58 protein-coding genes (1 of these 58 cut by a window edge) are annotated in these 57671 nt (G+C 38.6%); 32 read left to right on the top strand and 26 right to left on the bottom strand.

The annotated features are described in order from the left end of the window. Positions 1 to 108 precede the first annotated feature (108 nt). The gene (gene fpr, locus M0M83_RS19860; protein ID WP_248467235.1) at positions 109 to 855 is read left to right on the top strand and encodes a ferredoxin--NADP(+) reductase; all 747 of its coding nucleotides are present in this window, start codon (positions 109 to 111) and stop codon (positions 853 to 855) included. Positions 856 to 913: 58 nt separating this feature from the next. Here the strand turns inward: fpr and M0M83_RS19865 are convergent, their stop codons facing one another. Further along, positions 914 to 1333: a DUF805 domain-containing protein gene (locus tag M0M83_RS19865; protein ID WP_125893500.1), complete on the bottom strand. Its 420-nt coding sequence runs from the start codon at positions 1331 to 1333 to the stop codon at positions 914 to 916. Between the two features lie 35 nt (positions 1334 to 1368). On the opposite strand from M0M83_RS19865, the gene M0M83_RS19870 reads away from it, so the two are divergent. The 4 genes from M0M83_RS19870 (at position 1369) to M0M83_RS19885 (ending at position 4897) form a co-directional block, all read left to right on the top strand. Continuing rightward, positions 1369 to 1998: a DUF1454 family protein gene (locus M0M83_RS19870; protein ID WP_185746934.1), complete on the top strand. Its 630-nt coding sequence runs from the start codon at positions 1369 to 1371 to the stop codon at positions 1996 to 1998. Positions 1999 to 2176: 178 nt separating this feature from the next. Continuing rightward, entirely contained in the window at positions 2177 to 2947 is a 771-nt protein-coding gene (gene tpiA, locus M0M83_RS19875) for a triose-phosphate isomerase (RefSeq protein WP_125893502.1), read from the top strand. Positions 2948 to 3387: 440 nt separating this feature from the next. Beyond that, positions 3388 to 4332 (top strand): OmpG family monomeric porin, encoded by a 945-nt coding sequence (locus M0M83_RS19880; protein WP_125893504.1) that lies wholly within the window; start codon positions 3388 to 3390, stop codon positions 4330 to 4332. Positions 4333 to 4450: 118 nt separating this feature from the next. After that, positions 4451 to 4897: a hypothetical protein gene (locus tag M0M83_RS19885; RefSeq protein WP_248467237.1), complete on the top strand. Its 447-nt coding sequence runs from the start codon at positions 4451 to 4453 to the stop codon at positions 4895 to 4897. On the opposite strand, the gene M0M83_RS19890 is transcribed toward M0M83_RS19885, so the two are convergent. The 8 genes from M0M83_RS19890 to M0M83_RS19925 form a co-directional block, all read right to left on the bottom strand. Then, on the bottom strand, positions 4894 to 5907 hold the full coding sequence (locus M0M83_RS19890; RefSeq protein ID WP_248467239.1) for a sulfate ABC transporter substrate-binding protein: 1014 nt from the start codon (positions 5905 to 5907) through the stop codon (positions 4894 to 4896). The genes M0M83_RS19885 and M0M83_RS19890 overlap by 4 nt on opposite strands. Positions 5908 to 6287: 380 nt before the next feature. Continuing rightward, complete coding sequence (pfkA, locus tag M0M83_RS19895) at positions 6288 to 7265, bottom strand: 6-phosphofructokinase (RefSeq protein WP_125893508.1); 978 nt, start codon at positions 7263 to 7265, stop codon at positions 6288 to 6290. Positions 7266 to 8156: 891 nt separating this feature from the next. Next, positions 8157 to 8909, bottom strand: a complete 753-nt coding sequence (locus M0M83_RS19900; protein ID WP_125893510.1) for a M48 family metallopeptidase — start codon at positions 8907 to 8909, stop codon at positions 8157 to 8159. Positions 8910 to 9121: 212 nt separating this feature from the next. After that, the gene (locus tag M0M83_RS19905) at positions 9122 to 9703 is read right to left on the bottom strand and encodes a HutD/Ves family protein (RefSeq protein ID WP_248467240.1); all 582 of its coding nucleotides are present in this window, start codon (positions 9701 to 9703) and stop codon (positions 9122 to 9124) included. 83 nt (positions 9704 to 9786) lie between these two features. Continuing rightward, entirely contained in the window at positions 9787 to 10071 is a 285-nt protein-coding gene (locus M0M83_RS19910; protein ID WP_248467241.1) for an addiction module antidote protein, read from the bottom strand. Next, positions 10068 to 10370: a type II toxin-antitoxin system RelE/ParE family toxin gene (locus tag M0M83_RS19915; RefSeq protein WP_125893514.1), complete on the bottom strand. Its 303-nt coding sequence runs from the start codon at positions 10368 to 10370 to the stop codon at positions 10068 to 10070. Before M0M83_RS19915 ends, M0M83_RS19910 begins: the two co-directional genes overlap by 4 nt. A 257-nt stretch (positions 10371 to 10627) precedes the next feature. Beyond that, complete coding sequence (locus M0M83_RS19920) at positions 10628 to 10951, bottom strand: Spy/CpxP family protein refolding chaperone (RefSeq protein ID WP_248467242.1); 324 nt, start codon at positions 10949 to 10951, stop codon at positions 10628 to 10630. Further along, the gene (locus M0M83_RS19925) at positions 10944 to 11186 is read right to left on the bottom strand and encodes a hypothetical protein (protein ID WP_248467243.1); all 243 of its coding nucleotides are present in this window, start codon (positions 11184 to 11186) and stop codon (positions 10944 to 10946) included. Before M0M83_RS19925 ends, M0M83_RS19920 begins: the two co-directional genes overlap by 8 nt. 150 nt (positions 11187 to 11336) lie before the next feature. Between M0M83_RS19925 and cpxR the strand changes: the two genes are divergently transcribed. The 20 genes from cpxR (at position 11337) to trmL (ending at position 34134) form a co-directional block, all read left to right on the top strand. Further along, on the top strand, positions 11337 to 12035 hold the full coding sequence (cpxR, locus tag M0M83_RS19930) for an envelope stress response regulator transcription factor CpxR (protein WP_004265224.1): 699 nt from the start codon (positions 11337 to 11339) through the stop codon (positions 12033 to 12035). Beyond that, positions 12032 to 13402: an envelope stress sensor histidine kinase CpxA gene (cpxA, locus tag M0M83_RS19935; RefSeq protein WP_125893565.1), complete on the top strand. Its 1371-nt coding sequence runs from the start codon at positions 12032 to 12034 to the stop codon at positions 13400 to 13402. Before cpxR ends, cpxA begins: the two co-directional genes overlap by 4 nt. Before the next feature lie 479 nt (positions 13403 to 13881). Beyond that, positions 13882 to 15318: a capsule assembly Wzi family protein gene (locus tag M0M83_RS19940; protein WP_248467244.1), complete on the top strand. Its 1437-nt coding sequence runs from the start codon at positions 13882 to 13884 to the stop codon at positions 15316 to 15318. Between the two features lie 648 nt (positions 15319 to 15966). Further along, positions 15967 to 17157: a UDP-N-acetylglucosamine 4,6-dehydratase gene (locus tag M0M83_RS19945; RefSeq protein WP_248467245.1), complete on the top strand. Its 1191-nt coding sequence runs from the start codon at positions 15967 to 15969 to the stop codon at positions 17155 to 17157. 9 nt (positions 17158 to 17166) lie between these two features. Next, a complete protein-coding gene (locus M0M83_RS19950; protein WP_248467246.1) occupies positions 17167 to 18318 on the top strand; it encodes a LegC family aminotransferase in 1152 nt (383 codons plus the stop codon). Continuing rightward, complete coding sequence (gene neuC / locus M0M83_RS19955; RefSeq protein WP_248467248.1) at positions 18315 to 19469, top strand: UDP-N-acetylglucosamine 2-epimerase; 1155 nt, start codon at positions 18315 to 18317, stop codon at positions 19467 to 19469. The genes M0M83_RS19950 and neuC overlap by 4 nt, the downstream gene beginning before the upstream one ends. Next, positions 19459 to 20484 (top strand): N-acetylneuraminate synthase, encoded by a 1026-nt coding sequence (gene neuB / locus M0M83_RS19960; RefSeq protein ID WP_248467249.1) that lies wholly within the window; start codon positions 19459 to 19461, stop codon positions 20482 to 20484. The genes neuC and neuB overlap by 11 nt, the downstream gene beginning before the upstream one ends. Before the next feature lie 2 nt (positions 20485 to 20486). Further along, positions 20487 to 21428 carry an ATP-grasp domain-containing protein gene (locus tag M0M83_RS19965; protein WP_248467251.1) on the top strand — a complete coding sequence of 314 codons (942 nt, stop codon included), beginning with the start codon at positions 20487 to 20489 and terminating at the stop codon, positions 21426 to 21428. Further along, on the top strand, positions 21421 to 22113 hold the full coding sequence (locus M0M83_RS19970; RefSeq protein WP_248467252.1) for an HAD family hydrolase: 693 nt from the start codon (positions 21421 to 21423) through the stop codon (positions 22111 to 22113). Before M0M83_RS19965 ends, M0M83_RS19970 begins: the two co-directional genes overlap by 8 nt. 1 nt (position 22114) lies before the next feature. Next, positions 22115 to 23170: a nucleotidyltransferase family protein gene (locus M0M83_RS19975; protein WP_248467253.1), complete on the top strand. Its 1056-nt coding sequence runs from the start codon at positions 22115 to 22117 to the stop codon at positions 23168 to 23170. After that, positions 23170 to 23868 carry a cytidylyltransferase domain-containing protein gene (locus tag M0M83_RS19980; protein WP_248467255.1) on the top strand — a complete coding sequence of 233 codons (699 nt, stop codon included), beginning with the start codon at positions 23170 to 23172 and terminating at the stop codon, positions 23866 to 23868. Before M0M83_RS19975 ends, M0M83_RS19980 begins: the two co-directional genes overlap by 1 nt. Before the next feature lie 52 nt (positions 23869 to 23920). After that, on the top strand, positions 23921 to 25111 hold the full coding sequence (locus tag M0M83_RS21885) for a hypothetical protein (RefSeq protein ID WP_248467256.1): 1191 nt from the start codon (positions 23921 to 23923) through the stop codon (positions 25109 to 25111). Next, positions 25104 to 26291 carry a hypothetical protein gene (locus M0M83_RS19990; protein ID WP_248467257.1) on the top strand — a complete coding sequence of 396 codons (1188 nt, stop codon included), beginning with the start codon at positions 25104 to 25106 and terminating at the stop codon, positions 26289 to 26291. Before M0M83_RS21885 ends, M0M83_RS19990 begins: the two co-directional genes overlap by 8 nt. Next, positions 26288 to 27775: a hypothetical protein gene (locus M0M83_RS19995; RefSeq protein WP_248467258.1), complete on the top strand. Its 1488-nt coding sequence runs from the start codon at positions 26288 to 26290 to the stop codon at positions 27773 to 27775. Before M0M83_RS19990 ends, M0M83_RS19995 begins: the two co-directional genes overlap by 4 nt. A 41-nt stretch (positions 27776 to 27816) precedes the next feature. Further along, positions 27817 to 28632, top strand: coding sequence for a glycosyltransferase (locus tag M0M83_RS20000; RefSeq protein ID WP_248467259.1), 816 nt, complete (start codon positions 27817 to 27819; stop codon positions 28630 to 28632). Positions 28633 to 28734: 102 nt separating this feature from the next. Further along, positions 28735 to 29880, top strand: a complete 1146-nt coding sequence (locus M0M83_RS20005; RefSeq protein WP_248467260.1) for a polysaccharide export protein — start codon at positions 28735 to 28737, stop codon at positions 29878 to 29880. Positions 29881 to 29885: 5 nt separating this feature from the next. Then, positions 29886 to 30314, top strand: a complete 429-nt coding sequence (locus tag M0M83_RS20010) for a protein tyrosine phosphatase (RefSeq protein WP_248467261.1) — start codon at positions 29886 to 29888, stop codon at positions 30312 to 30314. A 35-nt stretch (positions 30315 to 30349) separates the two neighbouring features. After that, positions 30350 to 32428 carry a polysaccharide biosynthesis tyrosine autokinase gene (locus M0M83_RS20015; protein WP_248467262.1) on the top strand — a complete coding sequence of 693 codons (2079 nt, stop codon included), beginning with the start codon at positions 30350 to 30352 and terminating at the stop codon, positions 32426 to 32428. 17 nt (positions 32429 to 32445) lie between these two features. Beyond that, positions 32446 to 33471, top strand: coding sequence for a UDP-glucose 4-epimerase GalE (gene galE, locus M0M83_RS20020; protein WP_248467264.1), 1026 nt, complete (start codon positions 32446 to 32448; stop codon positions 33469 to 33471). 159 nt (positions 33472 to 33630) lie between these two features. Continuing rightward, on the top strand, positions 33631 to 34134 hold the full coding sequence (gene trmL / locus M0M83_RS20025; protein WP_125895018.1) for a tRNA (uridine(34)/cytosine(34)/5-carboxymethylaminomethyluridine(34)-2'-O)-methyltransferase TrmL: 504 nt from the start codon (positions 33631 to 33633) through the stop codon (positions 34132 to 34134). A gap of 29 nt (positions 34135 to 34163) precedes the next feature. Here trmL and M0M83_RS20030 read toward each other — a convergent pair whose 3' ends face one another. The 6 genes from M0M83_RS20030 to M0M83_RS20055 form a co-directional block, all read right to left on the bottom strand. Continuing rightward, positions 34164 to 34538, bottom strand: coding sequence for a type II toxin-antitoxin system PemK/MazF family toxin (locus tag M0M83_RS20030; RefSeq protein ID WP_248467265.1), 375 nt, complete (start codon positions 34536 to 34538; stop codon positions 34164 to 34166). Next, positions 34535 to 34834: an AbrB/MazE/SpoVT family DNA-binding domain-containing protein gene (locus tag M0M83_RS20035; protein ID WP_047756787.1), complete on the bottom strand. Its 300-nt coding sequence runs from the start codon at positions 34832 to 34834 to the stop codon at positions 34535 to 34537. The genes M0M83_RS20030 and M0M83_RS20035 overlap by 4 nt, the downstream gene beginning before the upstream one ends. Before the next feature lie 97 nt (positions 34835 to 34931). Next, entirely contained in the window at positions 34932 to 35753 is an 822-nt protein-coding gene (gene cysE / locus M0M83_RS20040) for a serine O-acetyltransferase (RefSeq protein ID WP_096863622.1), read from the bottom strand. Between the two features lie 23 nt (positions 35754 to 35776). After that, positions 35777 to 36805, bottom strand: a complete 1029-nt coding sequence (gene gpsA, locus M0M83_RS20045) for an NAD(P)H-dependent glycerol-3-phosphate dehydrogenase (RefSeq protein WP_248467266.1) — start codon at positions 36803 to 36805, stop codon at positions 35777 to 35779. Beyond that, the gene (secB, locus tag M0M83_RS20050; protein WP_004906947.1) at positions 36805 to 37281 is read right to left on the bottom strand and encodes a protein-export chaperone SecB; all 477 of its coding nucleotides are present in this window, start codon (positions 37279 to 37281) and stop codon (positions 36805 to 36807) included. Before secB ends, gpsA begins: the two co-directional genes overlap by 1 nt. Before the next feature lie 251 nt (positions 37282 to 37532). Beyond that, positions 37533 to 37970 carry a rhodanese-like domain-containing protein gene (locus M0M83_RS20055; RefSeq protein ID WP_004265159.1) on the bottom strand — a complete coding sequence of 146 codons (438 nt, stop codon included), beginning with the start codon at positions 37968 to 37970 and terminating at the stop codon, positions 37533 to 37535. A 433-nt stretch (positions 37971 to 38403) separates the two neighbouring features. Here M0M83_RS20055 and envC point away from each other — a divergent pair, with 433 nt between their 5' ends. Beyond that, positions 38404 to 39693, top strand: a complete 1290-nt coding sequence (envC, locus tag M0M83_RS20060) for a murein hydrolase activator EnvC (protein ID WP_248467267.1) — start codon at positions 38404 to 38406, stop codon at positions 39691 to 39693. Between the two features lie 30 nt (positions 39694 to 39723). Beyond that, on the top strand, positions 39724 to 40788 hold the full coding sequence (locus M0M83_RS20065; protein ID WP_213913762.1) for a divergent polysaccharide deacetylase family protein: 1065 nt from the start codon (positions 39724 to 39726) through the stop codon (positions 40786 to 40788). 59 nt (positions 40789 to 40847) lie between these two features. Here M0M83_RS20065 and tdh read toward each other — a convergent pair whose 3' ends face one another. Then, positions 40848 to 41873, bottom strand: coding sequence for an L-threonine 3-dehydrogenase (tdh, locus tag M0M83_RS20070; protein ID WP_125895026.1), 1026 nt, complete (start codon positions 41871 to 41873; stop codon positions 40848 to 40850). Positions 41874 to 41883: 10 nt separating this feature from the next. Beyond that, on the bottom strand, positions 41884 to 43080 hold the full coding sequence (locus M0M83_RS20075; protein ID WP_248467268.1) for a glycine C-acetyltransferase: 1197 nt from the start codon (positions 43078 to 43080) through the stop codon (positions 41884 to 41886). A 229-nt stretch (positions 43081 to 43309) separates the two neighbouring features. On the opposite strand from M0M83_RS20075, the gene rfaD reads away from it, so the two are divergent. The 4 genes from rfaD (at position 43310) to yibB (ending at position 47235) form a co-directional block, all read left to right on the top strand. Further along, a complete protein-coding gene (gene rfaD, locus M0M83_RS20080; RefSeq protein WP_213913767.1) occupies positions 43310 to 44248 on the top strand; it encodes an ADP-glyceromanno-heptose 6-epimerase in 939 nt (312 codons plus the stop codon). 23 nt (positions 44249 to 44271) lie between these two features. Next, entirely contained in the window at positions 44272 to 45318 is a 1047-nt protein-coding gene (gene rfaF / locus M0M83_RS20085; RefSeq protein ID WP_248467269.1) for an ADP-heptose--LPS heptosyltransferase RfaF, read from the top strand. Further along, positions 45318 to 46280 (top strand): lipopolysaccharide heptosyltransferase RfaC, encoded by a 963-nt coding sequence (rfaC, locus tag M0M83_RS20090; RefSeq protein ID WP_248468474.1) that lies wholly within the window; start codon positions 45318 to 45320, stop codon positions 46278 to 46280. The genes rfaF and rfaC overlap by 1 nt, the downstream gene beginning before the upstream one ends. A gap of 94 nt (positions 46281 to 46374) precedes the next feature. Then, positions 46375 to 47235 carry a protein YibB gene (gene yibB / locus M0M83_RS20095; RefSeq protein ID WP_125895034.1) on the top strand — a complete coding sequence of 287 codons (861 nt, stop codon included), beginning with the start codon at positions 46375 to 46377 and terminating at the stop codon, positions 47233 to 47235. A gap of 77 nt (positions 47236 to 47312) precedes the next feature. Here the strand turns inward: yibB and M0M83_RS20100 are convergent, their stop codons facing one another. Together M0M83_RS20100 and waaA are read right to left on the bottom strand one after the other, a co-directional pair. Further along, positions 47313 to 48773: a glycosyltransferase family 39 protein gene (locus M0M83_RS20100; RefSeq protein WP_248467270.1), complete on the bottom strand. Its 1461-nt coding sequence runs from the start codon at positions 48771 to 48773 to the stop codon at positions 47313 to 47315. Positions 48774 to 48972: 199 nt separating this feature from the next. After that, entirely contained in the window at positions 48973 to 50253 is a 1281-nt protein-coding gene (gene waaA, locus M0M83_RS20105) for a lipid IV(A) 3-deoxy-D-manno-octulosonic acid transferase (RefSeq protein WP_125895038.1), read from the bottom strand. Between the two features lie 191 nt (positions 50254 to 50444). Between waaA and coaD the strand changes: the two genes are divergently transcribed. Further along, the gene (gene coaD, locus M0M83_RS20110; RefSeq protein ID WP_125895040.1) at positions 50445 to 50930 is read left to right on the top strand and encodes a pantetheine-phosphate adenylyltransferase; all 486 of its coding nucleotides are present in this window, start codon (positions 50445 to 50447) and stop codon (positions 50928 to 50930) included. Positions 50931 to 50940: 10 nt separating this feature from the next. Here coaD and mutM read toward each other — a convergent pair whose 3' ends face one another. The 7 genes in view from mutM to M0M83_RS20145 are tightly spaced (at most 23 nt apart) and all read right to left on the bottom strand, a layout consistent with a single transcriptional unit that may run on beyond the window. After that, the gene (gene mutM / locus M0M83_RS20115) at positions 50941 to 51750 is read right to left on the bottom strand and encodes a bifunctional DNA-formamidopyrimidine glycosylase/DNA-(apurinic or apyrimidinic site) lyase (RefSeq protein WP_248467271.1); all 810 of its coding nucleotides are present in this window, start codon (positions 51748 to 51750) and stop codon (positions 50941 to 50943) included. A 21-nt stretch (positions 51751 to 51771) separates the two neighbouring features. Next, positions 51772 to 52947: a glycosyltransferase gene (locus M0M83_RS20120; RefSeq protein ID WP_248467272.1), complete on the bottom strand. Its 1176-nt coding sequence runs from the start codon at positions 52945 to 52947 to the stop codon at positions 51772 to 51774. Beyond that, positions 52919 to 53935, bottom strand: a complete 1017-nt coding sequence (locus M0M83_RS20125; protein WP_248467273.1) for a glycosyltransferase family 8 protein — start codon at positions 53933 to 53935, stop codon at positions 52919 to 52921. Before M0M83_RS20125 ends, M0M83_RS20120 begins: the two co-directional genes overlap by 29 nt. Further along, positions 53928 to 55166 carry an O-antigen ligase RfaL gene (gene rfaL, locus M0M83_RS20130; RefSeq protein WP_125895043.1) on the bottom strand — a complete coding sequence of 413 codons (1239 nt, stop codon included), beginning with the start codon at positions 55164 to 55166 and terminating at the stop codon, positions 53928 to 53930. Before rfaL ends, M0M83_RS20125 begins: the two co-directional genes overlap by 8 nt. Positions 55167 to 55184: 18 nt before the next feature. Next, the gene (gene waaO / locus M0M83_RS20135) at positions 55185 to 56195 is read right to left on the bottom strand and encodes a lipopolysaccharide 3-alpha-galactosyltransferase (RefSeq protein ID WP_248467274.1); all 1011 of its coding nucleotides are present in this window, start codon (positions 56193 to 56195) and stop codon (positions 55185 to 55187) included. A gap of 23 nt (positions 56196 to 56218) precedes the next feature. After that, positions 56219 to 57016 carry a lipopolysaccharide core heptose(I) kinase RfaP gene (gene rfaP / locus M0M83_RS20140; RefSeq protein ID WP_248467275.1) on the bottom strand — a complete coding sequence of 266 codons (798 nt, stop codon included), beginning with the start codon at positions 57014 to 57016 and terminating at the stop codon, positions 56219 to 56221. After that, positions 57013 to 57671, bottom strand: the 3' portion of a protein-coding gene (locus M0M83_RS20145) for a glycosyltransferase family 4 protein (RefSeq protein WP_248467276.1). The gene runs 463 nt beyond the window's last position; the window shows 659 of its 1122 coding nt (coding positions 464-1122); its start codon lies beyond the right edge, outside the window — the gene reads right to left on this strand; its stop codon occupies positions 57013 to 57015. Before M0M83_RS20145 ends, rfaP begins: the two co-directional genes overlap by 4 nt.

A 57671-nucleotide genomic window follows, 5' to 3' on the forward strand; every position in this document is an offset into this window, starting at 1 on the left:
ATGAACTGTTTTAGTATTAAATCCTAGTGCACTAGACTTTGGCTCATTTATATCAAAAATGAGTTATTTTTAAGATAGTCGATTTTCAAATATGAAGAGGTGGGATTTATGGCAAATTGGGTAACAGGAACAGTGATTGATACCAAATTTTGGACTGATTCATTATTCAGCCTTGTCATCAAGGCCCCGATTAAACCTTTTATCGCAGGGCAATATGCCAAACTTGGGCTAGAGATCGAGGGAGTACGTGTTCAGCGAGCATACTCTTATGTCAACGCCCCCAGTGATAACCGACTTGAATTTTATTTTGTCATCGTCCCCGGAGGTAAACTTAGCCCAAAACTCGCGCAATTAAAACCGAATGATACATTGCAGATCACGGATGAAGCCACGGGTTTCTTCGTGCTAGACGAAATACCCGAATGTAAAAATTTATGGATGTTATCTACAGGTACCGCAATTGGGCCTTTTTTGTCCATCTTACAGGAGGGTAAAGACCTTGAGCGCTTCGAAAAAATTGTTTTACTTCACGCTGTTCGTTATGAGAAAGATTTAAGTTATTTACCCTTAATGAAAAAGTTGGAACAACAATACCAGGGGAAACTGAAGATTGTCACCGTAGTAAGTCGGGAACAATGTGCGGGTTCATTATATGGCCGGGTTCCAGCTTTAATTGAGGGTCATGAACTCGAAAATACTGTTGGCCTAACGCTTTCGCCTGACACCTGTCACGTCATGTTGTGTGGCAACCCTGAAATGGTCAGAGACACTCGTGATACACTGAAAAATAGCCATGGGATGGTTAAACATTTACGCCGCAAGCCCGGCCATATCTCTAGTGAACAATATTGGTAATGTCATACACTACCCTGAGGCATCTTCAGGGTAGCATTTATGCTATATGGTATTAACGCTATAAATAATCTACCGTTTCTGTTTCTTCACCATAGTGATTAACACCCTCCATTCCCACAAAAGCCCCGCAATCGAGTACCATTATCATAGTAATTAATAATGGTAAGAAACGCCCGATCCCCCATTGCCATACAGGTTCAAACTGGCTGACATCAATTGAAAAAAGCGCAAATGCCAATAAAATTAATGCAAACCATCCCCCCGATTTTCCACGGTCGTGCAAACGCTTCACAAAGATAGCCGCCAAAGGGTAAAGTAGTAAAATAAATAACGAGATAGTAAGTGTTTCAGAGAATAGCAGTGTATTTTGTAACAGGGCGACTATGGTCATTAAAATAAAAATGACCGCAATACCTACCCAAAATGGCCGGCGACCGATACGGCCTTTAAAGGAAAAAGCCCATTGTTGTAATGTCATTACCTATAATCCTGATACAATGTGGAAAACTAAAAATGAGTGGCTCAAAAATGACCCAAACTTTATTTCGCTCTGTATACGCCATCATAACCATTTTTGTGCTTAGTGCGCCACAACTGGCTTTTGCTCAGAAAGTCCCCACTTTGCCAGATACCGATTTCAAAGTCGCTTATTTAGCCCCTGACGCTCCCTCTTTTGCACTGACTATTCCTGAGCTGCGCAATCAATTCAATCATGCCTATAAAGATTTATATCTCCATGAATATAAAGTTATTACAAGTCAGGATATCTCCGCGCCCTATATTCGCGCAGCTTCTCGTATTAACCAACAGATATACTCCTCAGCAGTGCTAGAGCGTGGTAGTGAAAAAATTAAAAGTTTACAGATCACATTGCTACCGTCTGATAACCCACAAGAAAACCAAAAAAACCGGCAATTAATGGAAAGTTATACCATGGCAATGGTCCGTATATTTTCCCCTGACGTTTCGCTGGATAAAGCCCCTGAGCTTACGGAAGCCTTAAATAAATTTATTGCCAATAATAGTACAACTCACGCGGAAGAAACTCGATTAGGTGCGTTGAGATATATTTTAGTAAAAAGTGACAATAATGTGCTTACTTTTGCTGTTGAACCGATTAAGCTAGAACAACAAACACCCTAAACTGACTGTGATCACGCTCTAAGAACAAGCATGATAAAAAGCAAAGCTATTATTATCCATTGTTCTTATAATGCAGAAGGTGAATGGCGACAACATTGTCACGTTGCGCGTATAATATCAACGTGTGATGAATAACTTATTGATTAATCATTCAAACTCTCTGGTTGGAGGAAACAACATGCGACATCCATTGGTAATGGGTAACTGGAAACTAAATGGCAGCACACAGATGGTCAATGACCTCATCGCTGGCTTGCGTAATGAACTCAGCAGCGTTGATGGCTGTGGTGTGGCTATTGCACCACCAGCACTTTATTTGACCCAAGCTAAACATGCGTTAGCAGGCAGCCGTATTGCATTAGGTGCACAAAACGTTGACGTTAACCTATCAGGTGCATTTACAGGTGAAACCTCTGCTGAAATGTTAAAAGATGTTGGCGCCAAATACATCATTATCGGCCACTCAGAGCGTCGTACCTATCACAACGAAAGTGATGAATTTGTCGCTAAGAAATTTGCAGTATTAAAAGAACAAGGCCTGATCCCAGTACTGTGTATTGGTGAAACTGAAGCTGAAAATGAAGCTGGTAAAACCGAAGAAGTCTGTGCTCGCCAAATTGATGCCGTATTAAATTCTTTAGGTGCAGAAGCTTTCGAAGGTGCCGTTATCGCCTATGAGCCAATCTGGGCTATCGGTACAGGTAAATCAGCAACACCTGCACAAGCACAAGCAATCCATAAATTTATTCGTACTCATATTGCGAAAAAAGATGCAGCCATTGCTGAACAAGTGATCATCCAATATGGTGGCTCTGTTAATGCTAGCAATGCAGCTGAGCTATTCACTCAACCAGATATCGATGGTGCTTTAGTGGGTGGAGCTTCTCTGAAAGCTGACGCTTTTGCTGTGATTGTTAAAGCGGCTGCTGAAGCAAAAAAAGCAAAATAAGGTTACTTTAATACCTTGAGATTAACCGCCAATATTGGCGGTTTTTTTGTTTTTATTACCTTTATTATTTATGAAAATTTTATATCAATAACCTTATTCCCATCAAAAATTAACAGAAAACAATTACCACCAAACAATATAATTAGAATCTAATTTTTAAAAAAACAAATAAAAATTAATTAAGTTCAAAATAAATTAATAAACGAATGATTAAGAATACAGAAAAAAACTATTAATAAAAATATTCACCCATTTGAAATAAAATAAAAACACCATATATAACAATGCATTAATCTTATTTTTAACTTCATCTTATCTATACCATTCATCCTCTATTAAATAATAACGGTAGACAACCTATAAAAGTTAATTCACATTTAATCTCGCTAATCGCTCAGCTAGATAATTAACATTAATAACTTTTACCTTGAAGGATAAATATGAAATATATAGTTGGTTTAATCTATAGCATCATAATTATATTCCCTACAATTTGTTTTTCTGAATTAAACGATGACTCTTGGCGAGTGAATACTAATATTTATTTGGAAATAGAAGAATACCAAGGTCAACGTGATTCATTTAAAAATAGAGTCTACGATAAAATCAGCACGGTTGGGCAATTAAAGCTATACAACCCTAAATCTGACTGGCGCTTTACCCTAGATCATCGTGAATCCTTAAGGAATCATGGCCGCAATTTCTCAACTTCACGAGATTCTTACATTCGTAACCGCACGCAAATTGATGCTATCAAGCAAATTATCAACACCCCAAAATCAGACTTAGAGCTTGGTTTTCGTTACAGAAAAGAGTCAAACGATGTGGAGCCTAACAGCAAAGCACGTTCTTCGAATCGTTTATATGGTTTAACCCCAGCCGGTGAATACCGCTTCAACGATAATTGGTCTTTTAACTTTTGGCTCTCTTATTTTTATTACAGTAATTATTTCAATGACAGCAGCCATGAAGCAGAAACTGAATATGGCGTGACTTATAAATATTCAGATGCATTAAAAGCAAAACTCACTGTTTATATTGATAATCAATGGGATAAACATTTCAGCACCCGCTTTTTACAATCACAAGTTCGCGCTTACTTACCCATTACCATTAAACCCAACTGGAAAATTACACCGTATGTACGCTATTTCTTACAAGAAAATACCTATGACAAAAATAATTATTTAACTCAGGAAATTAAAAATGGCTTCCGCATTGGCTCCCGCGTGGAATACAAAGCTACGCCATCTCTCACTTTATGGAGTGAACTCGCCTATGAGCCTTCAACATGGAAATCGCCTAAAAAGAATGGGATCACGTCAGGGTATGATAATAAGCAAACCCTATATCTCGGTAAAATCGGCGTAAAATATCAGTGGTAATTTTTAGTTTGCAACTAACTTAGTTCACAGGGAAATACCTGAAAATACAATACTCAAAATAGTTCGTGCTGTAGCTAGGCGGCAAGAGCAGCTAATCCCTAGGAGCATACACCAGTATGTGACTAGGGTTATCGAGCGTCGCCAACAACGCTACAGTACAAAATATGGCAAGGGGATAATACTCAAAATAGTTCGTGCTGTAGCTAGGCGGCAAGAGCAGCTAATCCCTAGGAGCATACACCAGTATGTGACTAGGGTTAGCGAGCGTCGCCAACAACGCTACAGTACAAAATATGGCAAGGGGGTAATACTCAAAATAGTTCGTGCTGTAGCTAGGCGGCAAGAGCAGCTAATCCCTAGGAGCATACACCAGTATGTGACTAGGGTTAGCGAGCGTCGCCAACAACGCTACAGTACAAAATATGGCAAGGGGGTAATACTCAAAATAGTTCGTGCTGTAGCTAGGCGGCAAGAGCAGCTAATCCCTAGGAGCATACACCAGTATGTGACTAGGGTTAGCGAGCGTCGCCAACAACGCTACAGTACGAAATATGAAGAGTATTAGCGTCGAATGATTTCGTCGAACACCCCCCCATTCGCAAAATGCGTTGCCTGCGCTGATTGCCAACCACCGAAACTATCGTCTACCGTCAGCAATTTAAGCTTAGGAAATTGTTGTTGGTATTTATTGGCGACCTCTTGGTTTCGTGGACGATAATAGTTTCTCGCTGCAATTTCCTGACCCTCTACAGAATAAAGGTGCTCTAAGTAAGCTTCGGCAACAGCCCTGCGGTCGCGTTTATCGACAGTTTTATCAACAACAGCGACAGTTGGCTCAGCAAGAATCGAAATACTTGGCGTTACTATTTCAAACTGCCCGCTTTCCCCTAACTCATTGATAGCTAACAACGCTTCATTTTCCCAAGCAATTAATACATCACCTATGCCGCGTTCAACAAAACTATTGGTCGCACCACGAGCCCCTGAATCGAGTACTTCCACATTTTGATAAAGTTGTTTAACAAATTGCTTTGCTTTTTCAGGGTCTTGCTGGTTTTTATCTAACGCATATCCCCATGCCGCTAAATAATTCCAACGTGCTCCGCCTGAGGTCTTAGGATTCGGTGTCACCACAGAGATGTCTTTGCGGACTAAGTCATCCCAGTCTTTAATATTTTTCGGGTTATCTTTACGAACGAGAAAAACGATAGTCGATGTATAAGGCGCTGAGTTGTCAGGAAGTTTTTCTATCCAGTTGTTATCTATACGGCCACTTTGTGCAATGGCATCAACATCATAGGCTAAAGCTAACGTCACAACATCGGCTTCTAACCCATTCACGACTGATATAGCTTGCTTACCAGACCCCCCATGAGACTGACGAACAGTGACTGTATCCCCCGTTTTCTTTTTCCAATAATCACTAAATTCCTGATTATATTGCTGATAAAACTCACGAGTCGGGTCATAAGACACATTCAGTAATTGAATGTTTTTCGCCCATGTTCCTGTCGCTAATAGCAATAATAATGCTGTGGTGAATTGTGATTTTGTTACCTGCCATGAACGCACCATCGGACTTTCCTCATTAAATTTATGATAAGGAGAGGCTGACAGATAGCACCAGTTACGGGAAATAATTAAAAAGAAAAACTTATGCTTATGGGGAATAATTAAAAAGAAAAACTTATGCTTATGGGGAATATATGAACAGGAAAGGGGGAGGTTTAAGTTGTGACTAGGCGGCAAACGAGGATAGCTCGGGGATCATATATAAGTATGTCACTAGGGTTAGTGAGCTTAGCCGACCCCCTGCAGCTTGAAATATGACAAATATCCATCTCAAGTTGTAGGTAGGCGGCAAGCAAAGCTAATCCCTAGGGGCATACATAAGTATGTGACTAGGGTTAGTGTGCGTAGCCAACCCTCCTACAGCTTGAAATATGACGAAGATTTTAGTACAGCTTCTTCGCCGTATCAAACCAATCCTTCTTAAAGACACGCTTCATATTCATAACCGCATCAATAATATCATGATGAACTAACTTCTCGTTTTGAATACCAACGCAGCGCCCACCGTAACCTTCCAGTAGAAGTTGGATGGAATAAGCCCCCATGCGTGATGCCAAAATGCGGTCATAAGCAACCGGAGAACCACCGCGTTGGATGTGACCCAGAACTGTTGCACGTGTTTCGTGATGGGTTTCCTGCTCAATATATTTCGCTAATTCACCAACGTCACAAACGTGCTCGGTAATAGCGACAATCGCATGACGTTTACCTTTTTCAATACCACGTTTGATTTCAGATAACAGTTCTTCACGGTCAAAAGCCATTTCTTGTTCAGGTAACACTAAGAACTCACAACCCCCAGCGATCGCAGCAGATAGCGTTAAATCGCCGCAATAACGGCCCATCACTTCAACAATAGAAATACGTTTATGAGAAGTCGAGGTATCACGGAGGCGGTCAATTGCCTCAACAACGGTTTCGAGCGCGGTGAAATAGCCGATAGTGTAGTCCGTACCAGCAACGTCATTATCAATCGTTCCCGGTAAACCAATACATGGGAACCCAGCTTCCGTCAGCGATTTAGCCCCCAAATAAGAACCATCACCGCCGATAACCACTAATGCATCAATATGATTTTTCTTCAGATTATCGAATGCAACTGCACGCACTTTTTCATCACGGAATTGCGGAAAACGAGCTGAGCCTAAGAAGGTACCACCACGGTTAATCATATCCGACACACTATACCGGTCTAATTGCTTCATGCGGTTTTCATATAGGCCAAGGTACCCATCAAAAATACCCATGACTTCTAAACCTTCACCTAGCGCTGCACGAACCACGCCACGGATTGCTGCATTCATGCCTGGCGCGTCACCACCACTCGTTAAAACCCCAATTCTTTTAATCTGCTTGACCATGATGACCTCTGATTAATGAATATAAAATTGCAAATCGATAAAACCGTTACGCAGCTAATCTTCTAAACGCTAATTATGCTGATTTACTAATGCTGAATTGATTCACCTGACAGCATAATACGGCAAAGAGTGAATTATGCATCTGCTTTCCATCAAGCTTTTATGTTTTATTGTGATCCAGTTTACATAATTCTAGCCGATCACCCCAATAGGTAAATCTTTCAATACAAAAAAAACCCTAGAGTACCAACTAAAGCGGATCACCCTAGTTAAATCTTAGTTTGGAATAAAAATTAAGTACTGATGATAACACTTAAATTCCTTCGATGCTGTACCTATAAAACAAAAGGAAATCCCCATTTGGTGCTCTTTTGATTAACGAACAAAAAAACTGATTAACAAAGTAACGCCGAAATAGTGTCTCAATTCAATAATCCTTAGCCGCAACAGGGTGAACAAAATGGCGCATTAAAGGTGGTAACCCAGACCAAATAACCAATCCATCAAGATGGCTAGGATTGGCGCAATAAATACGCGAGTTCATTGACGGTTGGTACCCCTGCGCGTGCAAACATCCGTTAATAAATAGCAAGTTACCGATAACAGCATGCCCATTCCCTTCGTTAAAAGAGAAATTTTATGCACTTTTTCTATCTTTTTTATTGCTAACGTTTTATCAATCGAAAAGTTGCAAAATTACAAAAAAAATCGAATGTCATTTAATTAAACAAGATAGAGAGTCGCTTACAGGGGCACAACAGGGTAAGTTCTGATTTGTAATATAAGAAAAGTAATATTGAGATAAACAGCAGGAAATAAGTAATTGGTGTAGCAATATATCATCACATTACTACACCAGAACGACATCTAACTAACATCAATAATTAAATATTATTTTTTGTCAGCGGCAATACGATCACGGATGTTTTGTGCGCGCTCGCTTGATGGTGGGTGAGAATCAAACATACTTGTTTCACTGCTACCCATTTTCGCTAATTTTTCAAAACCAGTAACTAAACCTTCAGTTTTAACACCGCGTTTTTTCAGTAAATCATAAGAGAAGTTATCTGCTTCGCTTTCTTGGTGTTGAGAGAACTGTGAGTTGATCAGTTTTTCACCCAGAGCAGCAACTTGTGATGCACTCAGTTGCTCGACAACGCCACCCGCCGATGATGCAGCGGTACGTGCAGCAACCGTTGCATAAGCAACTTGCATTGCTTTACGTGTATGGCCTAATGCAACGTGGCCCATTTCATGACCTAATACACCTTCAACTTCATTATCATTCATCACATCCATCAAACCGCTGTATACACGTACACAACCATTTGCCATCGCCCATGCGTTTACATCGCTAGTCATATAAACTTTATAGTTTACTGGGGTGCCATCAACTTCGTTACCCAGTGCTTTTGCGATTTTATCTAAACGTTTGGCATATTTGCTGGACGCTGGTGCGATTTTGTTTTGCGCATCCATTTCTTTACATGATTCATCACTGAATTTCTTAACGTCTGCATCACTGAGTGTAGCTGCTTGGAATAATTGCATACCTGAGTTAGTCAACATCCCTTGATCTAAATTTTTACAACCCGTTAAAATGACAGCAGAAACAGCAACTGCCACAAGCGCTTTCATCTTCATAGAACATTTTCCTTTAGTATATAGGTCTTATTTTTAATGACGTTAAAGACTATGAATTCTGCGGAAAATAACAATAGGAATAAAGCCATAATTATCCTATATATGAATTTGATAATGTTTTTATTAAAATTGCAAAATAGACAGAATATTATTCCAATAAAAAGCACAATACCAATGACGTATAAATATTCCTTAAAAACAGGGAAACTTAACTACTTAATAAATAACTCAATAATGCAAAAATCATTTTCTGTATTTTGTTCCACAATAAATTGTAAAGCTTCACTATTTTCTTTGATAATTAGAGTCTCAAAGGGCTGTAAATAAAAGGAATCGGCATTAATTGTTACACCCAAATTAGGCGTAATATTAAAAATTAGTATCTCACTTGCGCCACTCACCCAAGAATTAATGAACGCGGTATTCACCCATTGTAGGCGAGCTTGATATTTTTCTGGGTTATAGATGACATTAAAATCCCGAATTGCACCTTGAACGAGTTCCGCATAAACGTCGCTTTCCCCATTAAAAGCAAAAAATTCTTTTTGCTTTAAGGTCACCGCTGGTTTCTTATCTACATGCAAAATAAGTCCCTCGCCTTCCAATACGCCAATAATACGTTGTCGATTTTGGAAAAACGAAAATGCTCCCGCGGTTTTAACATCGGCAATCGACACTCGCCAATCAAAATCATCTAAACCTTCACCATGACTGCGTGCCAATTCAAGTGTCGACCCTTGGCCATTTTTCCAAGGCATATTGCGATAATCTTGCGTCGTTAATATCTGAGTCATAAAGAGAGCCCTACTTTGGTGGATACATTGTTTTTATAATGAGCTTAGCTAATGACTAACCTAATCATAGATAAGCTATTTTTTTAGATACTCTTAAACTGTAGCTTTAATCCGAGAGAATTAACGATTTTTATAATCGTCATAAATGTTGGATTTCCCTGTCCTGATAGCGCCTTATATAAACCTTCACGACTCATTCCAACTTCTTTAGCTAATTGGCTCATATTTCTTGCCTTTGCAATATCACCAAGTGCAGCGAGAACTAGACTAGGGTCACCTTCCTCTAAAATTTCGTTTAGATACATCTGTATTTCTTCTTCACTGTTTAAATACTCAGTGATATCAAATTCTTTTAATTTAGTATTCATAGTTCCCCCTCAACTTCACCAAAAAGGAGTTTAGCTTTATGGATATCCTTCTGTTGCGTTGCCTTTGTCCCACCACAAAGTAAAATTACAATAACATTGTTTTTCTGCTTTAGGTAAACACGATACCCTTGTCCTTCATGTACCCTCAGTTCCGAAAAGCCATCACCAATGGGTTGAACATCACCATAATTTCCATTTTTTAACCGCCTAATTCTCACTAGAATTTTAGTTTTAGCTCGAATATCTCTAAGGTTTTTGATCCAACTATCAAAACATTCCGTTGTTAGAACCGTGATCATAAGACTGCTCCTTGTCTTTATGTTTTTATCTTAGCAACCTTCGTTTAGTTGTCAACTATAGTTAACAGCCATGAATAAAGGACTAGTTTAGAAACAAAAAAAAGCCCCTAAAAGGGGCTATAAAAGACAGGGATGGTGTCTATGGCAAGGAAAAACTTCACTTACTGCTACTTCACTACTTACTATGAAACTCAAAATATGAAACTCAAAATATGAAACTAACTAACTTGCATTACGACAGGTACTAATAACTAAATTTACTGAAACTGCATCGCTTGAAATTCCGCCATTTTGTGTTGGTGAATGCGTTCAAGTTCAGTTTTCTGTTCTGGCGTTAACAACTGGTACAATTCATGGTGAATTCGAGCCATTTCAACACGTTGTTCCAGTTCTTTTTGCATTCGATTTTCAAGTTCTTCACGAACCGCTTTGTCATCAAAGCTATCCGCTATAATTAATTTGTGCAGCGCTTCACGTTCTTTAACTAAAGCAGTGTTATCAACACGATAATGGCGCTGTGTTGCCATTAAATCACGTAATTGCTGGCGCTGTTTTTCATTTAACGTGATACCATTAAACATAAAGGTACTGGCTGCTAAATAACTCATGATGTTGGAAGGGCACAACCGCATTACCTGACGGCGTAGTTGGCTCAGACTGCATCTGTAACATCAAAGGTGTTGAACTTTCATTTGCAGCACTTTGTGGTTCTTCTGCAAAAGCAACCGCTGGCCCGAACACAAACGTAGAAGCTAAAACTAACATTGCGGTTTTATGTACTGTATTATGTACTTTGCTATGTGTTGTTCTCAGCATTTGACACCTTGTCTCCGAACTGTGCTCGTGATTCAATGTGAACAAATATACACCTGTGGCTGCAAACTAGCGTCAGAGCATGTAAAAGAACGTAAAGTCATGGAATCGTACAGATTGTTATCGTATTTTGGCAGTTGGAGGACTTAAAAAATGCATAAAATCCTATTAGTTGATGACGACCGTGAACTCACGTCGCTATTAAAAGAACTGCTGGAAATGGAAGGTTTCAATGTTGTCATCGCCTATGATGGTGAACAGGCATTACAGCAAATTGACTCATCCATTGACCTGTTACTACTTGATGTCATGATGCCGAAAAAAAATGGTATTGAGACATTAAAAGAACTGCGCCAAATCCATCAGACCCCTGTTATCATGTTAACGGCTCGCGGTAGTGAGTTAGATAAAGTTCTGGGCCTAGAATTAGGTGCAGACGACTATCTCCCTAAACCGTTCAATGACCGTGAGCTGGTAGCCCGTATTCGTGCTTTATTGCGTCGTTCTAACTGGAGCGAGCAAACTCAAGGCGACAATAGCAATACCCCTGTTTTACAAGTTGATAAACTGCAACTTAACCCAGGTCGCCAAGAAGCCAGCTTTGATGATGAAATTTTGGACTTAACAGGTACCGAATTTACGTTGTTATATCTGCTCGCACAGCACCTAGGCCAAGTGGTTTCTCGTGAACACCTTAGCCAAGAAGTACTTGGGAAGCGTTTAACACCGTTTGACCGTGCTATTGATATGCATATTTCAAACTTACGCCGCAAACTGCCAGAGCGCACTGATGGCCAACCATGGTTTAAAACCCTACGTGGCCGCGGATACTTAATGGTTTCTGCCACATGATCAACAGCTTAACCGCAAGGATCTTTGCGATCTTCTGGTTTACCCTCGCGCTAGTATTAATGCTAGTGCTGATGGTGCCCAAGCTCGACTCTCGGCAAATCACCGTCCTTATGGAGAGTGAACAACGCCAAGGGGAGATGCTTGAACAACATATTGAAGCCGAACTCGCACAAGCTCCGCTCAATGACCTTCTTTGGTGGCGGCGTATTTCTAACGCCATCAAAAAATGGGCACCTCCCGGCCAACGGTTGATTATCGTCACCAGTGAAGGCCGTGTGATTGGTGCGATGCCAAGTGAAATGCAGGTGATACGTAACTTTATTGGGCAATCCGATAACGCCGATCACCCGAAAAAGAAAAAATATGGACGAGCCGAAATCCTCGGGCCATTCTCCATTCGCGATGGGGAAGACCACTACCAGCTATATTTAGTTCGCCCAGCAAGCAGCCCACAATCTGACTTTATTAACTTATTGTTTGATAGGCCTTTCTTATTACTGATCGCCACAATGCTGATCAGCGCTCCATTATTATTATGGTTATCTTGGAGCCTTGCCCGCCCTGCTCGTAAGTTAAAAATGGCGGCAGACGATGTCGCGAAAGGAAACTTACGGCCACACCCAGAGCTAGAAGCTGGCCCACAAGAGTTCTTATCTGCGGGGAATAGCTTTAACCAGATGATCAGTGCCCTTGATGGTATGGTTAGCGCTCAGCAACGCTTAATCTCTGATATTTCTCATGAATTACGGACTCCATTGACACGTTTGCAACTGGCAACAGCCTTATTGCGCCGTCGCCATGGAGAAAGTAAAGAGCTCGAACGCATCGAAACCGAGACCCATCGCCTAGATAGCATGATTAACGATTTGCTGGTGCTATCTCGCAGCCAGCACAAAAACGAGATCTTGCGTGAAAATATCAAAGCCGATGAACTTTGGGGCGATATCTTAGATGACGCTAGCTTTGAAGCCGAACAAATGAACAAAACGCTCGAGGTCACTTCTCACCCTGGACCTTGGCCGTTATATTGCAACCCTTCCGCTGTCGGTAGTGCATTTGAAAATATTGTGCGTAACGCATTACGTTATTCACATACCCATATTGCTGTTGATTTCAAAGAAGAAAATAACGGCATTTTAATCACTGTCGATGATGATGGCCCGGGTGTTAGCCCTGCTGACCGCGAGCACATTTTCCGCCCATTCTACCGAACTGATGAAGCTAGAGACCGAGAAACCGGTGGAACTGGTTTAGGCCTTGCAATTGTTGAAACCGCAATAACGCAACATAAAGGTTGGGTAAAAGCGGATGATAGCCCATTAGGTGGTTTAAGGTTACAAATCTGGTTACCAGAGCATGGACGTTAACCACACCTAAATCTAGCCAGCCAAAGGCCTTCTTTTAAAAGAGAAGGCCTTTAATATTTATCCACAAAATAAATCTAACGCCTAGAATGTTCTGATACTCCCCCTAAAAGCCATAACCCCTAAACAAAACACCAATATATAACTCCATTTATGGCTTTTTTTTCGTTCAAAATAAAAACAACCAATAAGATAAAAAAGAATTATTAATACATAACACCAAAAAAATATATATTACTTTATATCTTAATATGTTACTAAGTCCTATACCTTACATATTTATCTGATATTCTGTTTTACCTAGTTAAAGTGTGATGATTTCTAGTTTCATAGAAGGCACAGAAGCCCAACCTAATAGCTATTTTGATATTTATAATAATAGGCTGCTAATAATCATATTTTAATTCTATTTATAGGTTTTTATTTATAGGTTTATTTACCTGTTCAATATTAGGCGAACTCAACTTCAAATGGATTTATCAATGAAAAATTTCAAGCTCACTAAGCTAGCCATGCTCGCTGTCCTCGGTGCGATAAGTGCACAAAGCATTGCAGGGGGATTAGTTTTACCAGATAACAACTTACGCAGTGACCTTGCTTGGCTTTCTGAGCGCAACGTTATCCAAATTAGCTTATCCACTTGGCCGCTGTCCCAAGAAGAGATCACCCGCTCCTTAAATAATGCAAATATTACGAGTAGCGAACAAGAAGCCATTATTCAGCGCATCAAAAAGAACCTCGACCGCAAGAAAAACAGCGTTCAACTCGAAACTCACTTTGCATCTAGCCATAACTCCATGCCACAAGGCTTTGCCCAAAGTGAATATAGTGACATTCGCTATACCGTTTCAGGTAACTACAGCACTGACGATGTAGACTTAAACCTCACCGCTAATGGCGAACGTGCTTTACGCGTTGAAAATGGTTCTGACTACAACCTCAACGGCTCATATGGTGGTGTAAAAATTTGGAACCAATGGGTGACTTTTGGTGAGATCCCACAATGGTGGGGTCCTGGCCACGATGGTAGCTTAATTCGTACCGACGCCGCCCGTCCTATGACCGGTTTTCTCATTCAACGTGCTGACCAAAGCCCTTTTGAAACCCCATGGCTTTCTTGGATTGGTTCATGGCAATATCAGTTAACGGCTGCACAATTCAAACAGTATGACCCCAAAAATACTAAACTGATTGGTCTACGCATGACTATGAACCCAACTGATTTCTTCGAACTCGGTGGTTCACGCGTGGTCATGTGGGGAGGCGATGGCCGCCCGAACAACTGGGATTCTTTCTGGGATGCGATGGGTGGAAGGGATAACACCGGTGATAAAAATAAAGACCCAGGTAACCAGTTGGCGGGGTTAGACTTTAAACTAAAACTTTATCCATTAATTGACATACCCGTCAGTTTCTACGGCCAAATGGTCGGTGAAGATGAAGCTAACCTCTTCCCATCGAAAAACGCCTTCATGGGCGGTATCGAAGGCTACCACACCTTATGGGGCCAACCACTCAATTGGTATATTGAAGGCGCGAATACCCATACTGAGTGGGACAAAGACGGCGTAATGTATCGCCACTTTATCTATACTGAGGGTTATTACCAACAAGGTGCACCGTTAGGCCACGCGATGGGCGGCGACGGGCGCATGCTCACCACTAAAGTGGAATACACTCTCGATGATGACAACCGCGTCAGCTCTCGTTTGATGTACGCGAAAGTGAATAAATCCAACTTTGATGGCAACAAGTTATTCCCTAAATCAGAAACCATCAAAGGTGTTGATTTCGGTTGGTGGCATAACTTTGACAATGACGTCAGCACTGACGCGAAGGTTTGGGTATCTAAAACTGATTACGAAACACGCAATGATTTAGGCGCCGCCGTTACGGTAAACGTGCCATTTAAGTGGTAATTGGCACACATTAAGTATATTTAATCAAAATGGGTTATGTCCTTAGCATAATCCATTTTTTTATCCCCTCTGCATTATTATTTTAGTTAAAAATATATTATTTATATAATTCCAATCAATACTCAAATTAATTAATATAATCAATCGAATGTTTTATTAATATATCTTTACGCTAAATCAGGGTAAAAATAGATACATAGGCATCTTACTTTCATAAAATCCATACTAAAGATAATGATATACAAGGGATAACTTAACTAAAATATTTAATCACGTACAAAGCGTAAGAATAGGATTATAACCTGATAATTTAAAATAACTTATTTTACTGCCACTCCTATTAAGACTATTCTCTAAGACTATTGCCGTGATAGACAGTAACTAGCTTTAATGGTATTATTAAGCGCTTTTGCTTGACCCGATTCGTCACGAGGCATACTCTTTGGGCGGCAAAAAACAATAAGCCATGCTTATCAATTGAACAGATTAGCAAAAAATGCAATGTTTTCAATTAATAAGTGTGCATTTACAAATTCAATGGTGCTCTGGGACCCGACAACCCAGTGCGGTAGCTATGGGTGTTTATTAATTATTAATAATAGATTGAATAATCCATAGTTCAAATTTAATTAAATTGGTCTCTGAATTATGAATCAAATACTCCCTCTTATCGGTCGTTCTAATGCTTTATTTAGTCAAGACATTAAGGCTTATGAAAACGAACTTATTAAAATAGTTAGTCAATCACGTTTTTTAGTTCTAGGTGGGGCTGGTTCAATTGGTCAGGCAGTAACGAAAGAGATATTTAAACGTAACCCTAAAAAACTTCATGTTGTTGATATTAGTGAAAACAACATGGTTGAATTAGTGAGAGATATCCGCAGCTCATTTGGTTATATCAATGGGGATTTCCAAACTTTTGCTTTAGATATTAGCTCCATCGAATATGATGCGTTTATTAAAGCTGATGGGCAGTATGACTATGTTTTAAATTTATCAGCACTAAAACATGTTCGCAGTGAGAAAGATCCATTTACCCTAATGCGCATGATTGACGTCAATATTTTTAATACTGATAAAACAATTCAACAATCAATTAATTCCGGTGTTAAAAAATATTTTTGTGTATCTACTGATAAGGCCGCTAACCCAGTCAATATGATGGGAGCATCAAAGCGTATTATGGAAATGTTCTTAATGCGTCGCAGCGAAGAAATAGAAATATCAACAGCCCGCTTTGCAAATGTCGCCTTTTCTGACGGCTCTCTCCTCCATGGGTTTGACCAAAGACTGAAGAAACGTCAGCCTATCGTTGCGCCTAATGATATCAAGCGCTACTTCGTGACACCTCAAGAATCGGGGGAATTATGTTTAATGTCTTGTATTTTTGGAGAAAATAGAGATATCTTCTTCCCAAAACTCAGTGAAGCTCTTCACCTTATAACCTTTGCTGATATTGCTGTTAAATACCTTAAACAGCGCGGTTATGAACCGCATTTATGTAAAGATGAAGACGAGGCCCGTGAGTTAGCGAAAGTATTGCCAGCTAAAGGTAAATGGCCTTGCCTCTTCACAGCGAGTGACACTACAGGCGAAAAAGATTTTGAAGAGTTTTTTACAGATAAAGAAACACTCGACATGGCGCGTTTTGAAAATCTCGGCATCATTAAAAATAAAGCGAATTACCAGCCAGAGCTATTATCGTTATTTGAAACTGAAATCGCACAAATGAAAGCGCAAAAAGCGTGGAATAAAGAACAAATTGTTGCGCTATTTTTTAAAATGATCCCCGATTTCGGCCACCAAGAAACCGGTAAATATCTCGATAGCAAAATGTAAGGCCAACTAATGACACCACAAACACTGATAGAATTCATTCGCGATACATATAAAACAAATGAGTTCATTCCTCTACATGCCCCGACATTTACAGGCAATGAAAAAAATTATGTTGTAGAGACTATCGACAGTACTTTTGTTTCTAGCGTTGGGAAATTTGTTGACGAATTTGAGCGAAAAATGGAAGCCTTCACTGGTAGCACTCGAGCCGTTGCTACAGTAAATGGAACGGCAGCATTACATACCGCGCTTTATATGGCAGGTGTTCGCACCAACGACTTAGTTATCACCCAAGCCTTAACTTTTGTTGCAACTTGTAATGCACTCCACCATATGGGAGCTCAGCCTATTTTTGTTGATATTTCCCCTATCAGTTTAAGTTTATGCCCTAAAGCCGTAGAACAATACCTCGAAGAACATGCAGAACTCACTGAGAACGGCTGCTTTCATAAACAAACAAAGCAAGCAATTAAAGCCGTCGTCCCAATGCATACATTTGGTCACCCCGCAGAATTAGACGAATTACTTTCCGTATGTCAAAAATGGCAGCTTGCTTTAGTTGAAGATGCAGCGGAAAGTTTAGGGTCTTTTTATAAAGGTAAGCACACTGGCACTATCGGTGAATTCTCTGCATTAAGCTTTAATGGTAATAAAATCATTACAACTGGCGGTGGCGGGATGGTTCTTTGCGCCACAGAAGAAGCTGGAAAACATACAAAACATGTCACAACAACAGCAAAAATTCCTCATCCATATGAATTTTTTCATGACGAGCCAGGATTTAATTACCGTTTACCCAATTTAAATGCCGCGTTAGGCTGTGCCCAAATGGAACATTTACCCTTATTTTTAGAGCAAAAACGCAGACTCGCAAATCAATACCAAAATTTCTTCGCTGGTAGCGATTATCAATTTGTTGTTGAGCCATCTTATGCGAAATCTAATTATTGGCTAAATGCCGTCATCTGTTCCGATGCAAAATCACGAGATGAGCTGTTGAAACAGACAAATGAAGCCGGTGTAATGACTCGCCCTATTTGGAAACTGATGCACCGTCTACCAATGTTCAAAGATGCTCCTCTATGTGGAGACCTTAGCCAATCTGAGTTTATTGAAACGCATCTAATTAATTTACCAAGCACACCGCTGGATATAATATGAAAGTTGCAATCATCACTAGCACTCGAGCAGATTTTGGACTCTTATTTCCTCTCATAAAAGAGTTAGAGGATGATATTGAGTTTGATGTGACGGTTATTGCTACAGGAAGTCATTTAGATCATAAGCGTGGCTATACAGTAGACGAAATTTACCATTCAGGTATCAATAATATAATTACTGTAGAAACAGATATCGCTGATACAAGTGATTTAGGTATTTCAATAACAGCTAGCGATACCTTACATAAAATGTCACTGACACTTGATAAACTAGATCCAGATCTAGTTATTATACTTGGTGATCGATACGAAATGCTATCAACTGCATTTTCAGCCTTTTTACTCAAAAAGCCAATAGCTCACATTTCTGGTGGTGATATTACTAGTGGAGCATTGGATGATTCAATTCGACATAGTATAACTAAATTATCAAGCATTCACTTCACAACAACAGAAACCTATAAAAAACGTGTAATACAATTGGGTGAAGAACCGAGTAAAGTATTCAATGTAGGTAATTTATGTATTGATAACTTTAAAAAAATAAATAAAGCTTCTAAAGAAGAATTAGAAAATTTTCTTGGATTTAACTTATCAAATCACTCTCAAAATATATTAGTAACCCTGCATCCGGAAACGACTTATAGTTCACAGACTGAATTAAATACTATTTTTTTCACCGCATTAAAAAAATTAAAAGATACAGGTATAATTATTACGTATCCAAATCATGATGCGGGTAGCGATGAAATAATAAAACATATACAAAGTCTACAAAGATACCTCCCTGAGTATGTTTGCGTAAAAGAATCATTAGGGATGCGGTATTATCATTCACTCTTACAGTATGTTAATGCTGTTATAGGTAACTCCTCAAGTGGCATTACCGAAGTCCCTTCTTATGGGATTCCAACTATTGACGTTGGAAACCGACAAGAAGGAAGAATTAGAGCAAACTCAGTATTCAATTGTTCATATAACGAACAAGAAATAACGGCATTATTAAAATATGTATTAGAACCCAATATACAGTCTCAAATAAAAAATACAGTTAACCCCTACGGTGATGGAAATACCTCTGAAAAGATAGTTAGTATTTTAAAAAAAATATCACCGCCCAATCTTATTAAGAAAAAATTCTATGACATTTAATAAAAAAATAAATCACGTATATATTATTGCGGAAGCAGGTGTTAATCATAATGCTGATATTAATCTAGCCAAAGAAATGATTGATGTCGCAAAAGAAAGTGGTGCCGATGCAGTGAAATTTCAAATTGCATTACCTGAATTGGTAATGACAAAATGGGCAGGAAAAGCAGAATACCAAGAGGTGAATACCGGTACTACTGAAACACAACTAGAAATGTGTAAAAAATTGCATTTGAAGTTAGACGACTACGAATTCTTAAAAAAATATTGTGATGAACTTGGAATTACATTTTTAGCTACCGCTTTTGATAAACCATCTCTAGAAGTCTTAAAAAGACTTGGTGTTGATACATATAAAATCCCCTCTGGTGAAGTGAACAATTTACCTTACCTAAGAATGCACTGTGAAAAAGATATGAAAATTATCTTATCTACAGGAATGGCTAATCTAGAGGAAGTAAAAATAGCTACCCAAGTGTTACTTGATGGTGGAATTAAAAATGAAAACCTAACTGTTTTACACTGTAACACTGAATACCCAACTCCAATGGAAGATGTAAATCTATTAGCTATGGAAACTATCCAGAAAAGCTTAAATGTCAAAATTGGGTATTCCGACCATACAAAAGGAATTGAAGTTCCTATTGCTGCCGTTGCTTTAGGTGCTACTTGTATTGAAAAACATTTCACTTTAGATAGAAGCCTACCAGGACCTGACCATATTGCGAGCATCGAACCAAATGAACTAAAATTAATGGTTCAATCAATACGTAATATTGAAAAAGCGATATCAGGCAATGGAGAAAAAATACCATCTGAAAGTGAGAAAAAAAATATAGTGATCGCTCGACGCTCTATTGTTGCAAATAAGCCTATTGCAAAAGGTGAACGTTTAACAGAGGAAAATATAACAACGAAAAGACCTGCTACAGGGCTTAGCCCAATGCTTTGGGATAGTGTTATCAATACAGTTGCAAAAAAAGATTATGTAGAGGATGAGTTAATAGAGCTATGAAAATGCAAAGAACGCTCCTTTTCCCTAATGTTGGACGTAGAGTTGAATTAGTCAGTCGTTTTAAAGAATATGCTAAAAATAATGATATCCAATTAAATATTATTGGAACGGATCTCAATAACGATGCACCCGCATTATATTTTTGCGATAAAATTTATCAGTTGCCTAAACAGAGAGACGAAAAACTTGTTGAATTATTTAATGATATAATACGGACTCACAATGTTGATACTGTGATATGTACCATAGATCCAGACTTGGAGTTTTTCTCTGAAAATAGACACATCTTTAATAAAAATAAAAAATTAGACCTGATGTTATCTCACCAAGACATCATTAGGGCATCATCAGATAAAAATTTAACTGAACAGCTTTTTCGGGATGCTAAGATAAATACTCCACAAGTTTTGGTTACATCTGATATATTTCCTTTATTTGCAAAACCAGCTAAGGGTAGTGGCTCATTTGGGGCAAAATTAATTCAAAATAAAGAAGAGTTAGAAACATATCAGCAAGAATACGGTTTATATAACCCTATATATCAACAGTATATTTCTGGTAAAGAATATACTATAGACTGTTTTGTCACAAAAAATAATGAAATATATATATCTCCTAGAGAAAGAGTAAAGGTGAGAGGAGGCGAAGTAACTGTTAGTAAAACGGTAAAACACCATCTACTCATCCAGGAGTCTAAAAAATTACTTAACAATAGTAAATTTTATGGGCCAATTACTTTACAAGCTATAGTATCAGATGAAGATAATAAGGCATACTTTATAGAGGTAAACCCACGTTTTGGTGGTGGTTCAATCTTATCTATTGAGGCTGGATTGAATAGTATTTCTTATATTTTAGATGATGCAAATTCAGTATCAAATATTAAAGAAAATATAAAAATGTTAAGATATGATATGTCTGTATTTATAGATGAAAATGAATAAAGAATTACTTATATTTGATCTAGATGACACAATATATCCAGAATACACATATAATTTAGCTTGCTATAAAGCTGCATCTGAACAATTAAAACAGGATTATGGTGTAGACAGTTACGCCATGATTAAAAGTTTATTTTCAAAACGTATATATACTGGGCTTTTCGAAAAAGTATCAGAATGTTTTAATTTAAATCTATCTGAAGACTATATATTTAATTCATTAGTAAAGACATATAGAGGTCATATTCCTACACTAAAACCATATCACGGTTTTATAAAAAATATAGATTTATTGAGAGAAAAATATTCTCTGTCTATTATTACAGATGGAAATAAAGAAATACAAAGAAAAAAAATTAAAGCTCTAGGGATAGAACCTTATTTTGATTATATTGTCTGTAGTTCTGAGCTAGGTAAGAAGGTATCTAAACCGATGTCTTTACCATACGACACTGTCTTAAATTACTTTGATATCCCTCCAGAAAAAAGCGTCTATATTGGTGATAATCAGGCAAAAGACTTTATTTATCCAAAATCAATAGGTATGCATTCAATTCACTTAATGAATATAGAAGAAAACAACAATTTAATTTATCAAAATAAAAAAGGTACTTCTGCAGATTATACTTATTATTCTTACTCTGAACTAATTCAGAACTTACCTAAAGTATTTAAAGAGAAATAAAATGAATAATTGGGAAAAAATTATTGTAAGTCCTCAATCTACTATACGTAATACTCTTTCTATATTAAATGAAACAGGCTTACAGATAGCTATGGTAATAGATGATAATAATAATTTGATTGGTGTTGTTACTGATGGTGATATCCGAAGAGGCTTACTTAGAAATATCTGCTTGACTGATTCAGTTTCTACAATCATGAATACAACCCCTATAACTGCAGATATCAAAGCCCATAATAATGAGCTGAAAGAAATAATGGAATCAAATGGAATATTATCTATTCCGTTATTAAAAGATGGTAAAGTAGTGGGTCTTGAGTCATTACACCATATAAATAAAAAAAATAAATATCAAAATCCTGTTTTTATAATGGCTGGGGGATTTGGTACTCGTTTAAGACCTTTAACAGATAATTGTCCTAAACCTATGTTAACAGTTGGCACAAAACCAATATTAGAAATAATAATAGATAACTTTGTTAAGGCTGGTTTTAATAACTTTTATATTTCAACACATTACATGCCAGAGCAAATAAAAAATTATTTCGGTAATGGTGAAAATAAAAAAATTAATGTTACTTATGTGCATGAAGAAAACCCACTCGGCACTGGTGGAGCTTTAGGCTTACTACCCAAAGATATTCCTGATGATCTCCCTATTATTGTAATGAATGGCGATGTCTTAACAAAAATAGACTTACAAAAATTATTAGACTTTCATATTAGCAATAACGCCGATGCAACAATGTGTGTTAGAGAATATGATTATCAAATACCCTATGGCGTTATCAACAGTGAGGGTAATAAAATAACTAGTATGGTCGAGAAACCTATTCAACGTTTCTTTATAAATACTGGAATTTATGTTATTTCACAAAATATAATTAAATCAGTCCCACAAAATCATCGTATTGATATGCCTACTTTGCTTGAACAACATATTGCTATAGATAAAAATGTTCTCATGTTCCCCATTCATGAATATTGGCTAGACATAGGCCGTATGGACGATTTTAATAGAGCACAAAAAGATATTTACTCTCTGGGAATATTATAATGATTAATAATAAAAAAATAATAGCTATTATTCCGGCAAGAGGCGGTAGTAAGAGGCTCCCTAGAAAAAATATCCTACCATTAGTTGGTAAACCGCTAATAAACTGGACGATAGAAGCTGCTCTAGCTAGTAAATATATAGATAAAGTAATTGTTAGTACTGATGATATAGAGATACAAGAAGTTGCACAAAAAGCTGGGGCCGATGTCCCCGAATTAAGACCAGAAAATCTATCAACAGATACAGCAACAACACAAGATGTTGTATTTTATATACTAGATAAATTTGGTGACAATGAAGATATCGTTGTTATACTGCAACCCACATCTCCTTTACGAAACCATACCCATATTGATGAAGCATTAGAATTCTTTGAAGAAAAAAAAGCTTTTTCGGTAGTATCCGTTACCCCATGCGAGCACTCACCTTTATGGGCAAATACGCTACCTGAAACTCTTTCATTAAAAAATTTTTTGAATGCTGAATCAGAACATAAGCGCTCTCAAGATCTATCGCAATACTATAGACTAAATGGAGCCATTTATATTTATAAAACAAATGAAATAATAAGTGAAAAGAGATTAAGCTACAAAGAAAATAGCTATGGATATATAATGGGAAATAGGTTTTCCTATGACATTGATACTAATCTTGATTTCCAAATTACAAATTTCCTAGCTAACAACCCAGAAATATAATTTAAAAACCAAGTAGATAATGAAGAACAGGCTAATTCAACTTATATTGCGAATGATTACAGTCTTAGGTAAATTTATACTTGTTATTTATTTATCTAAATATGGTTCAGAAAATGACTTAGCAGTCTATACATTGGTTAATGCAACCATTTCATTTTCAGTATTTTTTATTGGACTAGAGTTATATACATTTACCAATAGAGAACTTATTGAACGAGGTAACTTAGTAGAACAGATTATAAATACAGTACCAGTTTTTATTATAACCTATTCTATTTCTATATTTTTAATATACTCCCTTAATTTAATCCCTACTGAATACATTCAATTATTTTTCGTGCTACTTGCAATGGAGCATATATTAACTGAATGTGATAGAATACTCGTCTCAATACAGAAAGCAATAAAAGCAAGTATTGTGTTTTTTTTTAGGACATCTGCTTGGATATATATTTTTATAATATACTCCTATACATCAAAATCTATTGATATAAAATCACTAATTTTATATTGGCTTCTATTTGATATCATCACTTTATTGCTTGCCTTATACTTTATAAAAGAATCGGATAATATTAACTTTAGAATTCCTTCAACTTTTATATCTATTAACTGGATCAAAAAAGCCTTTTTTATTGCTAAGAATTTTATTCTTGTATCACTTATCTCTAGAGGTGTTCTATTTTTTGACAAACTGATAATAGATAAATTCTCCGGTTCAGAACAATTAAGTGCATATGCATTCTATTCTAACTTTACAAATATTTTACTTCTAGTTTCAGGACCACTAGTCTCTGTCTTCTACTATCCAAAAATAATAGAAGAAGTGAATAATTTAAATTATAGCAAAGCTAAAGATTTAGCACGGAAATTCAAAATAAACATGTTATTAATGACTATACTTTTTTCTATTATAACGACTGTAGCTATGTATATTTCGTTATATTTCATAGAAAACAAAAATATAGAAAAGTATTATTACTGTTATTTTATTTTACTACTAGCCTTTATATTCAATAATATTAGCATATATTATCAATATATCCTTTACTCAACTAAAAGTGATAGCGCCATACTTAAAACATATATATACTCACTATTAATCTCTTGTTTCAGTTCTATCTTATTATTTGTTCATGTTGATACTATTAATTTAATTTCAATATTTTTGCTAGTTTTTTTTTCTAGCCAATTTTTATTAAAACGCTCTGCATGTAAATCTATCGAGTGGTACTATGATTAAAAAAGATATTTTTTTTTGGTATATTATCTCAAGCATTATAACGTTAATATTATTCCGAAACTCAGTCACAACCATTGTCGGATCATGGTTAGCCAATGTAATAATCATATTAACCTCAATATTTTTACCATACTTTATCTTAAGTTTTATTAAAGATAAATATAAAATAATTCACGCCTATGTTTTCATTCTTTTTATTTTAACTATAGCTAGTATATTGAAAAATGATTCATTTTTACAACCTATTATAGGTTTCTTCAATTTAGCATCCGCATTATCTTTTTTTGTATCCGCATTTTATATTTTTAAAGATAAAAACAAATTTATTAAAAAAATAATTAGACTATTTGTTATAATATCTTTAATTAACTCAGCTGGAGCTTTTATACAAGTTTTTATATCAATTGATATATTTGGCCTAATTAATAATAGTGTTTACACTAATATAGAGCTAATGAAAACAGGAAATATACAAGTAAGAGCGATATCTTTCATATCATCACCTCAATCCCTTTCATTAACATTGAGTATTGCTTGTATTCTTTGTTTACGTTTCAATCCATTTGAAAATAAAAATAAAAACAGTCTATCGTTTATAATATGCCTTTTAGGTGGGATTTTAACTATAAGTAAAGCTTTTTACCTTCCATTATGTATATTTTTCTTTCTTGAGATGATTCTTAAAAAGAATATAAAAGTTATTATCGTTTCCATTCCAATCTTGTTGATTTTATTCATGTCAACATTTACAGAAAGGATCGTTGAAGGCTTTTCGACAATTTTTAACATTTCAGAATACTCCGCTTATGAGCACTGGATTAATGGCTTAAAAGAAATGGATAATATATCTAACTTTTTATTTGGTAAAGGAGTTGGGTATTACTCTAGGGGGTTTCAATTGTTATCAGGAAATGATGAATCAGTTCTTTCTGTAGAAAGTTTCATAATACAATTATTTTCAGAAGCAGGATTAATTATAACGTTGCTCTTCATCATAATAATCTATATCTCACTAAAATTATCTTTTAAGAAAGACTATCGATGGGGTTTATTACAATTATCAATTTTAAGCGTAGGCCTTTTTACACCAGCCATATATGGATTTGTGGTTGGGTTCCAATATTATTTCATATTACTAGTGCCATTTTATTTAAATAATCAACAAGGAATAACTCGTTGAAAACTCTTGTTTACAATCCTGATGGGATCATAAGTCCTCTCCTACTAAGTGTTTTAAAAGAACTAACTGAAGAAGATGGTGAATTATATCATTTCGTTTGTAATGGTTTTTTTAATGGCTGCTCATATAATTTAACTGGTAATAAAGCAGTGTGTGCTTATTGTCAAAAAAAAAGGAGGCTAATCGAAAAAAATCTTCAGTTTAAGTCTAATGATTATTTTGAATTAGAAGCATCTAGCTATGAAACAAGTATAAAAGACTATGACTATCCCAATTTTTATAATTTTTCATCTTTGACTAATATAAAAATTGATGATATTGATTTAGGCTATGCTACTCTTTCTACTGTTGTGAATGATTTCAGAGAATATAAAGTTGAGAAGTATAACTCCAAGCAAAGAGAAATCACAAAAAAAATTCTCAAATCTGCATACTCCTACTACGATATTTCAAATTCCTTATTAGATAATATAAAACCAGATAAAGTTATAATATTCAATGGCCGATTGGTTTCAACCCGACCTTTATTAAGGCTATGTAATGTCCTATCTATACCATGCTATGTATATGAAATTTGTGGAACTGGTGATAAAGTTAATATATTTAAGAATGTTTTACCACATGATTCATCAGCCTACTTTAAGAAGGCAACTGAATACTATAATAACTTAGAATCAGAATCTGCAATTAAAAAAGCCAATTCATTTTATCACAATAAAAGAACTGGTATTAATAAAACTGACTTAGTTTATACCGATAAACAAGATCATAAACAATTTAACTTAAGAATACCTAAAAATAAAAAAATCATTTCTTTTTTTAATAGTTCACCAGATGAATTGATTGGTATCGGTAATGAATATGCTATTGGCTTATTTCCTAGTCAAGCAATAGCTATTGAAGAAACTATCAAAAATACATGTCAAGCCAATATTCACTTTTTTCTTAGAATACACCCAAATTTAGAAGGCGTGAATTCTGATGATGTTAAAGAACTTTTATCTTTGAAAAATAAATATAGTAATTTATCAGTAATCGAACCAGAATCATCAGTGAGTTCATATTTACTCTTAGATTCTTCTGATGCTATAGTTACTTTTGGTTCAAGCATAGGTGTAGAAGCAACTTTTCACGGTAAAACATCTATCTTATTAAATCATGCAATATGGGATGAATTCGATATTGCATACATACCAAAAGATAAAAATACCTTCTTCAATATGTGCAAAGATACTCTCACACCTAAACCTAAAGAAAACACATATCCCATAGCTTTATATTTACTTGAATATGGTGAAAAATTGAAATATTATTCAGGCAGTTATAAATATGGAGCTTTAGTCAACAACAAATCTGTAGAACCTTCTTTTTTTTATAAATTATCATATTTAATTTATAAGTTTCACATTCAATTAATATCAAAAAATAAAATTCAATATAGAAAATTAAAAGCTAAAATTTCAAAATACTTTAGTTTTCTTTAATTATTCTTAGTTTCAGTTTTTAAAATCCAACTGGAGATACAATGTTTTTTTCTGTTCTTCTTTCCGTCTATAAAAATGAAAATCCTAATTACTTCGATGAAGCAATGAGAAGTATATATGACAATCAAAGCTTAAAACCGACAGAAATCGTATTGGTACTAGATGGCCCTTTAACTAATAATTTATACTATTCAATTAATAACTGGGAAAAAAAACTGAGCCACATTCTGAAAGTGGTTTCTCTCCCTAATAATGTCGGATTAGGGAAAGCATTAAATATAGGTATAGAATATTGTACTTATGATTGGATTTTTAGAATGGATACCGATGATATTAGTTTACCATGTAGGTTTGAAAAACAAGTAAACTTTATACTTGAAAATCCTACTATATCTTTACTAAGTACAAGTATAGAAGAATTTGATGAGTCTATGACGCTGTCGCTTGGTTGTCGACAGTTACCTGATTCTTTATATGATATAAAAAAGCTAATTAAAAGTAGAAGTCCTTTCAATCATGTCTCTGTTGCTTTCAAAAAAAATGCTGTTATAGCTGTTGGAGGATATCAACACCACTTATATATGGAAGACTATAATTTATGGATCAGAATGATTTCATCTGGATGTAACGCTGCCAATATAAATGAAACATTAGTTAATGTTCGCTCTGGAACATCTATGATCAAACGTAGAAAGGGAATTATCTATATTAAAAGTGAATTTAAATTAGCAAAGTTGAAAATAAAGTATAATATTGACAACCAATTTTCTGCGTATTCTATATTTATAATTCGTAGTACTGCCAGGTTATTACCTTCGTATCTATTAGCCAAAATTTATAGCCAACTTAGAGTATAACAAGCCAAAAGACTAGATTTTAACTCTCACATATTATTAGCAATAACAGTTGGTTCAACATGAGTTATATTCCCTTAAACTAATCGTAGAATATATTGTATTATGAAACTTATTCCTTTAACTATTCTAGCTCTAACGGTTTTAACGGGCTGCACCGTCACCCCCGGCGCCTATATATCAACCTCAGGCAAAAATGTGGTTGATACTGGTGACCGTGATATTACTAAATTAGTTGATATCTACCCAATTTCGCCAAAATTGTTGGATGATATGTACACCGCACCCACCATTGCCAAACCCAATGCGCAGTTAGAAAAGCAACTGACTCACTATGAATATCGCGTGGGTGCTGGTGATGTATTAACCATTACAGTTTGGGACCACCCTGAACTGACCATCCCTGCGGGTTCATACCGTAGTGCGCAAGACTCCGGTAACTGGGTACATTCCGATGGCACCATCTACTACCCATATATTGGTAAAGTCAAAGTGATCGGTAAAACCGTTACTGAAATCCGTACCTTAATCAGCAACCGCTTAGCCACCTATATTGAATCCCCACAAGTGGATGTCAGTATTGCCGCCTTCCGCTCACAAAAAATGTATGTGTCGGGTGAAGTGGCAAAACCGGGTACATTGCCTATCACTAACGTTCCACTGACTATCTTAGAAGCTTTTAATAATGCCGGTGGCTTAACCGAAAAAGCCGATTGGGATAATGTGGTGCTTACCCGTAATGGCAAAGAAATCAAAGTGTCATTACAAGATTTAGTTCAGTATGGGGATTTAACCCAAAACTACCTGATGCTGCCGGGTGACGTACTGTATGTACCACGTAATGATAGCCAGAAAGTATTTGTGATGGGTGAAGTCGGCCAACCAACTACTCTTACCATTGACCGTGCAGGTATGAGTATTACTGAGGCCCTAAGCAAAGCAAGCGGGATAGACCAAACAACGGCTAATGCAACGGGTGTATTCGTTATCCGGCCAATTAAAAACCAGCCAGCAGCAGATAAAGAACTGGAAGCTCTGTTACCGAAAAAAATGGCGGCGGTCTATCAGTTAGACTTATCGGATGCCACCTCACTCGTGATGGGTACTGAATTTAAACTACAGCCTTATGACTTAGTGTATGTTACCGCAGCACCTGTGGTACGTTGGAACCGTCTAATCACTCAGTTATTACCAACTATCGCTTCATATAATCAATTAACCGAAGGTACCAAGCGTATTCACGACTGGTAATCGATATGTTTAATAATATTCTCGTTGTTTGTATGGGAAATATCTGTCGCTCTCCTACGGGGGAGCGTTTATTGCAACACTATTTTCCCAAAAAAACGGTTCATTCTGCGGGCATTATCGCCAAAAATGACATGCCAGCTTATGACAGTGCCATTCGGATTGCCGAGCAACATAACCTTTCCCTTGAAAACCATCAATCACGTCGCTTAACTAGCGAATTATGTAATAAAGCAGACTTAATCCTAGTGATGGAAAACGAACATATTGCTAAAATCCACCAACAGTTTCCTGAAACTCGCGGCAAAGTGATGTTATTTGGGCAATGGATCAATAAAACCGAAATCCCTGATCCGCACAAACGCAGCGATGAAATGTTTGAACATGTTTACCAGTTGATGAAAAAAGCCTCGATGACTTGGCAAGGCAAAATTTAATTTAATTTATTGGATGACTTAACATTTAACCTATTATGAACACAACAAAAAATAGCTCCCCTGCCTCAGATGAAATCGATCTGCTCGCTCTGTTTAAAGTTTTGAAATCCAATACCATTAAAATTGGGTTTTTTACCGTATTTTTTGCCGCTGTTGCGGTGTCATATAGTCTATTGGCAACACCAATTTACCAAGCCAATGCGACCTTACAGTATGACAAATTAGGTCAGGTTTCATTACTTGACCAAATGAGTGATGTCATGCCATTTGGTAACAGCAATAACCAAGTCGACTCTGAAATTGAAGTCATCAAGTCCCGCATGGTGTTAGGCAAAACCGTTGCAGACCTGAACCTAGACACTCAAGCAGCCCCTGAAGGCTTTGTCAGTAAATTACTGGGTGAAGTGGCTCCCGTTCATATTGCCCTATTTCAGTTACCTGAAAACTTAATTGGCCAGCCATTGACCCTGACGTATTTAGGGGATAACAATTATTCCCTCAATGTAGATGGCCAAGTTTTGCAAGGCAAAGTGGGTGAAGCGCTCAAACAAGGTGAAATTAACTTATTAATTTCCAGTTTTGCGGCTGAAACTGGCGAAGAGTTTTCGTTAATCAAAAATGCCCGTTATTCCACCATTGAAGACTTACGCAATACCCTAACCATCGCGGAAGTTGGCAAAGGTACCGGTATTATCAGCTTAGCCATTAAAGGGGCGGATCAAGCTGAGAATGTTAAAATTCTTAACAGTGTTATCCAAAACTATGTTGACCAAAATACCGAACGTAAAAAAGAAGTCACAAACAATACGCTCGTATTCTTAGATGGCTACTTACCGACTATTAAAAAGAAATTAGATAACTACGAAAACCAGCTCAATGCCTTTCGCAAAAAGAATGAATCCATTGACCTCTCTTTAGAAGCTAAAGCCGCTCTCGACAGTGCATTACAAGTCGAAGAAAAACTTAATGAACTGACCTTTAAAGAGGTCGAGATTCAGCAGCTATATACTCGTAACCACCCGGCTTATCAGTCCCTATTAGATAAACGCCAACAACTGTTACGTGAGAAAGAAAAAATCAGCAAAAACATTCAAAAATTACCAAATACCCAACAAGAAATCGTCCGTTTAACCCGTGATGTTGAAGCTGAACAAGCGATTTACGCTCAATTAGTGGCTAAGCAGCAGGAACTTAGCGTATTGAATTCCGGTATTACGGCGGATGTACGTATTATTGACTCCGCAGAATCACAACCAAACGCGGTGGCGCCAAAAAAATCACTGATTGTTGTTCTTGCCACTATCCTTGGCTTTATTATCGGCTGCGCATATGTGATTGCCCGCGAGTTCTTTAATAATAAAATTAAAAGCACGGAAGATATCGATGCATTGGGTGTCAATGTGTATGCCACTATCCCTTTCTCTTCTTATGAGAAAAAACTCATTGAAGCCGGCAATAAGAGCCCATTAGCGATAGAAAATCCAGCGGATACCGCCGTGGAAGCCATCCGCTCACTGCGTACCAGTGTGTACTTCTCGGTGATGAACCAAGGTAACAACCTGGTGATGGTCACCAGTGCGTCACCGGGTGTTGGGAAAAGCTTTGTGACCTACAATATGGCGGTGGTACTGGCTAACGCAGGTAAGAAAGTGTTGTTAATCGATACCGACTTGCGTAAAGGCCGTTTGCACAAAGCCTTTGGGTTAAACAATAAAGCGGGCTTATCTGACTACTTATCACAGCAAAGCTTAGAATCACCGACCATTCATGCGAACGTGATTGAAAATCTTGATGTGATTTGCCGCGGTAAAAACGTCACTCACTCTTCTGAGTTATTAATGGGTGAGCGCTTTAAGCAGTTACTGGATAAAGTCAAAAACCAATACGACATTGTGGTGATCGATACCGCACCAATTTTAGCGATTACTGACTCCGCGATTATTGGTAAATATGTCGGTACTTCATTGTTAATTGCTTTCTATGGTGTGAATACCGTAAAAGATGTTGATTTATCACTAAAACGCTTTAAGCAAAATGATATCGACATTACGGGTGTGATCCTAAATGGTATCGATGCAAGGTCTGACGACTATAACTACCATTACGAATATTAAAACTCAGGAATATTGCGATGCATAATCAACAAGTTCTTGTCACTGGTGGCCTTGGCTACATTGGTAGCCACACCTGTGTGCAGATGATCCAGCAAGGGATGCAGCCAGTTATTTTAGATAACTTGCATAATGCCAACCTTGAAGTGCTTAACCGTATTGAAGCTATCACAGGTGTTAAGCCAGTTTTTTACCAAGGTGATGTGCGTGATGGGCAAATTTTAGCGTCTATTTTTGCTAATCATCAAATCCAGTCAGTGATCCACTTTGCTGGCTTAAAAGCCGTTGGTGAGTCAGTTGAAAAACCGATTGAATACTATGATGTTAATGTCAATGGCACATTGGTATTAGTCGAAAGCATGAAAAAAGCGGGTGTTAAGAGCCTGATTTTTAGTTCTTCAGCGACCGTATATGGTGACCCTGAAGAGGTACCATTAACAGAAAACTCCAAAGTCGGTGGGACTACCAACCCATACGGAACCAGTAAGTATATGGTTGAACGTATCCTTTCAGATTTATATATTGCGGAAGATGACTGGTCACTGACATTACTACGTTACTTTAACCCTGTTGGTGCACACCCATCGGGCACTATGGGTGAAGACCCGCAAGGTATTCCAAATAACTTGGCACCGTTTGTTTCCCAAGTCGCTGTAGGCCGCCGCCCACAAGTGATGGTATTTGGTAATGATTACCCAACACCGGATGGTACTGGTGTGCGTGACTATATTCACGTAATGGATTTGGCTGATGGCCATATTGCCGCGCTGAATAAAGTTAGCCAGCAAGCAGGTTTACATGTTTACAATCTTGGTACAGGAACTGGCACAAGTGTACTGGAAATTATTACCGCTTTTGAAAAAGCGGCAGGTAAGCCAATTAAATATGAGATTGTAGCAAGGCGCCCCGGTGATATTGCGGAATGCTGGTCTAGCCCAGACAAAGCATTCAAAGACCTAGGTTGGAAAGCGCGGTATTCTATTCAAGATATGGTGAATGATAGCTGGCGTTGGCAGTCCATGAACCCTAATGGTTATAACAGCTAACCTCAACGAGTTATTTCACAAACGAGCCTGTATGGCTCGTTTTTTGTTTTTAGGGGGCAAATAAATTTTATGACACATATAAAAGTTCCACATGAAAACAAAGCCATTTGCGCGTAAACTCTTCCCATCATTTATTATCACAAATATCAACTTAACGTTATGCCACACATTGTTTTATTCGAACCAGAAATACCGCCAAATACTGGCAATATCATTCGCCTTTGTGCCAATACTGGCTTTGATTTACATCTTATTCACCCGCTTGGGTTTACATGGGATGATAAACGCCTACGCCGTGCAGGGTTAGACTATAGCGAATTTGCCGATATCAAACACCATCATGATTATTTTGCTTTTTTAAAAAGTGAAGGGCTGAACCCTGATAATAACCAATCTGAAAGCGGTGCCCGTGTGTTTGCCTTAACGACTAAAGGTAAGCCAAGTCATAGTAATGTTAGCTATCAAGAAAATGATTATTTGATGTTTGGTCCTGAAACCCGAGGGCTGCCGCCTTATGTGCTAGATAACATGCCAATAGAGCAAAAAATTCGTATTCCGATGTTGGCAGATAGCCGCAGTATGAATTTATCCAACTCTGTGGCAGTGGTTGTGTTTGAAGCATGGAGGCAGTTGGGGTATGCAGGGGCGCTGCTAAAGGACTAGACTATAAAAGGAGCTCAGTTTGAGTTCCTTTAGTTTGAATCAATAAAAAAATGCTCTCCACCAATTAATGGGATCAACCTTGCGAGTACACCATCAAGAACCCCCTCATCAGCAACTACCCCAAACTTCATACTTCTATCTTTCCAAGATAGTGTTTGAATAAGGTTTGCCGCAGCAACACACGGAGTATCAAGATTATTTATCCTTACTTCTGTTATGTGCTCTCTAATGCTTGTGCTAATAGGACAACAAATTACCAAGCCTGATTTTTTATTATATTCCACACTGGATAAAACGAGTGCAAGCCGATATTTTCCTATTTCTTTTCCTATTTCTTTTCCTTTCGTTGGGTCAAAATCTAACCAAATAATATCATTTCGCCTTGGTATGTAACCTTTACTCATTCACCAATTTCCATATCATTAATTTGAGCAAGTTCATCTGAATGACTATTATATTCATTCATATTGTCAAGCAAATAAGCTTCAGAAAACATCCTTATCTTCTTTTTGGGAGAAAGAACCAGATTACCGTTATTAACAGAAATATCAAGACGTTGGCCAACCTCAATACCTAATTGTTTTAAGATAGCTGATGGGATAACAATGCCTTGGCTATTTCCCCATTTTTTTATAGCAACGCTCATTTCTCTTACCCCATACTTATTTTTGAGTATATTAGTTTCTAAATGTATAAACATTGTATAACCTCATTGAGGTTAAAGCAAAATTTCGGTCAATTTATATACAGATAGGGGAAATCAAAAATGAAAACGATCGAACTAGAACCCTCACAACTCAAATCCCATCCCCATCTTCAAAACCCCAAATAGTACCATTAAAGTTTTGATCCATTTCTAAGGACGGTTTATCGCTGGTTGGTTTACCGACAATGCGTGCTGGAACCCCTGCTACTGTGGTATGCGGTGGAACGGGGTGAAGTACAACAGAACCTGCGCCAATTTTTGCGCCACGGCCAATTTCAATATTGCCTAAGATTTTTGCCCCTGCGCCAATCATCACCCCTTCTCTTACTTTAGGATGGCGGTCGCCACAGGTTTTCCCGGTACCACCGAGTGTGACGGATTGCAAAATTGAGACATCATTTTCGACAATTGCGGTTTCCCCAATCACAATACCAGTTGCGTGGTCAAGCATGATGCCACAACCAATACGGGCCGCTGGGTGGATGTCGACACCAAATGAAACGGAGATTTGATTTTGTAGGTAAACCGCCAGCGCTTGGCGGCCTTCTTTCCACAACCAATTACCGATGCGATAGGCTTGCAAGGCGTGAAAACCTTTTAAGTACAATAGTGGCGTGGAATATTTATCAACGGCAGGGTCACGTAAGCGAACGGCTGCTAAGTCCATTGCCGCAGAGAAAATCATACTTTCGTCATTGCGATAAGCGGCTTCCACAATTTCGCGCACTTCAAGAGCAGGCATAATCGGTGAACTCAGTTTATTCGCTAGCATATAGCTGAGCGCACTGCCTAAATTGTCATGCTTTAACAATGTCGCGTTAAAAAAACTGGCGAGGAGTGGTTCGCAGTCCGCAAGAGACTTCGCTTCATCTTTAATGAAACCCCAAATTCTATCCAGTTCTTCACGCGACATAATCACTCACCTATCTATTTTTATTAATCATGCAGCTTTGGCATATCGGCAATTTCATCTTTCGTCGCACGCCCTAATAGGGCTTGCGCTGCCTCTAACACATTTTTATGGCGATAGAGGATTTGATAAATTTGCTCAGTAATTGGCATTTCAACACCAGCCCGCTCAGCCAGTGCGCGGACTTCTTTGGTATTTCGATAGCCTTCAACCACTTGGCCAATCTCTTTTTCTGCATCTTCAACGCTAATGCCATCGCCTAGCATCATGCCAAATCGCCGGTTACGGGATTGGTTATCGGTACACGTTAACACAAGGTCACCTAAACCCGCCATCCCCATAAAAGTTGCAGGGTCTGCTCCTAAAGCTGCACCTAAACGGCTCATTTCCGCTAAACCACGCGTAATCAATGCGGTACGTGCGTTTGCACCAAACCCCATACCATCGGAGATCCCTGCGCCAATTGCGATGACATTTTTTACTGCTCCGCCCAGTTGCACCCCTACCATATCGGGGTTCTTATAGACACGGAAACTTTTGCCGCAATGGAATAATTTTTGTAAATCATCACCAAATTGGCTATCGCTTGCCGCCACGGAAATTGCTGTCGGTAAACCCGCAGCTAACTCTTTCGCAAATGTCGGACCAGACAACACAGCCAGCGGAATTTCATTGCCTAATACCTCACGTGCCACTTCTTGCAACAAACGACCTGTATCCCGTTCTAAACCTTTAGTCGCCCAAATAATACGGGAGTCTGCGCGTAAGTATGGTTGGATCTGTTTTAGTACATCACCAAAAACATGGCTAGGTACGACAATCAAGATATTGGGGCTCGCCTCAACGGCGCGTTTTAAGTCCGTTTCGAGAGATAAACTATCAGGGAAAGAAACGCCAGGCAAAAACGCCTGATTGCTGCGTTCTTGTTCTAATTGATGAATGTGTTTTGGGTCATGGCCCCATAGCACAACCTGATGTGCATTACGTGCAAGCGTAATGGCTAAAGCGGTGCCGTACGAGCCGGCACCGATCACTGTCATTGAAGCAGTATTCATTAAGCGTCCTGTTGAGCTTCTGAGTTCTGCGCTTGTTCACCTTGTTGCTGCTGTAAATAGTTCATGAACAGTGCATCAAAGTTAACTGGCGCTAAGTTCAATTGTGGGAATGTACCACGGCCCACTAAGCTTGTGATCGCTTCACGTGCATATGGGAACAGGATGTTCGGGCAGTATGCACCTAAGCAATGTGCCATTTGAGTACCTTCAATGCCTTCGATAGAGAAAACACCCGCCTGCTGCACTTCACACAAGAAAGCCGTTTCTTCACCTAAAGTTGCCGTTGTTGTAACACGTAAAACAACCTCATAAACACCTTCAGACAGCTGAGTTGAAGAAGTATCTAAATCTAATTTGATTTCTGGTTGCCACTCGTGTTGAAAGATGTGTGGTGCGTTAGGTGCTTCAAATGAAACGTCTTTTGCATAAATGCGTTGAATTTGAAAGACCATTTCTGAGTTGTTTTGTTCTGACATAGTTTATGTACCTTTAACTTCCATATGAATTTTCCCTGTTATTCTTTGAGCTACAGGGGTGTTCGCTGCGTTGCGCTACCCAAGTCACATACTGATGTATGCTCCTTGGATATCTTCACTTGCTGCCTACCTGTAGCCCAAATAATTTAAGGGAAACCCTGTTATTCTGAGCTACTGGGGTGTTCGCTGCGTTGCGCTCCCCAAATTACTTGTTACATATATAACTTGGGAAGCAACTCGATACCAGATAATTACTTCTTACCACGAGCTAAAGGAAGGTTTTCACCTGCCCAGCCAGAGATCCCTTCCTTCAGGACAAAGACTTTTTCAAAACCGTGTTGTGCCAGCTGTTCCGCCGGTTTACCTGATTCCATACCACTTGCAGAAACGATAATTACTGGTTTCTGTTTGTGTTTTTCTAATTCACCTAAATTATTCTCTTTAATTTCAGACGGTGTTAAGTTTATAGAATCAATAATGTGCCCTTTACGGAAATCGTCACGAGAACGTAAATCGACAACAACCGCCTCTTCCTTATTAATCAGTGTAATCGCTTGTGAACGAGCAATCACTTTCGTTTTAGAGAAAAGGCCTTTAAAGGTCATAACAACGACAGCGACTAATAGCGCTATCCAAACCAGACTCAATAACATGTTCCGGCTTACAAATTGCATGATTTCTTGGATCATGGGGGGCAATCACTCCCGTTAGTTAAAAACGAATATCAAAGGGTTCTGAGTATACCTTTGTGTTGAGCTAATTACAGCCAATTCCCGCAAACTCGCTTGTTTTTTTTGCGGTAAGGCCCGCAAAATTAACACAGTTCACTGAAAAATAACTTTTCTGTTTCGAAGCTGTACGCAAATATTTTAACATAAACGTGCGAAACAGGTCTAAGCTGTGCTTCAAATAGGCAATGAATAAGAAAAAAGTATTGAAAACTGGCTATACAAAATAAATCAGTGATAATAAAACTGTGTTATTTGACTTAATATAGTTCTAATTCAGGGCAAAAATCCGAATTTATAAATGTTTTCAATACTATTTGTTAGACAGTGCTGGAAACCATCACTTGCAGATGAAATAATCAGTTATTGCATTTAATTGAGGTGATTTATCACGATGGGCAATACACATCATCGAATGAAAATTTCATTTATTCGTCAGGCTATTAGCGCTCTCTTTGGGTTAGGGCTGCTTGTTCTCGCCCCAACACAAGCTGTGTTTGCCAACCAGATCACCGCAAATAAAGGCCAGTTACATGATTTACTCAAAAGTATCGCTGAGAAAGAGAAAAGTGTAAAAGAACAACAAGCCAAGCGCTCAGCACTGCTTGAGCAACTTAAACAACAAGAGCAAAGCATTTCCGCCGCAGGGCGCAGCTTGCATGAAACTCAAAATCAGCTAAAACAATTAGATAAAGAAATTATTTCCTTAAGTAGCAATATCAAGCAGCTACAAACCAAAAAACAACAACAAGAGAAATTATTAGCTGACCAACTAGACGCGGCTTTCCGGTTAGGTAAACACCAAGGGTTAACCCTAATGTTCAAAGGTGAAGAAGGCCAACGCGAAGAGCGTATTTTGGCCTATTACAGCTATTTAAATCAAGCACGTGAAAAAAACATTGTCGCTCTAGAGGAAACTACTCAAGAGCTGCAAGAACAAAAACAACTGGAACAAAAAAAACAAGCCGAACAAAAAACAACGCTGGCTCGCCAACAACAAGAAAAGCGTAAGTTGGATAACGCACGCGCTTCACGGCAAAAAACCTTGAATGCCCTTGAGAGTACATTAAAAGAAGACCAAAAAAATCTTGCGGTTCTAAAACAAAACGAAGCGAGATTGCGTGATAAGATTGCCCGCGCTGAACGTGAAGCCAAAGCCCGAGCGGAGCGAGAAGCCAAAGAAGCGGCACGCATTCGCGTGCAAGTAGCAGAAAAAGAACGGCAAGCCAAACAGAAAGGCTCAACCTATAAGCCGTCAGAGAGTGAACGCTCACTGATGTCTCGTACTGGTGGTCTAGGACGCCCGGCAGGGCAAGCTATTTGGCCTGTTCGTGGCGCATTACTCCACAACTATGGTGATGTCATTTCCAGCGAACTGCGTTGGAAAGGCATGGTTATCGCCGCTAACGAAGGCACACAAGTCAAAGCCATCGCTGATGGACGCGTGCTATTGGCCGACTGGTTACAAGGCTATGGGCTCGTCGTTGTCGTCGAACATGGTAAGGGGGATATGAGCCTTTATGGCTATAACCAGAGCGCCTTAGTGAATGTCGGCCAAGAGGTTAGAGCGGGTCAACCTATCGCCTTAGTAGGTAGCAGTGGCGGCCAAGAACGCCCAGCACTCTATTTTGAAATTCGCAGACAAGGTAAAACCGTAAACCCTCGTCCATGGTTAGGGCGATAAATTTTAAATTCAATTAATTAGGATAACGTTATGCTGAAGCACTTACCCGTTCGACCACTCATTGTTTTGTCATTATTAATGATGTGTCTACCGGTGAGTGCGGCAAAATTGGCGATTGTAATTGATGATTTTGGTTATCGCGTTAAAGAAGATAACCAAATTTTAGCGTTATCCCCTGCGGTAACTATTGCAATTTTACCGAGCTCTCCCCATGGCCGTGAAGTCGCAGAAAAAGCCCATCAACAAGGGCGTGATATTCTTATCCACATGCCCATGAAACCATTGAGCAAGCAACCGTTAGAGAAAGACACATTGGCTCCATCAATGAGTGCAGAGGAAATTGACCGCATTATTAAAAATGCAATAAGCCGAGTTCCTCATGCAAAAGGCATGAATAACCACATGGGAAGTGAGATGACCTCTAACTTAGCAGGAATGCGTAATGTGATGCAGAGCCTGTCAAAGTCAAACTTATTTTTCCTTGATAGTGTGACTATTGGCAATACCCAAGCAGGTAATGCCGCCAAAGAATACGGTGTTCCCACGTTACGTCGCCATATTTTTATTGATAACCACCAATCGGAAGAAGAAACCCGCACTCAGTTGAATAAGGCTGTGACTTATGCACGCAAGCACGGTAATGCGGTTGCAATCGGTCATCCGCACCCATCTACCGTTCGTGCATTACAAAAATACCTTGCCCAACTCCCTGCTGATGTCGAGTTAGTGGGTGTTAGTGCTCTACTGAGCCCTGAACCTACAACGAAACAGCCAACATCATTAAGAATGTTATCTGAAGAAGCGAAAAAAACACCGATACAACCTCAAAACAAGCAAGCAGTACAAGATGAAATAAAAACACCACCAACCAAAGATGCTACTGTTGGGCAACCCGAAGCGGCTAGCCAACCAGAAAATGTGATTATTCCGCAAGAGCTCGGTCTCTGTGAGTTTACATTACCCTCTCCGAAGCTACAGGGGATTGATTTTATTATGTTTGTTGTCGAGGGGATTTATAACGATAAGGCTTTACAACCTTTGTTAGTGCAGGGCGATAAAGCCCAAAAACGTCCGCTTTTCAAACAACAGCAGTAAACCATTCTGCTCCCCTTCTTAGCGCAAAAGCCAAGAAGGGGAATGGATATGATAAAAATTTAATCCCAGTTTAAAATCACTTTACCCGCTTGGCCTGACCGCATGATATCAAAGCCTTTTTGGAACTCATCAATGGGGAATTGATGGGTAATTATCGGTGATAAATCCAAACCAGATTGAATGAGTGTCGCCATTTTATACCATGTTTCAAACATCTCACGGCCGTAAATTCCCTTAATAAACAGCCCCTTGAATATTACTTGGCTCCAATCTGTTGCCATCGAAGCAGGGGGGATTCCTAATAGGGCAATTCTGCCTCCGTGGTTCATGGTGTCTAACATGGTCTGGAAAGCGGCCGGTGCACCAGAAACTTCTAATGCCACGTCAAAACCTTCTTTCATTCCCAGTTCGTTCATCACATCTTTTAAATTTTCACGACTGACATTCACGGCACGGGAAACACCCATTTTTTTCGCCAATTCAAGCCGATAATCATTCACATCAGTGATAACAACATGGCGTGCACCTACATGTCGGCATACCGCAGCCGCCATGATGCCTATAGGGCCAGCCCCTGAAACCAGCACATCCTCCCCCACTAAATCAAAGGAAAGTGCCGTATGAACTGCGTTACCAAATGGGTCAAAAATCGCCGCTATTTCATCAGGAATGTTATCGGGAATTTTAAAAGCATTAAATGCGGGGATCACCAAATATTCAGCAAAACACCCTTCTCGGTTAACCCCGACTCCAATCGTATTGCGGCAAAGATGGGTACGCCCGCCGCGACAATTTCGACAATGGCCACAAGTAATATGCCCTTCCCCTGACACTCGGTCACCAATTTTAAAGCCTTTGACTTCCTGCCCAATCGCAACAATTTCCCCTATATATTCATGACCGACAACCATTGGGACAGGAATGGTTTTCTGCGACCATTCATCCCAGTTATAGATATGTACATCCGTACCACAAATCGCAGTTTTACGAATTTTAATCATCACATCATTGTGCCCAAGTTCCGGTGTCGGAACTTCTGTCATCCATATACCCGGTTCAGCTTTCAGTTTGGACAGTGCTTTCATAAAAGACCTTTTATTTGATTATTTTTAGTTTTCTACCAATGCGGGTGAATGCTTCAACAGCGTGTAAAATATCCTCCTCACTATGTGCTGCGGACATCTGAGTACGAATACGTGCCTGGCCTTGCGGCACAACAGGGTAGAAAAAGCCCGTGACATAGATACCTTCATCAAGTAGCTCTTTTGCAAAAATTTGGGCTAGTTTGGCATCACCTAACATGACAGGGATGATGGCATGGTCAGCACCTGCGAGGGTGAAACCTGCCGCTGTCATTTTTTCTCTAAATAACACAGCATTACGCCATAATTTTTCACGTAATGAATGGCCTTCTTTCATCATATCAATCACTTTGATAGATGCGGCAACAATCGCAGGCGCGAGTGAGTTCGAAAACAAATAAGGACGAGAACGCTGACGCAGCCATTCAACCACCTCTTTTTTCGCCGCCGTATAACCACCGGATGCACCGCCCAAGGCTTTACCCAATGTCCCCGTGATAATATCGATACGGCCCATCACATCGCAGTACTCATGGCTACCTCGACCATTTTCCCCAACAAAACCAACAGCATGTGAATCATCCACCATCACCAACGCTTGGTATTCGTCCGCAAGGTCACAAATGGATTTCAAATCCGCGATCACACCATCCATCGAGAACACACCATCTGTTGCGATTAAAATATGGCGAGCCCCTGCGGCTTTAGCTTCTTCTAAGCGCGCTTTTAATTCCACCATATTATTATTGCTGTAACGGTAGCGTTTTGCCTTGCTTAAGCGAACCCCATCAATAATTGATGCATGATTTAATGCATCTGAAATAATGGCATCTTCCGCGCCTAACAAGGTTTCAAACAGACCGCCATTTGCATCAAAACAGGACGAATAGAGAATGGCATCTTCCATGCCCAGAAAATCCGCCAGTTTGCGCTCTAAAACTTTGTGGTTATCTTGCGTTCCACAAATAAAGCGTACCGATGCCATACCAAAACCATGGCTATCCATTCCTTGTTTAGCGGCTTCGATGAGTGCAGGATGGTTAGCAAGACCAAGGTAATTATTTGCACAGAAGTTAATAACCCGCTGGCCACCTACAATTTCAATGTCAGCATCTTGTGAAGTCGTAATAATGCGTTCATTTTTAAATAACCCATCGGCTTCAATTTGTAGCAATTGTTCTTGAATCTGCTGATAAAATCTTTCTGACATGATTTTTTCCTGTATAGAGACTATTAATAGAGTTTAATAATAGTCTCTATGTGTGGCGATATTCACAGCATAAATAAGTCAAGTTTGTAGCCAAGATCACGATATTTCCCTTGTTCTCATTTAAGTGTCAGCTCAATTCTCTTCTATCAATGCTACCGTCTGCGCCAAGAGATGTTATTATAGTCACCAATAACGATCCTATTTTCTTAACCCATTTGAGGTATACCCAATGATCATAGTCACTGGTGGAGCTGGTTTTATTGGCAGCAATATTATTAAAGCCCTAAATGCAATCGGCCGCACAGATATCCTAGTGGTTGATAACCTGAAAGATGGCACTAAATTTGCCAACCTTGTTGACCTTGATATTGCGGATTACGCAGATAAAGAAGATTTCATTGTGAGTATCATCGCGGGTGATGATTTCGGTGAAGTTGACGCGGTATTCCACGAAGGCGCTTGTTCATCAACCACAGAGTGGGATGGCAAGTATATGATGGACAATAACTACCAGTTTTCTAAAGAGTTATTACATTACTGCTTAGAGCGCGAAATTCCATTCTTATACGCATCTTCAGCCGCAACTTATGGCGGTCGTAGCGATAACTTTATTGAAGAACGCCAGTTCGAAAAACCATTAAATGTCTATGGTTATTCAAAATTCCAATTTGACCAATATGTACGTGAGATCCTGCCAGAAGCCAATTCACAAGTTTGTGGTTTCCGCTATTTCAATGTTTATGGGCCAAATGAAGACCATAAAGGCAGCATGGCGAGTGTCGCTTATCACTTAAATAAACAAATTAATGAAGGGCAAAACCCAAAACTGTTCGAAGGTAGCGATACTTTCCGCCGTGACTTTATTTATGTGGGCGATGTGGCTGCGGTCAATTTATGGTTCTGGGAAAACAATGTTTCAGGTATTTTTAACTGCGGTACAGGACGTGCGGAATCTTTCCAAGCTGTTGCTGATGCAGTCACTGAATTCCACAAAGACAAAAATGTGGCTATCGAATACATTGAATTCCCTGAGAAATTAAAAGGTCGCTACCAAAGCTTCACACAAGCTGACCTGACTAAATTACGTGCTGCTGGCTACACTGCGCCATTTAAAACAGTTGCTGAAGGTGTCACCGAATATATGCACCTGCTCAATAAAGACGCGTAACATTTATTTCTGAAAAATCATTTATGAAAATATTGGTGATCGGCCCTTCATGGGTAGGAGATATGATGATGTCACAAAGCCTTTATCGCACGATCAAGGCTTTACATCCCCATGCACAGATTGATGTGATGGCGCCACAATGGTGCCGTCCTTTACTCGCCAAAATGCCTGAAGTTAGCGAAGCTATTCCTATGCCTCTCGGGCATGGCGCACTGGAAATAGGTGAACGTCGTCGATTAGGTAAAAGTTTGCAGGTAAATGGCTATAACCAAGCTATTGTGTTACCAAATTCATTAAAATCTGCACTTGTGCCCTTCTTTGCAAAGATCCCCAAAAGAACGGGGTGGCGTGGCGAAATGCGCTATGGCCTACTCAATGATATTCGTCCATTGAATAAAGAAGCGTTTCCTTTAATGGTGCAACGATACGTTGCGCTTGCTTATGATAAGCAAGCTATTCAATCAGCTTCCGATATTCCGACACCCATTTTACCGCCTAAACTAGTTACGGTGCCGCAAGAAGTCACTGAAACCCTGCAAACCTTTGGGGTTGATGGTTCTCGCCCTATTATTGGTTTTTGCCCAGGGGCAGAGTTCGGCCCCGCCAAGCGCTGGCCTCACTACCACTACGCTTCTCTTGCTCAAACACTGATTAGCCAAAAAGGCTATCAGGTGCTACTATTTGGTTCACAAAAAGACCACGAAGCCGGTGAAGCTATTCGTTTAGAGCTGACCGATGATGCTAAATCGCATTGCCATAATTTTTCAGGGAAAACATCGTTAGAACAAGCCGTTAATCTAATCGATGCCTGCCATGCCGTTGTCAGTAATGATTCGGGTTTGATGCATGTCGCAGCAGCACTCGGTAAACCGCTTGTCGCTTTATATGGCCCAAGTAGCCCTGATTTCACCCCACCATTATCAGATAAAGCAGAAGTGATCCGCTTAATTACCGGGTATCACAAAGTGCGTAAAGGGGATGGTGAAAGTGGTTATCACCAAAGTTTGATTGATATCCAACCCCAATTAGTTATCGATGCATTAGCTCGGTTAAATATAGGTATTGAATGATGAGAGTATTATTAGTCAAAACATCTTCAATGGGGGATGTTTTACACTCATTACCTGCACTGACCGATGCACAACAAGCTATACCCGATATTCAATTCGATTGGGTCGTTGAGGAAGGCTTCGCGCAAATCCCAACATGGCACAGTGCCGTTAACCAAGTGATCCCTGTGGCCATTCGCCGCTGGCGAAAAAATTGGTTTTCTGCCCCGATCAGAGCCGAACGTGCAGAGTTTCGCAAGAAATTACAAGCAACACATTATGACGCGATTATTGATGCGCAAGGGTTATTAAAGAGCGCTTTTCTTGTCACCCGCTTAGCTCATGGCGATAAACATGGCTATGATCGCCATAGTATTCGCGAGCCATTAGCCAGCTTCTTTTATGACCATTGTTATGCTGTCAGTAAGCAACAACATGCCGTTGAACGTATTCGCCAGTTATTTGCCAAAAGCCTTGGTTATACCTGCCCAACACAGCAAGGCGATTACGCAATTGCTCGCCACTTTTTACAGTCAAAAGAAGAGCATCAAAGCCCTTATGTCATTTTCCTGCACTCAACTACCCGTGATGATAAACACTGGCCTGAAGAAAATTGGCGAGAGCTCATTGGACTGATGGCTGAAAGTGGCATCAAAATCAAACTACCGTGGGGAGCACCTCATGAGCAACAACGTGCAGAACGATTAGCAAAAGGCTTTGATTTTGTTGAGGTTTTACCTAAACTTACCTTAGCGGAAGTCGCACAACAAATTGCTAATGCTAAAGCCGTCGTTTCTGTCGATACTGGACTTAGCCATTTAACCGCGGCACTTGATAAACCTAATTTTACCCTGTTTGGCCCCACTGACCCCGGCTTGATTGGGGGATATGGGCAAGGGCAGCATACGATTAAATCTTCGAGTAACCATATCGAGGATATAAGTGCTACATACACTTATGAACAGTTGAAACATTTTCTATAGAAAGGTATCTTAGCTACTCAAACTTTTTAATCTTTTACCACATCATTTACGTAGGCAACCTTTTTCGTCTACCCAATACCAGACATTAATTATAATGAATAATTCAATTACAATCATAACGGCATTTTTTGACATCGGTAGAGGAAATTGGAATGCTAAGAGTGGTCGTTCCGATAGATTAGAAAGAACGGCTGATACCTATTTTAATCATTTTAAACAATTAGCTAAACTTGATAATAAAATCATTATTTTCACTTCGCCAGACTTAAAAGAGAAAGTGCTTAAGCTTAGAAAAGGCAAACCAACTCATGTCATTACAATTAACCTAAACCAGAAATTTAATTTTATAATAAAAAAAATATCTTCTATTCAGAATAGTCATTCATTTAAAAGCCTTATAAAACCAGAACAATTACAGAACCCTGAGTATTGGTCTGCTGAATATGTATTGATTAACAATTTAAAACCTTATTTTATCCATAGAGCAATTAAGTCAGGGCTAACCAATGATGAGCTCATTGCATGGGTCGATTTTGGTTACATCAGAAAAGAAAAGACACGATATGGATTAGTTCGGTGGTCTCACCCATTTGACCGTAGCAAAGTTCACCTTTTCTCCATTAACGAAAATTTGGATTTACAAAATGAAGCAGCTGTAATGGATAAAGTCATCAATAATGAAACCTACATAATTGGTGGTGTTATTGTTGCGACTAAAGAAAAGTGGATTGAATTTTATTCGCTTGTTTTTCAAACTCAAAAAAGATTAATACAATCTGGTGTTATTGATGATGACCAAGGTGTATTTTTAATTTGTGCTAGTCAAAAACCTAGTTTATTTAAATTAAATTATCTTGGTCATATGGAATGGTTTAAAGTATTTAGATTATTTCATGAAGGCTCAAAAATTAATTACTTAACACGTCTAGCCATCTTACTAAGAGTAATTAAATAACAAAATATTATTGGTTTATTACAACGCCCCCAAGTAATTGGCAGTCCAATTATTGGGGGCAATTCACAAGATATTTCTTATTTCTCTGGCGCAATAAACCCAAAGCACATAGTTTCAAGTTCTGCATCTGGTTCAGAACGATAAATCACATCTTCTTTTTCTATCGTAAACTGTGGCCAGAACTTACGAACCTTAGCAAAGTTTTCATGGGCGCAATCATCATATTTCTTGCCCAGCAATAACGCCCCATGTTGGCGAATTTCAGCTTCTGTAATATCACGGTTGTACACATTTGGCGGCATATGTTTTTCCATTGACCATGGCTGGATCACATGTGGCCTGTCCTTACCATAAATAATAAACCATTGATATTGATTATCTTCTCCGCCAACATATTTTACTGGCGTACCATAACGCTGATACCAACGTTGCTCACCATCTGCTATCAAGGTTTTTACACCAATAAATTTTTGCCCTGCTCCACGGATATTCGCAGCCTGAACCGTGATATAACCAACCACCACTAAAACACCAAAAATGGCAAAACCAACCAATGACTTCTTAAACGGTTTTCTTGGCATCACGGTTATTGAGCCAACAAATAAAGGCGCACTAATAGCCATAAATGGCTGCAACCATTCAGTTATTCGACCACCATCGTGGAAAGAGAACCAGCCATAGATCACCACCAGTGGAAAAAGAAGAATAAAGTTAGCCAAGCGATTAGGTAATGCTTTCGGCCATCCTAACTTTCCACCACTGCAATAAACAATAATCGCAGTAATGACTAACGGATAAAACACGCTAAGTGCTGCTTGTGTGGTATGAAGATTAAACCCAGGGTCGATTTGTGAGTCCACCCATTTGAAAGCCGAAAAGTCCGTTGCCATCAACCAAAAGAGATTTGGTAATACCAAAGCAAACCACAAAGCGATCGCAAGGTAAAAAACAGGTTGACGATAGCTTTGGCGAACCTGTTTCACAAATAGGGTTAATAAGAAAACAGACCCAACTAATGCTAACGTTGAATATTTCCCCATCGTTGCAAGAGCTGAAAATAAAGCAAACGGCAACCACCATGCAGGATTATCATCAACAGCACGTAAAAAGAAATAAATAACCCAAGGCCATAATGTCACTAAAATATAGTTATCATTATAAGGAATGATATCGAAATTAATAACACCTGATAAATTCAACATTAGCATTGCAAACCAAGCGAGGTCGCGGCGCCCAGTTAAACGAAAAGCCAACTTCCACACACCAAGTAAACCGAATGCGATACCCGCAAAGTGGCTAAAGTACCAATAAAAACTATAGGAGATATCAAGATAAATTGCCGGCCACATCATAACGCCAACAAACCATGGGTTTTTAGGTGATCCCCACTCCCCGTTCATCCCCCAATTTACCGCTTCTACTGTGTCATAAGGTACGGTTGGGTCGAAATAAAAACTCGCTAAGATCCAAGCTATGGCATAGCTTATGACCCATACATAAACATATTTATTTGAAATTGATTGATTAATGGCTGGCATATAGTCTTAAAAAGATAAGCAAAAGTTCCAACATTCCATTTGGATACTACCCTAATAGTAATAAACCAAATCGAATGACTCTATAATAAACGAGGCAGTGTACTATAGTTTAAATGCAATACTAGGATGTGCCAGAAAATATTCACAATCTATTGTTGTAATGTTCAAGTTAATATTCAAAAAAAGACATTACTTGGCATTATTGCTCTCGCGGAGGCAAATAGGGTTGCAATAGTTTTAATAATCTTTGAAGAGCACCTTGGTTCTCATGAAGAACCTCGGCGGCGTGACGACCATAATATAAACGGTAATCCTCATCAGAAAGTAAACTCGTCACGGCTTGGACCATCGATTCACTATCTGTCACCGTAATCAATCCATCTGCTTGAGTCAGCTTTCCACAAATATCTTTGAAATTAAATGTGTGCGGCCCCATTAATACAGGTAAAGCGTGGGCTGCCGCTTCGAGCGGATTATGTCCTCCAGTTTCTACCAAGCTTCCCCCAACAAAGGCAATATCCGCAATTCCATATAACAACATCAATTCCCCCATGGTATCACCAATCACCACTTGGATATCTGCGGAAGGAATCGCATTCGCACTGCGACGAATAAAGGTTAAGCCGGCTTTTTGGGTCAGTTCTTCTGCTTTAGCAAAGCGTTCTGGATGGCGAGGAACTAAAATTAAAAGCAAATCAGGAAAACGGGATAACAACTTTTGATGAGTTTCTAATACAATGGCTTCTTCACCCTCATGAGTGCTGGTCGCTATCCAGACAGGACGATGTGCTGCCCATTGGCGACGCAACGTTATCGCCCTTACGGCTAATTCAGGCGTCACTGAGATGTCAAACTTCAAGCTCCCCGTGACACTCAATTGCATCCGCCGTAACCCTAATTGAACGAAGCGTTCACCATCTTCTTGATGTTGTGCTGCGACCATCGTGACATTACGTAGCATACGTTTCACAAAACTACCTAGCTTTTGATACCCAGCAGCAGAGCGCTCAGAAAGCCTTGCATTCGCAATAACCAATGGAATTTTACGTTTATGCAATTGATTAATCATGTTTGGCCATAACTCAGTTTCCATAATGATCACAAGTTTTGGGTCGACTTGTTTCAGGAAACGGCGCATTGAACCAGGGAGGTCATAAGGTAAATAGACGTGGTCGACATCATCACCAAATGCAGAAAGAACACGCTCTGAGCCAGTTGGCGTCATTGTTGTTACTGTAATTGGCAAAGACGGATAGTGATGGCGAAGTGCACGGACTAATGGAACCGCTGCGAGGGTTTCCCCGACAGAAACTGAATGTAATAAAATGCCTTGAGGTTTTACTTTTCCTGCACAAAAGCCATAACGTTCGCCCCAACGTTTACGATACGCAGGCGCTTTACGGCTGCGCAGCAATAGGCGAACCCATATAAATGGTTGGATAAGATAAAGAAGTACCTGATATAAACGCAGCAATAACATTCGATCTGATTCACTTACCAAAATTGGCGCTATCTTACCATAAAGCTCAGATAAAAGTGTGCAGAATATGCACCTAAAAATAGCAGTAAAATCTTATCTACTGTTGCAACCATGCTAGATAGCCGATAATGTTAGCGCTTATTCATGCTATTTTTTCGAATAGATAATGCAAATAACGAGATACTATCGCCATGAAACATAAGGCTATTTACCCTGGTACGTTTGACCCTGTGACATCAGGACATGTTGATATTGTTACCCGAGCAGCAGCAATGTTTGACCATGTTTTGCTGGCTATTGCGAATAGCCAACGAAAAAACCCGATGTTTTCCCTTGATGAGCGCGTTGCCCTTGCTAAAGAAGTCACTTCTCACCTGGATAATGTTGAAGTTGTTGGGTTTTCTGAATTGATGGCTAATTTTGCACAAAAAAATGGCGCTAATATTCTTATTCGTGGCGTTCGTTCTGTGGCTGATTTCGAATATGAGTGGCAATTAGCAAATATGAACCGCCATTTTGTTCCTGACTTGGAAACTGTATTTTTATTGCCATCGCAAAGTTTGTCCTTTGTTTCTTCTTCTTTAATCAAAGATGTTGCCCTTCACGATGGTGATATTTCGTCTTTTCTGCCGCCTATAGTTGCTGAGGCAATGCTAAAGAAACTCAATAAAAAATAGCAAAGGCTCGCTATTTTTGGCACTGCGGACAAAAGAAAGTGCTACGTTGCCCCTGTTTAATGCTTTCTATAGGCGTACCACACATTGAGCAGGGTTCACCTTTTTTTCCATAGACAAACAACTCTTGGGCAAAATACCCTGGCTTGCCATCCGACTGTAAGAAATCTTTTAGTGTCGTGCCGCCTTGCTCAATGGAGCGTTGTAACACCTTTTTGATCTGTTGCACGAGTTCTGTAATTTCAGCCAATGTTAATGTATTAGTGATTTTTTCAGGTGATATTTTCGTCGCAAATAATGCTTCATTGGCATAAATATTACCGACGCCAACAACCACTTTGTTGTCCATTAACCACGGCTTAACGGCCACTTTTTTCTTTTGCGCTAATTCATAAAGATATTGGGGATTAAAGGCATCTGATAATGGCTCAGGGCCTAAGTGTGCAAGTACCGAACTGTTTTCTAAATCATCACACCAGAGCCATGCGCCAAAACGACGAGGGTCTGTATAGCGTAGTACTTTACCATCTCGCATGACTAAATCTACATGGTCATGTTTTTCCTCAGGCAATTCTTCGGTCAAAATACGCACACTACCAGACATGCCCAGATGAACAATAACCCAACCTGTTTGCAATTCAATCAGCAAATACTTAGCGCGACGTTGCACACTCAGAACTATTTCATCTGATAAGCTTTTAATTTGTTCACTAACAGGCCAACGTAATCGACTGTTGCGTACAATGGCGTAAGAGATTGTATTTCCGACTAAATGTGGCTCTATCCCACGGCGACTGGTTTCAACTTCTGGTAGTTCTGGCATATATAAACTCGCATTTCTCGCTTAGGGATACCATTTCGCAATTACCCTCATGAGCTCATCTTTGACAATTTCCCAAGTGAAATTATCATAAGCATGTTTTTTAGCATGATAGGCTATTTCTCGACTATTTGGGTGATTTAACGCGCTAGTAATATCCTCTGCCATACTCAAAGGCGAAAGTGGCTCCCTGAAAATAAACCCCGTTTCATTATGGGAAATAAATTCCACCATTGCCCCTCGCTGGCTTGCTATCACAGGGCGACCCGAAGCCATCGCTTCTAATGCGACCATACAAAATGGCTCTGGAGCGATGGAAGGTACTGCAATCACATCCGCTAGAGAATAATAGTGCCTAATTTTTTCAGGATGAACACCACCTAAAAAAATACATTGCTCACCCAAATTTTTCGCATAATCTTTTACTTCGTCTTGATATTGCGCTAGTTCACCTTTTAATGCGGCATTTGGATCACCAACAATGACAAGCTTATAACGAGGGTCTTCTTTAAAGAAAGTCTCACACGCCTGCATTAATTCAAGTAATCCTTTATCCCTAGCGATTCGGCCAGCGAATAAAACTATTTTATCTTCTACTGTTAGCCCAAAATCCTCACGCTTGACCTCAGGTGATTGAGCATAAATTTCACCATCGAACCCGTTACGCACCACTTCAATAAACGCATTTGGTAAACGTTCCCTGTACCAATTTTTCATAAAGTGGCTTGGTACAATGATTTTTATGTCTTCAGGAACATCTTTAGGCTCGTACAAATTATGCATGTGTAATACAACGTTATTATGCCCTTCTTTCTTAATTATTTTTTTGAAGGATTTAATATGATTGTGAACAAAAATAACGCTTTCATTCGGATTTGGCGAAAATTGGTGTTTAATTTTGACAATTCTATCTGCATAAGAATATGGGTCTAATCTTGTCCATTTCTTAAATAGCCTTGTATACACTTTCCCAAACTTAATGCGCTCAATTTCACAATGCTCATTAACAACAGAGTGAGCACTATATCCATCATTTTGTATACAAACGATTCGGTTTTCAATGTCTAATCGTTTAGCGACATTGTACATCCACGATTCAATTGCTGCCGCACTTTTAGGCGGTATAGAAAATATAGGAGAAACTGTTAAGACAATTTTATTAATCATCATATTATTTTCTTTTTTTTGTATATTTTTCAAACAAGTAATAAATACCTGACAAAATACCTGATAAATACGCACCTCGCTTTAATAGGTGCTTATATTCTTTTTTCCTTTCAACAAATTTAGTGGCATGTTTTAAATCATCCTTTGTCCAAGGTGATTGTGCTAATGCTTTATAAAAAGGCTGAGAAGAAGGATAGTTCGCCCATGTGTGCCAAGGCTTACTCACACCAGTGTAATGAATTAAAACCGTTTCAGGTGTAATAATGGTTTGGTATTTTTGATGTGTTCGGTCATACAGCTCATTTTTTAAGGTATAAACTGTATTAAACTTTTTATTAAGCAGTATCAGGTCATTTCTTAAAATAAGGTTTAGTACATCTTGATCAGGGTATTTAAACCGTTGTTTCGCATTTTCTGCAGACAATAACTCAAAACATTGCTGAGTAACTCGTTTTTCGTGCCACTTCTTTAAATTCACAAACATAACACCCGAGTTAAAATAGGTCTCAGCTAACTGTGGTGTGTGTAGTCGCGTTTCACTTTTTGTTCTTACACCGATGTCATCGGCAATAACACCACAAACTTTGTCTTCAATTAAATTGGCTGCCAAATCTAATTGACCATTACAGATAACATCCGCATCTAAATATAAGGCAACATCATAATCTTTCGAAAGATAATCTAAAGCAACTAACCGAAAGTACATCGCTGAGGACCAAACATCAGAAGCCGGTAATGTTTTTAATAATTGATTATCCAACTCATAAACATGAAATTCAGCTGAAAACTGATGAGAAATAGCCTTCAACTTCTCTAAAAAGCTAGGGCTGACTTTATCTAAAAAGTAATGAAATCTGAAGAACGTATTTGGATTATTAATAAGTAAAGAGACCGCTGAAACACCCGCACCAAACTGATAGTTTTCATCCGAACCATAAATAACATCGAGACATGGTAATGAGGCATTACTCGCATTAGCCCCCTCATTTAACAGATATTTATTTGTTATCAGGCTATTCATGGCACACTCTCTTCTGCTTGGTTGAACAATTCCCCATCATGGCGATTAAAAACCCCAAAAGAACACCTAAGGGTTTAAGGTCCACTTGTTCAAACATTCCACGAACCAGATAAAAGCCAATAAGACTTAACAGCAATGCAATGAAGGCAAAGTAAATTTCCGGTTCATCAGACCTATTTTTTATCCCTTTCATTGAGGCATAACACATTGACAAAAATACCGCACTAAATATCGCCACCCCTCCAATACCCGCACCAAACCAAATATAAAGCCAAATATTATGAGGCCCGATAGACTGCTTAAATGTCCATTCCGGGTGATTTTTTACAACACTATTATACTTTTCATGATAGATTTTATCGCCAAAACCATATCCGATAACTGGATTTTCCAATATGAGCTCAAAAGCGGTTCCTTGCGTACCATTAGTATAACGGTAAGAACTGTCTGTCTGCTCTAGCTTATAAAACAGTTTTTTACTTGTATCGGGATAAATTAGTTTAATTGAAACAAGTGAAATTACCGAAAGGCATAATACAACCCCAATTAGTTTCCAAGGGCGCTTGAAACACAAAAATAATAATCCGGTGACTGCAACTGCAACCCATGCCCCCCGAGCTAGTGTTCCAAGTAAAACAAACAGAAATACAATACTTAAAATATAAAAATAAATAAGTTTAGATTTAGGTAATAAATACCAAAGAATAGGAAGTATTGGAAAGAAAAAAACTAACGCATCCGAAACATGCCTAAAATCATAGGTAGTAAATGGTAAGATACCCTGCTGATAAGCTATATAGTAGCGGTATAACTCAACAAGTAAAACTAAGGCTAACGAGGCAGTAAAACTCGTTAATAATAGTTTTGAAATGTCTTTTAGGCTTTCTCTATATAAAAGAATCGGCAATAAAAGAGATAAACTTAGTATTCCATAATTTAATAATTTATTGTTAAGAGTCTTAATCGATACACTTGGCAAGTCTGAATAACTTACTGATATATAAAGAAAGACAGAAAAAACACCAACCAAATACAATAGCTTATTATTTAACCTTCCCAACACTTTTTTTGTATCTAAAGATAGATAAACCAAAGAGGTAGCTATCATCAAATAAAACAGAATATGCTTATATCTCGTTACATTTTCCACAAAAAAAAGAGCAACAAAGATTAGTACCAAAGCCTTGTTATACTTTGAGAGAATACTTTCATTTCTTTCTAAAAAAGACATAACTTACCCAACTATTATTTAACTTAGTTTAACCCAAAAATACTGAAGATTATTTTTTATCCCAGAGAAAACCTTTCCTTGGTTAAACATATGCTTCGCACAATATCGCAAATGATTACTGCTTTTAGCCTTCAGTAACGGAATATCCTTCCAAGGTGATGCCTCTTTTGCATGAATAAAGGGTTGAGCTGTTGGGTAATTAGCCCACTCATGCCAAGGCTTAGTTGGGCCGATATAATGAATCAATACAGTTTCAGGAGTGATTGGGTTTTCTTTTTTACCTTTTTGCAGCTCATAATTGATGCTGTATTGAGTGTTGTACTTGCTATCAAGGTAAATAACTTTCCCTGTTAATAGCATATTTAAAATGTCTTGGTCTAAATAGGATAATTTTGCTTTCACAGTATCTTGGGAAAGTAAATCCATTGCTTTCGTTGAGATATCAAATTTTGACCAATTCACTAAATTTAAAACTAAAAACCCTGCATTAAAATACCCCGAAGCAATACCCGGGACGCCTAAAGCATCTGCTCTTTTTTGCCACCAATTGCGATCCCTTTCAGGCACAACAGCAGCGATTTCATTATCTTTAAATTGAATATTTAACAATGGTTGCAGCGTCCCTTGGCACATAATATCTGCATCCATATAGATCATTCTATCTAGCTGATTTGAAAAGTAATCCGCAATAATAAACCTAAAATAAGTTGCATATGACCAATTTTTGGTACTTGGAAGCGATTTAAGCTGTTCACAATCAACTAAATAAACTTTAATACTCGTCTTATATTGCTCGGCAAGCCGTTTAAATAATTGACTTTGCTGGTCATCAAAGTAATCAGTAAATACATGAAATGAAAAAGAGATATCAGGATTTGTTTTTAATAAAGAAGCCATCGAGATCCCACAACCATATAAAAAATTACGGTCAATACCATAGGAAATATGTAAGCTGTCATTATTAACAATCGCATCAGATGACGATAAATCAATTTGCTGTGTAACCGCATTTTCTTTATTGAAGAACATTTATATTTCTCTTCTCTCTTGACTCACAATGACTTTCTAATTGTACGCTCTTTAATTTGTGCTGCTTTACTTTCCGCTTTAGCGATCAATGGTGCTTCCTGTTGTAAGATATCTCGTAGCGATAAGCCAAAATAGATCTTCATAAAACGAAAAATATCACGCTGAGTGAGTCCAATATTTAATGATGAATAATATAAACCAATTAAGTCTTTATTTCGCCAGCGAGTTGGAACAGAATTCCTGATTTGTGCGCGGTGTAAGTCAATCACCGATATTTTTAACTCTTCTTCATTTCCCGTAAATGGCAAATGTAGTAAAAAATGGCAAATATAACAATCACGATGGTTAATACCCGTCGCGTGCATTTTACGCACCATCTGCGCGACTCGACGAATAATCATTTGCTTAGTGCTAAACATTGGCGAGTTATCTAGCCAATTTGCACAATAATCTTCCAAACTCACCGTCGGGGTTAAATCTTCAGTAATAATAAAGGAGTGACGACGAAGAGGGTTAATCCCTTTTTGCCCGAAAGCTCGGCCATTCATCGTATCAACTCCCACTTGAGTAAGCCGATGAATAGCATTCCACTCTCTATCCGCCCCTAATACAGGCAACCGAAAAGATAATAAGTTTTTAAGGACTTCTTTCAGTGTAGTCCCATAATGAATTTTTATAAAATAGCTGCGCCCTTCAAGTTCAAAACGTAGCGTTTTACGCGTCTCTAACGCACGAAAAACTTCACCTTGTAACTTATCTGTCTCGATAAAAGGATCTTTGTTTTTCCACAATTCATTAAAAGGGGTTTTTAACTCAATCATTTGTTTCCCCCTAAAATAATATCTGCGGCTTTTTCTGGTAAACTATACAAATCTTCTGTATCCGCAAAATGTCGCGCATTACTTGCCCATTGCGCTAATTTAGCCGGATTTTTTAAGCTATTTTCTAAAGCCAAGTTTAAAGCGGTTTGCTCAAAGGGTTCGCTTATCACAATACCGCATTGAGCTTGGCTGATAAATGTAGCATACCCACACACTTCTGTGACAATAATGGGTAGACCCGCAGTAATCGCCTCTAATAACACAATACCCGCTGCTTCTTGATAAGCCGGATGCATTAATATATCGGCTGCTGCCATTAATTCTGCAATATCATTACGTCCGCTAAAGAAAGAGACTTGTGAGCCAATTCCTAGCGTTTTCGCTAACTGTTGGTATTTCACCGATTTATCTTGGCCAACTACCATCAATAACGTGTTTTTCTTAATGTCTTCGGGCAATGCCGCAATGGCTTTTATGGTCCGGTCAACACCTTTGCGTTTGAAGTCAGAACCCACCTGTAAGACTAAAAATGCTGACTCAGGTATTTGATTTTTTTCACGATAAATTCTTTTGGCGTCGGCAATTTGTTTATCATATTTTCTATCTTGGGCAATACCGGGAGGTAACATATGAAAACGCTCATTTTCAGTTCCAT

The organism is Providencia rettgeri, from assembly GCF_023205015.1.
GTDB lineage: Bacteria > Pseudomonadota > Gammaproteobacteria > Enterobacterales > Enterobacteriaceae > Providencia > Providencia rettgeri_E.

Coding starts and splice junctions, on each gene's coding strand:
- fpr (WP_248467235.1), top strand. CDS start 109: ATGGCAAATTGGGTAACAGGAACAGTGATTGATACCAAATTTTGGACT.
- M0M83_RS19865 (WP_125893500.1), bottom strand. CDS start 1,333: ATGACATTACAACAATGGGCTTTTTCCTTTAAAGGCCGTATCGGTCGC.
- M0M83_RS19870 (WP_185746934.1), top strand. CDS start 1,369: ATGAGTGGCTCAAAAATGACCCAAACTTTATTTCGCTCTGTATACGCC.
- tpiA (WP_125893502.1), top strand. CDS start 2,177: ATGCGACATCCATTGGTAATGGGTAACTGGAAACTAAATGGCAGCACA.
- M0M83_RS19880 (WP_125893504.1), top strand. CDS start 3,388: ATGAAATATATAGTTGGTTTAATCTATAGCATCATAATTATATTCCCT.
- M0M83_RS19890 (WP_248467239.1), bottom strand. CDS start 5,907: ATGGTGCGTTCATGGCAGGTAACAAAATCACAATTCACCACAGCATTA.
- pfkA (WP_125893508.1), bottom strand. CDS start 7,265: ATGGTCAAGCAGATTAAAAGAATTGGGGTTTTAACGAGTGGTGGTGAC.
- M0M83_RS19900 (WP_125893510.1), bottom strand. CDS start 8,909: ATGAAGATGAAAGCGCTTGTGGCAGTTGCTGTTTCTGCTGTCATTTTA.
- M0M83_RS19905 (WP_248467240.1), bottom strand. CDS start 9,703: ATGACTCAGATATTAACGACGCAAGATTATCGCAATATGCCTTGGAAA.
- M0M83_RS19910 (WP_248467241.1), bottom strand. CDS start 10,071: ATGAATACTAAATTAAAAGAATTTGATATCACTGAGTATTTAAACAGT.
- M0M83_RS19915 (WP_125893514.1), bottom strand. CDS start 10,370: ATGATCACGGTTCTAACAACGGAATGTTTTGATAGTTGGATCAAAAAC.
- M0M83_RS19920 (WP_248467242.1), bottom strand. CDS start 10,951: ATGTTTAATGGTATCACGTTAAATGAAAAACAGCGCCAGCAATTACGT.
- M0M83_RS19925 (WP_248467243.1), bottom strand. CDS start 11,186: ATGCTGAGAACAACACATAGCAAAGTACATAATACAGTACATAAAACC.
- cpxR (WP_004265224.1), top strand. CDS start 11,337: ATGCATAAAATCCTATTAGTTGATGACGACCGTGAACTCACGTCGCTA.
- cpxA (WP_125893565.1), top strand. CDS start 12,032: ATGATCAACAGCTTAACCGCAAGGATCTTTGCGATCTTCTGGTTTACC.
- M0M83_RS19940 (WP_248467244.1), top strand. CDS start 13,882: ATGAAAAATTTCAAGCTCACTAAGCTAGCCATGCTCGCTGTCCTCGGT.
- M0M83_RS19945 (WP_248467245.1), top strand. CDS start 15,967: ATGAATCAAATACTCCCTCTTATCGGTCGTTCTAATGCTTTATTTAGT.
- M0M83_RS19950 (WP_248467246.1), top strand. CDS start 17,167: ATGACACCACAAACACTGATAGAATTCATTCGCGATACATATAAAACA.
- neuC (WP_248467248.1), top strand. CDS start 18,315: ATGAAAGTTGCAATCATCACTAGCACTCGAGCAGATTTTGGACTCTTA.
- neuB (WP_248467249.1), top strand. CDS start 19,459: ATGACATTTAATAAAAAAATAAATCACGTATATATTATTGCGGAAGCA.
- M0M83_RS19965 (WP_248467251.1), top strand. CDS start 20,487: ATGCAAAGAACGCTCCTTTTCCCTAATGTTGGACGTAGAGTTGAATTA.
- M0M83_RS19970 (WP_248467252.1), top strand. CDS start 21,421: ATGAATAAAGAATTACTTATATTTGATCTAGATGACACAATATATCCA.
- M0M83_RS19975 (WP_248467253.1), top strand. CDS start 22,115: ATGAATAATTGGGAAAAAATTATTGTAAGTCCTCAATCTACTATACGT.
- M0M83_RS19980 (WP_248467255.1), top strand. CDS start 23,170: ATGATTAATAATAAAAAAATAATAGCTATTATTCCGGCAAGAGGCGGT.
- M0M83_RS21885 (WP_248467256.1), top strand. CDS start 23,921: ATGATTACAGTCTTAGGTAAATTTATACTTGTTATTTATTTATCTAAA.
- M0M83_RS19990 (WP_248467257.1), top strand. CDS start 25,104: ATGATTAAAAAAGATATTTTTTTTTGGTATATTATCTCAAGCATTATA.
- M0M83_RS20000 (WP_248467259.1), top strand. CDS start 27,817: ATGTTTTTTTCTGTTCTTCTTTCCGTCTATAAAAATGAAAATCCTAAT.
- M0M83_RS20005 (WP_248467260.1), top strand. CDS start 28,735: ATGAAACTTATTCCTTTAACTATTCTAGCTCTAACGGTTTTAACGGGC.
- M0M83_RS20010 (WP_248467261.1), top strand. CDS start 29,886: ATGTTTAATAATATTCTCGTTGTTTGTATGGGAAATATCTGTCGCTCT.
- M0M83_RS20015 (WP_248467262.1), top strand. CDS start 30,350: ATGAACACAACAAAAAATAGCTCCCCTGCCTCAGATGAAATCGATCTG.
- galE (WP_248467264.1), top strand. CDS start 32,446: ATGCATAATCAACAAGTTCTTGTCACTGGTGGCCTTGGCTACATTGGT.
- trmL (WP_125895018.1), top strand. CDS start 33,631: ATGCCACACATTGTTTTATTCGAACCAGAAATACCGCCAAATACTGGC.
- M0M83_RS20030 (WP_248467265.1), bottom strand. CDS start 34,538: ATGAGTAAAGGTTACATACCAAGGCGAAATGATATTATTTGGTTAGAT.
- M0M83_RS20035 (WP_047756787.1), bottom strand. CDS start 34,834: ATGTTTATACATTTAGAAACTAATATACTCAAAAATAAGTATGGGGTA.
- cysE (WP_096863622.1), bottom strand. CDS start 35,753: ATGTCGCGTGAAGAACTGGATAGAATTTGGGGTTTCATTAAAGATGAA.
- gpsA (WP_248467266.1), bottom strand. CDS start 36,805: ATGAATACTGCTTCAATGACAGTGATCGGTGCCGGCTCGTACGGCACC.
- secB (WP_004906947.1), bottom strand. CDS start 37,281: ATGTCAGAACAAAACAACTCAGAAATGGTCTTTCAAATTCAACGCATT.
- M0M83_RS20055 (WP_004265159.1), bottom strand. CDS start 37,970: ATGATCCAAGAAATCATGCAATTTGTAAGCCGGAACATGTTATTGAGT.
- envC (WP_248467267.1), top strand. CDS start 38,404: ATGGGCAATACACATCATCGAATGAAAATTTCATTTATTCGTCAGGCT.
- M0M83_RS20065 (WP_213913762.1), top strand. CDS start 39,724: ATGCTGAAGCACTTACCCGTTCGACCACTCATTGTTTTGTCATTATTA.
- tdh (WP_125895026.1), bottom strand. CDS start 41,873: ATGAAAGCACTGTCCAAACTGAAAGCTGAACCGGGTATATGGATGACA.
- M0M83_RS20075 (WP_248467268.1), bottom strand. CDS start 43,080: ATGTCAGAAAGATTTTATCAGCAGATTCAAGAACAATTGCTACAAATT.
- rfaD (WP_213913767.1), top strand. CDS start 43,310: ATGATCATAGTCACTGGTGGAGCTGGTTTTATTGGCAGCAATATTATT.
- rfaF (WP_248467269.1), top strand. CDS start 44,272: ATGAAAATATTGGTGATCGGCCCTTCATGGGTAGGAGATATGATGATG.
- rfaC (WP_248468474.1), top strand. CDS start 45,318: ATGAGAGTATTATTAGTCAAAACATCTTCAATGGGGGATGTTTTACAC.
- yibB (WP_125895034.1), top strand. CDS start 46,375: ATGAATAATTCAATTACAATCATAACGGCATTTTTTGACATCGGTAGA.
- M0M83_RS20100 (WP_248467270.1), bottom strand. CDS start 48,773: ATGCCAGCCATTAATCAATCAATTTCAAATAAATATGTTTATGTATGG.
- waaA (WP_125895038.1), bottom strand. CDS start 50,253: ATGTTATTGCTGCGTTTATATCAGGTACTTCTTTATCTTATCCAACCA.
- coaD (WP_125895040.1), top strand. CDS start 50,445: ATGAAACATAAGGCTATTTACCCTGGTACGTTTGACCCTGTGACATCA.
- mutM (WP_248467271.1), bottom strand. CDS start 51,750: ATGCCAGAACTACCAGAAGTTGAAACCAGTCGCCGTGGGATAGAGCCA.
- M0M83_RS20125 (WP_248467273.1), bottom strand. CDS start 53,935: ATGAATAGCCTGATAACAAATAAATATCTGTTAAATGAGGGGGCTAAT.
- rfaL (WP_125895043.1), bottom strand. CDS start 55,166: ATGTCTTTTTTAGAAAGAAATGAAAGTATTCTCTCAAAGTATAACAAG.
- waaO (WP_248467274.1), bottom strand. CDS start 56,195: ATGTTCTTCAATAAAGAAAATGCGGTTACACAGCAAATTGATTTATCG.
- rfaP (WP_248467275.1), bottom strand. CDS start 57,016: ATGATTGAGTTAAAAACCCCTTTTAATGAATTGTGGAAAAACAAAGAT.